Origin of the sequence: Burkholderia sp. SRS-W-2-2016 (genome assembly GCF_001931485.1) — a bacterium.
GTDB lineage: Bacteria > Pseudomonadota > Gammaproteobacteria > Burkholderiales > Burkholderiaceae > Paraburkholderia.
Genome location: NZ_MSDV01000015.1, coordinates 1 through 57,671, shown reverse-complemented (window position 1 = coordinate 57,671; position 57,671 = coordinate 1). Strand labels below are relative to the sequence as shown.

At 62.0% G+C, this 57,671-nt stretch carries 52 protein-coding genes and 7 pseudogenes (1 of these 59 running past the window's edge); 25 read left to right on the top strand and 34 right to left on the bottom strand.

Features of this window, described 5'->3' with window-relative positions; all coding sequences use genetic code 11:
• The 15 genes from BTH42_RS05030 to BTH42_RS04960 all read right to left on the bottom strand — a co-directional run.
• A protein-coding gene (locus tag BTH42_RS05030) for a DUF924 family protein (RefSeq protein WP_372237239.1) crosses the window boundary here: on the bottom strand, positions 1–39 show its 5' portion. Its footprint begins 522 nt before the window's first position; the window shows 39 of its 561 coding nt (coding positions 1–39); its start codon is at positions 37–39; its stop codon lies beyond the left edge, outside the window.
• 160 nt (positions 40–199) lie between these two features.
• On the bottom strand, positions 200–613 hold the full coding sequence (locus BTH42_RS05025) for a group II truncated hemoglobin (RefSeq protein ID WP_075296410.1): 414 nt from the start codon (positions 611–613) through the stop codon (positions 200–202).
• A 76-nt stretch (positions 614–689) separates the two neighbouring features.
• Positions 690–3,179: an ABC transporter permease gene (locus tag BTH42_RS05020; RefSeq protein ID WP_075296434.1), complete on the bottom strand. Its 2,490-nt coding sequence runs from the start codon at positions 3,177–3,179 to the stop codon at positions 690–692.
• A gap of 122 nt (positions 3,180–3,301) precedes the next feature.
• The gene (locus BTH42_RS05015) at positions 3,302–3,913 is read right to left on the bottom strand and encodes a DUF4126 domain-containing protein (RefSeq protein ID WP_075296432.1); all 612 of its coding nucleotides are present in this window, start codon (positions 3,911–3,913) and stop codon (positions 3,302–3,304) included.
• 205 nt (positions 3,914–4,118) lie between these two features.
• Positions 4,119–4,439, bottom strand: coding sequence for a quaternary ammonium compound efflux SMR transporter SugE (gene sugE / locus BTH42_RS05010; RefSeq protein WP_075296408.1), 321 nt, complete (start codon positions 4,437–4,439; stop codon positions 4,119–4,121).
• A gap of 147 nt (positions 4,440–4,586) precedes the next feature.
• Complete coding sequence (gene kdpE / locus BTH42_RS05005) at positions 4,587–5,285, bottom strand: two-component system response regulator KdpE (protein ID WP_075296406.1); 699 nt, start codon at positions 5,283–5,285, stop codon at positions 4,587–4,589.
• Positions 5,278–8,160 carry a DUF4118 domain-containing protein gene (locus BTH42_RS05000; protein ID WP_075296404.1) on the bottom strand — a complete coding sequence of 961 codons (2,883 nt, stop codon included), beginning with the start codon at positions 8,158–8,160 and terminating at the stop codon, positions 5,278–5,280. The genes kdpE and BTH42_RS05000 overlap by 8 nt, the downstream gene beginning before the upstream one ends.
• Before the next feature lie 176 nt (positions 8,161–8,336).
• Positions 8,337–8,915: a potassium-transporting ATPase subunit KdpC gene (kdpC, locus tag BTH42_RS04995; protein ID WP_075296402.1), complete on the bottom strand. Its 579-nt coding sequence runs from the start codon at positions 8,913–8,915 to the stop codon at positions 8,337–8,339.
• Positions 8,916–8,983: 68 nt separating this feature from the next.
• On the bottom strand, positions 8,984–11,095 hold the full coding sequence (gene kdpB / locus BTH42_RS04990; protein WP_075296400.1) for a potassium-transporting ATPase subunit KdpB: 2,112 nt from the start codon (positions 11,093–11,095) through the stop codon (positions 8,984–8,986).
• 124 nt (positions 11,096–11,219) lie between these two features.
• Positions 11,220–13,025 carry a potassium-transporting ATPase subunit KdpA gene (gene kdpA / locus BTH42_RS04985; RefSeq protein ID WP_075296398.1) on the bottom strand — a complete coding sequence of 602 codons (1,806 nt, stop codon included), beginning with the start codon at positions 13,023–13,025 and terminating at the stop codon, positions 11,220–11,222.
• Positions 13,022–13,114, bottom strand: coding sequence for a K(+)-transporting ATPase subunit F (kdpF, locus tag BTH42_RS04980; RefSeq protein ID WP_075296396.1), 93 nt, complete (start codon positions 13,112–13,114; stop codon positions 13,022–13,024). The genes kdpA and kdpF overlap by 4 nt, the downstream gene beginning before the upstream one ends.
• Positions 13,114–13,224 (bottom strand): potassium ABC transporter ATPase, encoded by a 111-nt coding sequence (locus tag BTH42_RS04975; RefSeq protein WP_075296394.1) that lies wholly within the window; start codon positions 13,222–13,224, stop codon positions 13,114–13,116. The genes kdpF and BTH42_RS04975 overlap by 1 nt, the downstream gene beginning before the upstream one ends.
• 215 nt (positions 13,225–13,439) lie before the next feature.
• Complete coding sequence (locus tag BTH42_RS04970) at positions 13,440–14,414, bottom strand: quinone oxidoreductase (protein WP_075296392.1); 975 nt, start codon at positions 14,412–14,414, stop codon at positions 13,440–13,442.
• A 100-nt stretch (positions 14,415–14,514) separates the two neighbouring features.
• A complete protein-coding gene (locus BTH42_RS04965; protein ID WP_075296390.1) occupies positions 14,515–14,904 on the bottom strand; it encodes a methylglyoxal synthase in 390 nt (129 codons plus the stop codon).
• A 70-nt stretch (positions 14,905–14,974) separates the two neighbouring features.
• The gene (locus BTH42_RS04960; protein WP_075296388.1) at positions 14,975–15,754 is read right to left on the bottom strand and encodes an SDR family oxidoreductase; all 780 of its coding nucleotides are present in this window, start codon (positions 15,752–15,754) and stop codon (positions 14,975–14,977) included.
• 337 nt (positions 15,755–16,091) lie between these two features.
• Between BTH42_RS04960 and upp the strand changes: the two genes are divergently transcribed.
• The 14 genes from upp to BTH42_RS04890 all read left to right on the top strand — a co-directional run bounded on the left by upp (position 16,092) and on the right by BTH42_RS04890 (position 34,722).
• Complete coding sequence (gene upp / locus BTH42_RS04955) at positions 16,092–16,745, top strand: uracil phosphoribosyltransferase (protein ID WP_075296386.1); 654 nt, start codon at positions 16,092–16,094, stop codon at positions 16,743–16,745.
• Between the two features lie 567 nt (positions 16,746–17,312).
• Positions 17,313–18,041 carry a YebC/PmpR family DNA-binding transcriptional regulator gene (locus BTH42_RS04950; RefSeq protein ID WP_075296384.1) on the top strand — a complete coding sequence of 243 codons (729 nt, stop codon included), beginning with the start codon at positions 17,313–17,315 and terminating at the stop codon, positions 18,039–18,041.
• Between the two features lie 139 nt (positions 18,042–18,180).
• A complete protein-coding gene (gene purD / locus BTH42_RS04945) occupies positions 18,181–19,458 on the top strand; it encodes a phosphoribosylamine--glycine ligase (protein ID WP_075296382.1) in 1,278 nt (425 codons plus the stop codon).
• A gap of 274 nt (positions 19,459–19,732) precedes the next feature.
• Positions 19,733–20,656 carry an oxygen-dependent coproporphyrinogen oxidase gene (hemF, locus tag BTH42_RS04940; protein WP_075296380.1) on the top strand — a complete coding sequence of 308 codons (924 nt, stop codon included), beginning with the start codon at positions 19,733–19,735 and terminating at the stop codon, positions 20,654–20,656.
• A gap of 62 nt (positions 20,657–20,718) precedes the next feature.
• Positions 20,719–21,438, top strand: coding sequence for a nicotinate-nucleotide adenylyltransferase (locus BTH42_RS04935; protein ID WP_256701798.1), 720 nt, complete (start codon positions 20,719–20,721; stop codon positions 21,436–21,438).
• A gap of 4 nt (positions 21,439–21,442) precedes the next feature.
• Positions 21,443–21,898 (top strand): ribosome silencing factor, encoded by a 456-nt coding sequence (gene rsfS / locus BTH42_RS04930; protein ID WP_075296378.1) that lies wholly within the window; start codon positions 21,443–21,445, stop codon positions 21,896–21,898.
• A gap of 19 nt (positions 21,899–21,917) precedes the next feature.
• Positions 21,918–22,388 (top strand): 23S rRNA (pseudouridine(1915)-N(3))-methyltransferase RlmH, encoded by a 471-nt coding sequence (gene rlmH, locus BTH42_RS04925; protein WP_075296376.1) that lies wholly within the window; start codon positions 21,918–21,920, stop codon positions 22,386–22,388.
• Positions 22,389–22,679: 291 nt separating this feature from the next.
• Positions 22,680–23,309, top strand: a complete 630-nt coding sequence (locus tag BTH42_RS04920) for a nucleoside triphosphate pyrophosphatase (protein ID WP_075296374.1) — start codon at positions 22,680–22,682, stop codon at positions 23,307–23,309.
• Positions 23,310–23,318: 9 nt separating this feature from the next.
• Positions 23,319–24,788 (top strand): ribonuclease G, encoded by a 1,470-nt coding sequence (gene rng / locus BTH42_RS04915; RefSeq protein ID WP_075296372.1) that lies wholly within the window; start codon positions 23,319–23,321, stop codon positions 24,786–24,788.
• 152 nt (positions 24,789–24,940) lie between these two features.
• Complete coding sequence (locus BTH42_RS04910) at positions 24,941–26,218, top strand: site-specific integrase (RefSeq protein ID WP_075296370.1); 1,278 nt, start codon at positions 24,941–24,943, stop codon at positions 26,216–26,218.
• Between the two features lie 312 nt (positions 26,219–26,530).
• Positions 26,531–27,694, top strand: a complete 1,164-nt coding sequence (locus BTH42_RS04905; protein ID WP_143751974.1) for an ABC-three component system protein — start codon at positions 26,531–26,533, stop codon at positions 27,692–27,694.
• Positions 27,691–28,200, top strand: coding sequence for a three component ABC system middle component (locus tag BTH42_RS04900; protein ID WP_075296366.1), 510 nt, complete (start codon positions 27,691–27,693; stop codon positions 28,198–28,200). Before BTH42_RS04905 ends, BTH42_RS04900 begins: the two co-directional genes overlap by 4 nt.
• Positions 28,200–30,155: a DUF3732 domain-containing protein gene (locus tag BTH42_RS04895; protein ID WP_075296364.1), complete on the top strand. Its 1,956-nt coding sequence runs from the start codon at positions 28,200–28,202 to the stop codon at positions 30,153–30,155. The genes BTH42_RS04900 and BTH42_RS04895 overlap by 1 nt, the downstream gene beginning before the upstream one ends.
• Positions 30,156–30,621: 466 nt before the next feature.
• Positions 30,622–34,722: a P-loop NTPase fold protein gene (locus BTH42_RS04890; RefSeq protein ID WP_075296362.1), complete on the top strand. Its 4,101-nt coding sequence runs from the start codon at positions 30,622–30,624 to the stop codon at positions 34,720–34,722.
• Between the two features lie 63 nt (positions 34,723–34,785).
• Here the strand turns inward: BTH42_RS04890 and BTH42_RS04885 are convergent, their stop codons facing one another.
• A complete protein-coding gene (locus BTH42_RS04885; protein WP_143751973.1) occupies positions 34,786–35,409 on the bottom strand; it encodes a hypothetical protein in 624 nt (207 codons plus the stop codon).
• A gap of 572 nt (positions 35,410–35,981) precedes the next feature.
• Between BTH42_RS04885 and BTH42_RS04880 the strand changes: the two genes are divergently transcribed.
• Complete coding sequence (locus tag BTH42_RS04880; protein WP_075296349.1) at positions 35,982–36,815, top strand: DUF932 domain-containing protein; 834 nt, start codon at positions 35,982–35,984, stop codon at positions 36,813–36,815.
• Between the two features lie 127 nt (positions 36,816–36,942).
• Positions 36,943–39,090 carry a ParB/RepB/Spo0J family partition protein gene (locus BTH42_RS04875; RefSeq protein WP_075296347.1) on the top strand — a complete coding sequence of 716 codons (2,148 nt, stop codon included), beginning with the start codon at positions 36,943–36,945 and terminating at the stop codon, positions 39,088–39,090.
• 45 nt (positions 39,091–39,135) lie between these two features.
• On the opposite strand, the gene BTH42_RS04870 is transcribed toward BTH42_RS04875, so the two are convergent.
• The 3 genes from BTH42_RS04870 to BTH42_RS04860 are packed head-to-tail and all read right to left on the bottom strand — an operon-like array spanning position 39,136 to position 40,969.
• Complete coding sequence (locus BTH42_RS04870) at positions 39,136–39,810, bottom strand: hypothetical protein (RefSeq protein ID WP_075296345.1); 675 nt, start codon at positions 39,808–39,810, stop codon at positions 39,136–39,138.
• A complete protein-coding gene (locus tag BTH42_RS04865; protein ID WP_075296343.1) occupies positions 39,803–40,495 on the bottom strand; it encodes a protein mobD in 693 nt (230 codons plus the stop codon). The genes BTH42_RS04870 and BTH42_RS04865 overlap by 8 nt, the downstream gene beginning before the upstream one ends.
• Before the next feature lie 9 nt (positions 40,496–40,504).
• Entirely contained in the window at positions 40,505–40,969 is a 465-nt protein-coding gene (locus tag BTH42_RS04860) for a hypothetical protein (protein ID WP_075296341.1), read from the bottom strand.
• Between the two features lie 1,036 nt (positions 40,970–42,005).
• On the opposite strand from BTH42_RS04860, the pseudogene BTH42_RS04855 reads away from it, so the two are divergent.
• A pseudogene (locus BTH42_RS04855) lies at positions 42,006–42,433 on the top strand (transposase); the annotation flags it as partial.
• Between the two features lie 308 nt (positions 42,434–42,741).
• Here BTH42_RS04855 and BTH42_RS34260 read toward each other — a convergent pair.
• Positions 42,742–43,561: pseudogene (locus BTH42_RS34260) on the bottom strand (transposase); the annotation flags it as partial.
• A 164-nt stretch (positions 43,562–43,725) separates the two neighbouring features.
• On the opposite strand from BTH42_RS34260, the pseudogene BTH42_RS35890 reads away from it, so the two are divergent.
• The 5 genes and pseudogenes from BTH42_RS35890 to BTH42_RS04830 form a co-directional block, all read left to right on the top strand.
• A pseudogene (locus BTH42_RS35890) lies at positions 43,726–44,211 on the top strand (tyrosine-type recombinase/integrase); the annotation flags it as partial.
• Entirely contained in the window at positions 44,192–44,458 is a 267-nt protein-coding gene (locus BTH42_RS35885; protein WP_305954774.1) for a tyrosine-type recombinase/integrase, read from the top strand. The pseudogene BTH42_RS35890 and the gene BTH42_RS35885, both read left to right, overlap by 20 nt.
• Entirely contained in the window at positions 44,455–45,063 is a 609-nt protein-coding gene (locus tag BTH42_RS36285) for a hypothetical protein (protein ID WP_305954771.1), read from the top strand. The genes BTH42_RS35885 and BTH42_RS36285 overlap by 4 nt, the downstream gene beginning before the upstream one ends.
• Complete coding sequence (locus tag BTH42_RS04835) at positions 45,054–45,998, top strand: tyrosine-type recombinase/integrase (RefSeq protein ID WP_305954770.1); 945 nt, start codon at positions 45,054–45,056, stop codon at positions 45,996–45,998. Before BTH42_RS36285 ends, BTH42_RS04835 begins: the two co-directional genes overlap by 10 nt.
• Before the next feature lie 27 nt (positions 45,999–46,025).
• Positions 46,026–46,199: pseudogene (locus tag BTH42_RS04830) on the top strand (transposase domain-containing protein); the annotation flags it as partial.
• Positions 46,200–46,281: 82 nt separating this feature from the next.
• On the opposite strand, the gene BTH42_RS04825 reads toward BTH42_RS04830, so the two are convergent.
• The 5 genes and pseudogenes from BTH42_RS04825 to BTH42_RS36265 form a co-directional block, all read right to left on the bottom strand.
• A complete protein-coding gene (locus tag BTH42_RS04825; protein ID WP_075296339.1) occupies positions 46,282–46,545 on the bottom strand; it encodes a hypothetical protein in 264 nt (87 codons plus the stop codon).
• 639 nt (positions 46,546–47,184) lie between these two features.
• Positions 47,185–47,469, bottom strand: a complete 285-nt coding sequence (locus BTH42_RS36280) for a response regulator (protein ID WP_305954773.1) — start codon at positions 47,467–47,469, stop codon at positions 47,185–47,187.
• Positions 47,444–47,935 (bottom strand): hypothetical protein, encoded by a 492-nt coding sequence (locus BTH42_RS36275; RefSeq protein WP_305954769.1) that lies wholly within the window; start codon positions 47,933–47,935, stop codon positions 47,444–47,446. The genes BTH42_RS36280 and BTH42_RS36275 overlap by 26 nt, the downstream gene beginning before the upstream one ends.
• Entirely contained in the window at positions 47,869–49,041 is a 1,173-nt protein-coding gene (locus tag BTH42_RS36270; RefSeq protein WP_305954772.1) for an ATP-binding protein, read from the bottom strand. Before BTH42_RS36270 ends, BTH42_RS36275 begins: the two co-directional genes overlap by 67 nt.
• 258 nt (positions 49,042–49,299) lie before the next feature.
• Positions 49,300–49,476: pseudogene (locus BTH42_RS36265) on the bottom strand (hypothetical protein); the annotation flags it as partial.
• A gap of 293 nt (positions 49,477–49,769) precedes the next feature.
• On the opposite strand from BTH42_RS36265, the pseudogene BTH42_RS04815 reads away from it, so the two are divergent.
• Positions 49,770–50,896, top strand: a pseudogene (locus BTH42_RS04815) (ATP-binding protein).
• A gap of 61 nt (positions 50,897–50,957) precedes the next feature.
• Here the strand turns inward: BTH42_RS04815 and rpsU are convergent.
• From rpsU to BTH42_RS34675, 6 genes are all read right to left on the bottom strand, one after another.
• Positions 50,958–51,170 carry a 30S ribosomal protein S21 gene (gene rpsU, locus BTH42_RS04810; protein WP_075296337.1) on the bottom strand — a complete coding sequence of 71 codons (213 nt, stop codon included), beginning with the start codon at positions 51,168–51,170 and terminating at the stop codon, positions 50,958–50,960.
• 158 nt (positions 51,171–51,328) lie between these two features.
• A complete protein-coding gene (locus BTH42_RS04805; protein ID WP_075296335.1) occupies positions 51,329–51,544 on the bottom strand; it encodes a hypothetical protein in 216 nt (71 codons plus the stop codon).
• Between the two features lie 66 nt (positions 51,545–51,610).
• Positions 51,611–51,850 (bottom strand): hypothetical protein, encoded by a 240-nt coding sequence (locus tag BTH42_RS04800; protein ID WP_075296333.1) that lies wholly within the window; start codon positions 51,848–51,850, stop codon positions 51,611–51,613.
• A gap of 720 nt (positions 51,851–52,570) precedes the next feature.
• Positions 52,571–52,822: a hypothetical protein gene (locus BTH42_RS04795; protein ID WP_075296331.1), complete on the bottom strand. Its 252-nt coding sequence runs from the start codon at positions 52,820–52,822 to the stop codon at positions 52,571–52,573.
• A 423-nt stretch (positions 52,823–53,245) separates the two neighbouring features.
• Positions 53,246–53,533, bottom strand: a complete 288-nt coding sequence (locus BTH42_RS04790; protein ID WP_075296329.1) for a hypothetical protein — start codon at positions 53,531–53,533, stop codon at positions 53,246–53,248.
• A 416-nt stretch (positions 53,534–53,949) separates the two neighbouring features.
• On the bottom strand, positions 53,950–54,177 hold the full coding sequence (locus BTH42_RS34675) for a hypothetical protein (protein ID WP_143751972.1): 228 nt from the start codon (positions 54,175–54,177) through the stop codon (positions 53,950–53,952).
• On the opposite strand from BTH42_RS34675, the gene BTH42_RS04785 reads away from it, so the two are divergent.
• Together BTH42_RS04785 and BTH42_RS04780 are read left to right on the top strand one after the other, a co-directional pair.
• The gene (locus tag BTH42_RS04785; protein ID WP_075296327.1) at positions 54,160–54,444 is read left to right on the top strand and encodes a hypothetical protein; all 285 of its coding nucleotides are present in this window, start codon (positions 54,160–54,162) and stop codon (positions 54,442–54,444) included. The genes BTH42_RS34675 and BTH42_RS04785 overlap by 18 nt on opposite strands.
• Before the next feature lie 253 nt (positions 54,445–54,697).
• The gene (locus BTH42_RS04780) at positions 54,698–55,645 is read left to right on the top strand and encodes a serine protease (protein WP_305954768.1); all 948 of its coding nucleotides are present in this window, start codon (positions 54,698–54,700) and stop codon (positions 55,643–55,645) included.
• Between the two features lie 99 nt (positions 55,646–55,744).
• Here the strand turns inward: BTH42_RS04780 and BTH42_RS04775 are convergent, their stop codons facing one another.
• The 3 genes and pseudogenes from BTH42_RS04775 to BTH42_RS04765 all read right to left on the bottom strand — a co-directional run bounded on the left by BTH42_RS04775 (position 55,745) and on the right by BTH42_RS04765 (position 57,520).
• Positions 55,745–55,969 (bottom strand): hypothetical protein, encoded by a 225-nt coding sequence (locus BTH42_RS04775; RefSeq protein ID WP_075296325.1) that lies wholly within the window; start codon positions 55,967–55,969, stop codon positions 55,745–55,747.
• Between the two features lie 276 nt (positions 55,970–56,245).
• Positions 56,246–56,449: a cold-shock protein gene (locus BTH42_RS04770; RefSeq protein WP_075296323.1), complete on the bottom strand. Its 204-nt coding sequence runs from the start codon at positions 56,447–56,449 to the stop codon at positions 56,246–56,248.
• A gap of 449 nt (positions 56,450–56,898) precedes the next feature.
• A pseudogene (locus BTH42_RS04765) lies at positions 56,899–57,520 on the bottom strand (tyrosine-type recombinase/integrase).
• Between the last annotated feature and the right edge of the window lie 151 nt (positions 57,521–57,671).

The following is a 57,671-nucleotide window of genomic DNA, read 5'->3' as shown; positions in this document are numbered from 1 at the left end:
TTCCGGCGCGCCCGGTGCGCCGAACCAGCAGTCCAGCACTTCGCGGGCGCGCGCAGGGAGTGCGGCGTAGTCGGCCGCGAAGTTATATGCGCAAGCGGATTGGGAGCCGGACGCGGATGCCGGGACAGGCACGGCACCGGCAGCTGACGCCGCCGCGGCAGCGCCTACGTCCGCAGCCGGTTTGCCAGCCCCCGCTTCGTCAGCCATTGCGATTGCGCATCCAGTCCGCGGTCTCGAAAAACGAGCCGAGCAGCCGTTCACGCAGCGGCTCGGCCAGACCGATGTCTTCCATCGCCCAGGCCATGCAGCGCAGCCACTGATCGCGCTCGCTCGACGCGATCGCGAACGGCATATGCCGCGCGCGCAGCCGCGGATGGCCGAAGCGGCTGATGTAATGATCGGGGCCGCCGAGCCAGCCGCACAGGAACCAGAACAGCTTGTCGCGCGAGCCTTCGAGCGAGTCCGGATGCAGCGCGCGAATCCCGGCGAAATCCGCCTCGAGATCCATCAGGTCGTAAAACCGGTCGACCAGTTCGCGCACGCGCGCCTCGCCGCCCACCAGTTCGAAAGCGGTCGGCTTCGCCACCGACGCTTCGTCGTTCAAATCGCTCATACCCTGCTCATCAACCAGATAAAAAACTCACGGCGCGCCGCCCGAACGCGCGAACACGCCAACACCCACGCAGCACTCACGCATCGCGCAGCGACTGCAAAGCCGGCCGCGCCAACACGTGCCGCAGACTCAACCAGCCGCCGACGCCCGCGCATGCGATCCCCGCGGCAATCCCCGCCGGCAGCAGCCACGGATCGAAGTCCAGATAGAACTCGAACACCCGCGTGGCCAGCACCGACCCGACGATCTGCGCGCCGAGCGCCGCCATCAGCCCGGCCAGCGCACCGACCGCGACGAATTCGGCGACCTGCACCGCGCGCACCTGCCGGTGCGACGCGCCGAGCGCGCGCAGCAGCGCGGATTCTCGCATACGCTCGTCGCGCGTGCCGGCCAGCGCCGCGTACAGCACCAGCACGCCGGCCGCGAGCGTGAACGCGAACAGGAACTGCACCGCGCCGATCACCTGCTGCAACACCCGCTGCACCTGCGCGAGGATCGGGCCCGTATCGATCGCGGTGAGGTTCGGATAGGTGCCGACGAGGCCGTCGATGGTCGCCTGCCGGTCCGCCGGCAGATGGAAGCTGGTGATGAAGGTGGCCGGGAAATCCTGCAACGCGGCGGGCGGCATCAGCACGAAGAAGTTGACCTTGAACGAACCCCAATCGAGCTTGCGCACACTGGTGACCGGCGCGTCGACCGTCAGCCCGGTCACGTCGAAGCGCAGCACGTCGCCGGGCTTCACGTTGATCAGCTTCGCGAGGCCCTGTTCGATCGAGATCTGCGGCTTGGTCGTGTCGCCGAACCAGTCGCCCGCGACGATCCGGTTGTCGTCGGGCAACTGCGTCGTGTAGGACAGATTGAACTCGCGGTCGACCAGCCGGCGCGCGTCGTCGCCCTTGAACGAATCCGGGTTCACCGCCTTGCCGTTGATCGCGACGAGCCGCCCGCGCACCATCGGCGACAGCGCCACGTCGGCGATCCCATGCGCGTCCAGATAGTGAGTGACCGGGTCGCGCTGATCGGGCTGAATATCGATGATGAACTCGTTCGGCGCATCGGGCGGCGTCGATTTGCGCCAGCCCTGCACGAGGTCGTTGCGGGTCATCGCGATCAGCAGCAGACACATCAGGCCGATGCCGAGCGCGGTGATCTGCAATGCGCTCGCGCTGCTGCGCCGCTCCAGCGATGCCAGCGCATAACGCCAGCCGATCCCCGCATTCACGCGCTCGCTGCGCACGAGCCGCGCCGCGCCCCACAGCGCAAGACGCGCGACGATCGCGAACACCAGCAGCCCGCCCGCGAACCCGCCCGCGACGATCCCGCCGAGCTTCAGCTCGCCCGCCGCGAGAATCAGCAGCCCGGCGAACAGCACGATGCCGAGCGCGTACGCGGCCCACGCGGTGCGCCCCGCCTCGCCCCATTCGCGGCGCAGCACCCGCACCGGCGGCACGCGCGTCAACGGCAGCAGCGGCGGCAGCGCGAAACCGAGCAGCAGCACGAGGCCGGCCGCGATGCCTTCGAGCGCGGGCCACAGCGTCGGCTGCGGCAGCACCACGTCGATCAGCCCGCCGAGCCACGTCAGCAGCGCGAGATGGCCGAGATAGCCGAGCGCGACACCCAGCGCCCCGCCGATCAAACCCAGCCCGACGAATTCGAGCGTGAACAGCGCGCGCAGCGCGGCCTGGCTCACGCCGAGACAGCGCATCGCCGCGCAGCTATCCAGGTGCCGGCGCATGTAGCGATGCGCGGCCATCGCGATCGCGACCGCGGCGAGCAGCGCGGTCAGCAGCGACACCAGCGTCAGGAAGTGGCCGGCGCGATCGAGCGTCTGGCGCACCTGCGGCTGGCCGTCCTGCAACGACTCCAGCGCGACGCCGCGCATCTTGCCGCCGTCGACGTGCTGATGCGCGAACTGCGTGAACCGCGCGACCGCGTCGTCCGCACCGGCGACCAGCAGGCGATAGGTGACGCGGCTGCCGTAGGTGATCAGGCCGGTCGATTGCACGTCGTCGGCGCGCAACATCAGGCGCGGCGAGAAGTTGACGAACGAGAAGCCGCGATCGAGTTCGCGCGTGATCAGCGCGCCGATCGTGAAGTTGCGACTGCCTACTTTCACCGTGTCGCCGACCTTCAGCTTCAGCGCGTCGAGCAGTTGCTGATCGACCCACACGGTGCCGGGCGCCGGAATCGCGCTGGCCGGATGCTCGGGCGCGCCAGTCCCTGACGCGATACGCAGCGCGCCGCGCAACGGATAGCCGGGCGACACCGCCTTCACGGCGGCGAGCCGCGACACCGGCTGCGCGCCGGTCGAATTGATCATGCTCGGGAAGATCGCGGTGGTCGCGGTATGCAAACCGAGCCGCTGCGCTTCGGCCGCGAACAGCGGATCGACCGGATGATCGGCGCGCACGATGAAGTCGGCGGCAATCATGCGCCGCGCATCGCGCTCGAGTCCCTGATGCAGCCGGTCGGCCAGAAAGCCGACACTCGACAACGCCGCGACGGCCAGCACCAGCGCCAGCAGCAGCATCGTCAGCTCGCCCGCGCGCCAGTCGCGCGCGCTCATCCGGATCGCCTGGCGCAGCAGATCCGCGCCGCCCAGCCGGCGCGCCGGCACCGGCCGCGCCGCCGCTGTTTTCGGTCCAGCCCCTGCGTCAGCGCGCGCCGTAGAACCTCGTTTTACTTCGCTCAATCGTGCCTGCTCCTCGCAAATCGCGACACCATGTGCGTGGCCATGCCGCGGAAACCGCCCTGCACGCCACGCCACAACCGCGGCAACAGCCAGGCCGCGAGCAGCAGAAAGCCTACCATCAGCACGAGAAAGAGGAGCGGCACGAATAGCGCGAGCAGCACGCCGCCGAACACGAGGCCATCCTCGGCGGTCGACGTGACCACGTTCGACACCGGCTCCGGCGACAGATTGATCAGCGCGCGCGTGCCGGCTTTGGCCAGATGCGCGGTGCCTGCGAGCGTGCCGCCGGCGAGCGCGGCGACCGTCAGCAATGCCGGATCGCCGTGACCGAGCGCGCCGGCCGCGAGCACCGCGCCGGCCGGAATGCGGATGAAGGTGTGGATCGCGTCCCACAGCGAATCGAACGCGGGGATCTTGTCGGCGAAGAATTCGGCGAGCGTCAGCACGGCCGCCGCGCCGATCACCCACGGCGAGGACAGCGCGGACAGCGTATTGGGAAGATGGATCAGGCCGAGACGTTCGAACACGCCAGCCAGCAGCACCGTCAGATAGAGGCGCAGACCGCTGCCCCAGGACAGGCCAGCAGCAAGCGAAAGGGATTCAAGCATGGTCGCCTCCATGCGCTTTGTGCGTGCCGGACACCGACGCGGGGACGGAAAAATCTCTCGCCGAACTCGCCGGAAGCGCCGGCCGGCCGCGTCAACCACACCGCGGACAAGGTCAGGTCGGGTTCTGTCTCATTATAGCCACGTTAATTCGCAGAACGTAGAGCCTTCCAGCGGCGGTGTGGCGCACGCGACAAAGGCTGTCGCGTCAATGACCGGACGACAGCTTCAGCCCGATCAAGCCGATCACGATCAGCGCGGCGCTGGCCACGCGCGCGAGCGTCAGCGCCTCGCCCATCATCACGACGCCGAACACGAACGCGCCGACCGCGCCGATTCCGGTCCACACCGCATAGGCGGTGCCGAGCGGCAACTGACGCATCGCGATCGCGAGCAGCACGAAGCTGCCGAGCGCGGTCACGACGGTGAACACCGACGGCCAGAAACGGGTGAAACTTTCGGAGGTTTTGAGACCGGCCGCCCACGCGACTTCGAGCAAACCGGCGATCAGCAGAAGAAACCAGGACATCGGGACAGCTCCATAAAGAATGGGGCCGTCCCCGATGATCGATGCGAGCGTAAGGTCGTCCTTACGTCGGGAGGGATTATAGCGGAGCGGGATTGTGGCGGCCGGCGGGGCTTATGACCGGACTTACGGCCGGACTTACGGCGAGACCTACGCCGCGCCGACCAGCCGGTAACCGACCCCCGTCTCTGTGACGATATGCTCCGGCTGCGCCGGATCGCGCTCCAGCTTGCCGCGCAGATGCCCCATATAGATGCGCAGATAGTGGTTGCTCTCGACATGCGACGGCCCCCACACGTCGCGCAGCAACTGCCGGTGCGTGAGCACGCGGCCGGCGTGGCGCACCAGCGTCGCGAGCAGCCGGTATTCGATCGGCGTCAGATGGATCGGCGCGCCGTCGCGGGTGACCTTGCGCAAGGCCAGATCGACGGTCACCGCGCCGAAGCTCACCTGCGGCGACTCGTTCGTGCCGCCGTGATTGCGCCGCCGCAGATGCGCGCGAATCCGCGCGAGCAGCTCTGAGACGCCGAAGGGCTTGGTCAGGTAATCGTCGGCGCCGGCATCGAGCGCGGCGACTTTCTCGCTTTCCTGGGTACGCGCCGACAGCACGATCACCGGCAGCTCGCTCCAGCCGCGCAACTCGCGAATCACTTCGAGGCCGTCGGTATCGGGCAGGCCGAGATCGACGATCACCAGATCGGGCTTGCGCGTCGCCGCTTCGACGAGCCCCTGCTTGCCGGTTTCGGCGTCGTACACGGCGATCCCCTCGCCTTCGAGCGCGGTGCGCACGAAGCGGCGAATCTGTTTTTCGTCTTCGATCAGAACGACGGTGATGCTCGGGTCACTCATGGGCGGGTCGGCTCAGCGGGTGGAGATCGGCGGCGGGGTCTTCGCTTCCGTTCTGGACTTCGTCCTGGTTTTCGGCTTCGTGTTCGTCTTCCAGCACATCGGGCGCGTCGGGCGGTGTATTGACCGGCAGCGTGAACCAGAAGCGCGCGCCTTCGACGCCACCGTCAGGGCCGGGCCGGTTCAGCGCGCCGATTGTACCGCCGTGCGCATCGACGATCGCACGGCAGATCGCGAGCCCGAGACCGATGCCCGGTTTCGCCGACTCCTTCTCGCCGCGCGTGAATTTCTCGAACACGCGCGCTTCCATGCCGGCGGGCAGGCCCGGGCCGTGGTCGTCGATCGTCACGCGCACGAACGGCGCGCCGTCGGCATCGATCTGCTGCGCGCCGATCGCGAGCGGCGTGCCGGCCGCGGTGTATTTCGCGGCGTTCTCCAACAGGTTCGAGAACAGCCGCTCCATCAACACCGCGTCGAGGTGCAGCAGCGGCAGATCGGCCGGCAGCGTGACCCGCACCGGATGACCCGCCAGCACGCGCTTGCACGCACGCAGCGCGGCGCCGACGGTTTCCTCCAGCAACGTCCATTGCTGGTTCAGTTGCAGGCGGCCGGCCTGCAGCCGCGCCATGTCGAGCAGATTGGTGACGATGCCGGTCATGCGCAGCGCTTCTTCGTGGATCGCCTCGACGAGTTCGTCGCTGCGTTCGGCGGCGGCCTGAGTCTGTGCTTCGGTTGCTTCATTGCTCTGCCGCGTCTGCGCCAGCATCGACGAAAAGCCGACGATCGTCGTCAGCGGCGTGCGCAAATCGTGCGAGATCGCCGACAGCAGCGAATTGCGCAGCCGCTCCGATTCCATATTGACGAGCGCATCGCGGGCGATATCGACGTAATGCACGCGCTCTAGCGCCAGCGCGATCTGCGCGGCGAACGCATCGAGCATGCGGCGCTGCTCGGGCACCGCGAGTTCATGCTCGTCGCGCACCACCACGCCGAGCACGCCGCGCGTGCGCATCGGCGCCTTCAGCGGCAGATACAGCGCGGCGGCCGCCGGCAACGTATCGGTGCTGTGGCCGGCCGGCTTCTGCTGGTCGTAGACCCACTGACCGACATCGAGATCGAGCTGTTCGCCTTCGAGCGTGATCGCCGCGTCGGGATTCTCGATCTTCTGTCTGATCTGATCGGCGCTGTCCGGCAGCAGGATCGCGACGCGCGCGCCGAACACCTCGCTCACGTGCCGGCTGCCGATCCCGACGATCTGCTCGGTGGTCAACGCCGCGGCCAGCTCGCGCGCCATCTCGTACATCGCGCCGGTGCGCTGCTCGCGGCGTCGCGCGACGCTCGCCTCGCGGCGCAGGCTCGACGTCAGATGGCTGATCACCAGCGAGGTCAGCAACATGCCGAAGAACGTCAGTAAGTACTGCGTATCGGACACCGACAACGACATGCGCGGCGGCACGAAAAAGAAATCGAACGCGGCGACGCTCGCGAACGACAGCACCACCCCCGGCCCGCGCCCGAGCTTCACCGCGGTGAAGATCACGCCGAGCAGATACAGCATCACGAGGTTGGTCAGATCGATATGGTCGATCAGCCTGCTCGACAGCAGCGTGATCGCGGTGCCGATCGCCAGCGCGAGCGCATACGCGCGCGGCGGCGAGCGGCGCTCGCGCGCGGCGCTCAACGACTCGCGCCACGCGTTCGCGGTCGTGCTCAGCAAACGCTGTTGCGCGCCGCCATCGCGTTCGGACGACGCGCGGATCAGCGTCAGCTCCAGATCGCCGCTCTTCTCGGCGATGCGCTCGCCGAACGGCCGGCGCAGCCAGCGGCTCACGCCGGTGCGCGACGACGCGCCCGCGACCAGCTTCGACACGTTGCGCGCCTGCGCGTAGCCGATCAACGCGTCGAGCGCATCGGTGGCGGCCAGCGTCGCGGTCTCCGCGCCGAGTTCGGCGGCGAGCTTCAGCGCGTTCAGCGTGCGCTCGCGGCGCGCATCGGGCAGCCGCTGCAACGCCGGTGTTTCGACGTACACCGCGAGCCAGTCGGCTTTCAGGCTCGCCGCGAGCCGCGCCGCCGCGCGCACCAGCGCGGGCGCCTCCGGGCCGGGACCGACGCACACCAGCAGCCGTTCGCGCGCCTGCCACACGCGCTGGATCGAGCGGTCGGCGCGGTACTCGCGCATCTGCGCGTCGACGCGGTCGGCGGTGCGGCGCAACGCCAGTTCGCGCAGCGCGATCAGATTGCCCTTGCGAAAGAAGTTGCGCACCGCGCGCTCGGCCTGCTGCGGCATGTACACCTTGCCGTCGCGCATCCGGTCGAGCAGTTCTTCGGCGGGCAGATCGACCAGCGTGACTTCGTCAGCGTGATCGAACACCCGGTCGGGCACGGTCTCCCACACGCGGATCCCGGTGATCTGGCCGACCACGTCATTCAGGCTTTCGAGGTGCTGCACGTTGACCGTCGTATAGACGTCGATGCCCGCGTCGAGCAGTTCGTAGACGTCCTGCCAGCGCTTCAGATGGCGCGCGCCCTGCACGTTCGAATGCGCGAGTTCGTCGACGAGGATCAGTTGCGGCTTGCGCGCGAGCGCGGCATCGAGATCGAACTCGCCGAGCTGGCGGCCGCGATACTCGATCTGCGCGAGCGGCAGCACGTCGAGCCCCGCGAGCAGCGCGGCGGTCTCGCCGCGGCCATGCGTTTCGGCAATGCCGACCAGCACGTCGACGCCTTCTTCGATGCGGCGGCGCGCGGCCTGCAACATCGCATAGGTCTTGCCGACGCCGGCCGACGCGCCGAAGAAAATCTTCAGCCGGCCGCGCTGGCGCTTTTCTTCGTCGCGCTGCAGCTTGTCGAGCAATTCGTCTGGATCGGGGCGGTTCATGCTGAGGGTCGATTGATTCTCGTTGTGATGCGAGCGGCGCTCGCCTGCATGGTGGCACGGGCCGCGCCGGCCCGCAAATGGCGACGCGGCGCCGCGTGGGCGCCGCTGTGCCGCGATGAGCCGTGGCGATCACGCGCATCGGAGTGCGAACGATGCGCGTTCGGCATGTTCCCTCGTCAACCGCGCGTCATCTCATCCAGCGCGAGATTGAGCTTCAGCACGTTCACGCGCGGCTCGCCGAGCACGCCGAACTGGCGGCCCGTCGTATAGCGCTCGACCAGCGCCCGCACATCGTTCGGCGCGAGCTTGCGCGCATGGGCGACACGTTCGACCTGATACGCGGCCGCGGCCGGGCTGATCTCCGGATCGAGACCGCTGCCGGACGAGGTGACCAGATCGACCGGCACCGGGTGCGACATATCGGTGCCGGCCGCCTTCAGCGCGGCGAGCCGGCCCTTGATCTCGTCGAGCAGCGCCGGATTGTTCGGCCCGAGATTCGAGCCGCCCGAAGCCTGCGGGTTGTACGGCATCGGGCTGGTCGCCGACAGCCGGCCCCAGAAGTACTCCGGCGCATCGAACTGCTGGCCGATCAGCTGCGAGCCGACCACCTTGCCGTCGCGCTCGATCAGGCTGCCGTTGGCCTGCCGGTGAAACACCGCCTGGCCGAACGCGGTCATCACCGCGGGATACGCGAGTCCGGTGATGGCGGTCAGCACCACGAAGATCACCAGCAACGGACGTAACAGATTTTTCATGATGGGTCTCTTTCCCTTTTCAGCACTTCGTCATTTCTTTGCGTAGCTGTGTGTGCTCACGTTCACGCTCACACCCAGCCGAACGCGGCCAGCACCATATCGATCAGCTTGATGCCGATGAACGGCACGATGATCCCGCCGAGCCCATACACCAGCAGATTGCGGCGCAGCAGGATCGCCGCGCCGAGCGCGCGATAACGCACGCCCTTCAGCGCGAGCGGAATCAGCAGCACGATGATCAGCGCGTTGAAAATCACCGCCGACATGATCGCGGAGGTCGGCGTCGCCAGATGCATCACGTTCAGCGCGTTCAACGCCGGATAGGTCGACGCGAACGCGGCCGGAATGATCGCGAAGTACTTGGCGATGTCGTTGGCGATCGAGAAGGTGGTCAGCGAGCCGCGCGTCATCAGCATCTGCTTGCCGATCTCGACGATCTCGATCAGCTTGGTCGGATTCGAATCGAGGTCGACCATGTTGCCGGCTTCCTTCGCGGCCTGGGTGCCGGTGTTCATCGCGACCGCGACGTCGGCCTGCGCGAGCGCGGGCGCGTCGTTGGTGCCGTCGCCGGTCATCGCGACGAGGCGCCCTTCGGCCTGGTGCGCGCGGATCGTCGCGAGCTTGGTTTCCGGCGTCGCTTCGGCGAGGAAGTCGTCGACGCCCGCTTCGGCGGCGATCGCGGCGGCGGTCAGGCGATTGTCGCCGGTCACCATCACGGTCTTGATGCCCATCTTGCGCAGTTCCGCGAAGCGTTCCTTGATGCCGCCCTTCACGACGTCCTTCAACTCGATCACGCCGAGCACGCGTGCGCCCTGCTCGCCCTTCTCGGCGACCACCAGCGGGGTGCTGCCGCGCCGCGCGACATCGGCGACCGCGTTGCTGACTTCGGTCGGGAAACGCCCGCCGTTCGCTTCGACGTAGTGCTTGACCGCATCGGCCGCGCCCTTGCGGATTTCGCGGCCGTGCGTGCCGGCCGGAGTGCCCGCCGGCGCGAGGTCGACGCCGCTCATCCGCGTCTGCGCGGTGAACGCGAGGAACACCGCGTGCAGCGACGCCATATCGCGCTGACGGATATTGAAGCGCTGCTTGGCGAGCACGACGATGCTGCGGCCTTCCGGCGTTTCATCGGCCAGCGACGACAGTTGCGCGGCATCGGCCAGCGCCTCTTCACTGACGCCCGGCGCCGGCAGGAACTGCGACGCCTGACGGTTGCCGAGCGTGATCGTGCCGGTCTTGTCGAGCAGCAGCACGTCGACGTCGCCGGCCGCCTCGACCGCCCGGCCCGAGGTCGCGATCACATTGGCCTGCATCATGCGGCTCATGCCGGCCACGCCGATCGCCGACAGCAGCCCGCCGATCGTGGTCGGAATCAGGCACACCAGCAGCGCGGCCAGCGCGGTGATCGTCACCACGTGGCCGGACTTCGCGGCCTCAACGGAGAACATCGAGAACGGCAGCAGCGTCGCGGTCGCGAGCAGCATCACGATCGTCAGCGCGACCAGCAGGATGGTCAGCGCGATTTCGTTCGGCGTCTTCGCGCGCTTCGCGCCTTCGACCATCGCGATCATCCGGTCGAGGAACGCCTCGCCCGGATTGGCGGTCACCCGCACGACGATCCAGTCCGACAGCACCCGCGTGCCGCCCGTCACCGACGAAAAATCGCCGCCCGACTCGCGGATCACCGGCGCCGATTCGCCGGTGATCGCCGATTCGTCGACCGACGCGACGCCGTCGATCACTTCGCCGTCGGCCGGAATCACGTCGCCGGTTTCGACCAGCACGACGTCGTCGCGGCGCAGATCGGACGCGGTCATGATGCGGATCGGCGATTTCGGATGCGGCTCGTTGAGCTTCTTGGCCAGCACGTCTTTCTTCGCACTGCGCAGCGACGCGGCCTGGGCCTTCGAGCGGCCCTCGGCGAGCGCCTCGGCGAAGTTCGCGAACAGCACCGTGAACCACAGCCACAGCGTGACCGCGAGAATGAACCCGGCGGGCGCCTCGGCCTGGCCGCCGAGCGCGGCGATCCACAAGATGGTGGTCAGAATGCTGCCCACATACACGCAGAACATCACCGGGTTGCGGAACTGGGTGCGCGGCGTGAGCTTCCTGAAAGAGTCCACGATCGCCGGGCGCACGAGCGCCGGGTCGAACATGGACCGTGTAGCGTTATGTTCAGTCATTGAATCCTCGAATATCGCTGGGCGCGCGCCGCGCGGATACCGGCGGGGTCCCCGCCCGGTGCCGGCTGCTTGCAGGCGCGCGCTGTATGAGCTGGTCTTCAGTCGCTGGGTCGAAACGGCGGCGTCAGTGCGCGCCCATCATCATCAGATGCTCGACGCCGGGACCGAGCGCGAGCGCCGGCACATAAGTGAGCGCGCCGACCAGCAGCACCGTGCCGAGCAGCAGCACGACGAACAGCGGTCCATGCGTGGGCAGCGTGCCGCCGGTGACGCCGATGCGCTTCTTCGCGGCCAGCGAGCCGGCGATCGCCAGCACCGGCACGATCGTGCCGAAGCGGCCGAACCACATCGCGATACCGGTCAGCCAGTTGTAGAACGGCGTATTCACCGACAGCCCCGCGAACGCGCTGCCGTTGTTGTTGGCGGCCGAGCTGAACGCGTAGAGGATTTCGGAGAAGCCGTGCGCGCCGGGGTTCGAGATGCCCGCGCGGCCCGCGTCGGTGAGCACCGCGATCGACGTGCCGACCAGCACCAGCAACGGCGTCAGCAGCACGACGATCGACACCATCTTCATCTCGTACGCTTCGATCTTCTTGCCGACATACTCAGGAGTGCGGCCGATCATCAGCCCGGCCACGAACACCGCCAGCAGCGCGAACACCAGCATCCCGTACAGACCCGAACCCACGCCGCCGAAGATCACTTCGCCGAGCTGCATCAGCAGCATCGGGACAAGGCCGCCGAGCGGCGTCAGCGAGTCGTGCGTATTGGCGACCGCGCCGCACGAAGCCGCGGTGGTCGTCACCGTGAAGATGCCCGACTGCGCGATGCCGAAGCGGGTTTCCTTGCCTTCCGCATTGCCGCCGGATTGCAACGCGCCGGCCGACTGGTCGACGTTGAGCGCGGTGAAGGCCGGATTGCCGCCCTGCTCCGCGGCGATCTCGCCGAACACGCAGACGCCGAACGCGATCGCCATTGCCGCGAGCACCGCGACGCCCTGGCGGCGGTCGCCGATCATGCGGCCGAACACCAGCGCGAGCGCCGCCGGGATGATCAGGATCGAGAACATTTCCAGCATGTTCGAGAACGGCGTCGGGTTCTCGAACGGATGCGCGGAGTTGCCGTTGAAGAAGCCGCCGCCGTTGGTCCCGAGCATCTTGATCGCTTCCTGCGACGCGACCGGGCCCATCGCGATGGTCTGCGTCTTCACCGGGGTATCGACCGTGACCGGATTGCCGTTCGCGTCCTTCAGCGGATTGCCTTGCGCGTCGAGCTTCGGCGCCGCGTAGGTCGTGGTCTGCAGCGTCGGCACTTCCTGATAGGCCTTGAAGTTCTGGATCACGCCCTGGCTCATCAGCAGCGCCGCGACGATCGCCGCCATCGGGATCAGCACGTACAGCGTGACGCGCGTGAGGTCGACCCAGAAGTTGCCGATGGTCTGCGCGCTATGCCGCGCGAAGCCGCGCATCAGCGCGATCACGACGACGATGCCGGTCGCCGCCGACAAAAAGTTCTGCACGGTCAGCCCGAGCATCTGCGTCAGATAGCTGACCGTTTGCTCGGGCGTGTAGTCCTGCCAGTTGGTGTTGGCGACGAAGCTGACCGCGGTGTTGAACGCGCTGTCGACCGACATCGCGCCGAATTGCTGCGGATTGCCAGGCAACCAGCCCTGCACACGCAGCAGTGCGTAGAGGAACAGCACGCCGAGCACGTTGAACGCGACGGTTGCAATCGCATAGTGCTTCCAGCTCATCTCCTCGGCCGGATCGACGCCGGCGATGCGGTACAGCAGCCGCTCGAACGGCGCGCCGATGCGCAGCACCCGCGAACTGCCGTCGATCACCGCGCCCAGATAGCGCGCGACCGGCACCGCGGCGGCCAGCAGCACGACGATAAAAAGCCCTGCCTGCAGGACATTGTTCGCGTTCATTCAATGTCCTCCGCGCGCAGCAGCGCATACACGAGATAAATAAACAGCAGCGCGGTGCACGCACCGGCCAGCCACAGCATCCAGTTCATCAACGCGCTCCTTGCCCACGGCGGAACTGCATCAGCTTCTCGCAGCCGCCAATCAGTCCAATGGTCAGCACGGCAAATAGCACGAGCCCCCCGACATACAGCACATCCATTCTTGTTCTCCATTCACGGATTCTGGATGGGTAGAACGGTATGCCGATCGGCGTAAAGGGCTGGTCAAAGATGCTAGGACGTACGTAAAAATCGCGTAAATGGAGCGGACGGGGACGCTAAAAAGAAAGGGCCGCGCCATCTTGCGATGGGCGCGGCCCTCGAGTGCTCCGGGTCGGCAACCGGCCGGTCGGCCGGCCCGTGTTCGTGGATAGTTTTACGGCAACAGAATCGTCGAACCCGTCGTGCGACGCCCTTCGAGATCCGCATGCGCCTGACCGACATCGGCCAGCGCATAACGCTGATTGATGCTGGTCTTCACCTTGCCCGACGCGAGCACGTCGAACAGCTCGGCCGACATCGCCTCGTAGTCGGGGCGCCTGGCCATATACGTAAACAGCGTCGGGCGCGTGAAGAACAGCGAACCGCGGCCGGCGAATTCCGACGAGTCGATCGGCGGCAGCGGACCCGACGCATTGCCGAAGCTGACGAAGAGCCCCAGCGGCGCCAGACAGTCGAGCGACTTCTCGAAGGTGTCCTTACCGATCGAATCGTAGACGACCGGCACGCCCGCGCCGTTGGTAATCTCGCGCACGCGCCTGGTGAAGTTCTCGCGCGTGTAGACGATCGCGTGATCGCAGCCGTGCGCTTTCGCGACCTCGGCTTTTTCGTCGGAGCTGACGGTACCGATCACGGTCGCGCCGAGCGCCTTCGCCCACTGGCACACCAGCAGACCGACGCCGCCCGCCGCGGCCTGGATCAGGATCGTGTCGCCCGGTTGCACCCGATACGTGCGGCGCAGCAGATACTGCGCGGTCAAACCCTGCAGCATCACCGACGCGGCCTGCTCGTCGCTGACCGCATCCGGCAGCTTGACGACCTGCGCGGCCGGCAGCACACGCTCCTGCGCATACGCGCCGGGCGGCCGGCCGACATAGGCGACCCGGTCGCCGACTTTCAGACCTTCGACGCCCGCGCCGAGCGCGCTGACCTCGCCGGCCGCTTCCATGCCGAGCCCGCCGGGCAGCGGCAACGGATACAGGCCGGTGCGGAAATACACGTCGATGTAGTTCAGGCCAACCGCCGTCTGGCGCAGGCGGATCTCGCCCGCGCCGGGTTCGCCCACTTCGACGTCGACCCATTTCATCACTTCGGGGCCGCCGGTTTTATCGAAACGGATTGCCTTGACCATCATGTCTCCTTGATCTGTCGGAATGTCGGTGTGAAATGCCGGGATGGATTCGGGTTGCCGGCGCGGCGCCGTGCGACGCCGCGCGGCCGGGCAAGCACGTTCAGGCTTCGCCGCTCATGCGCAGCGTCAGCACGTCGAGCACCATGCGCGCGGTCGAAATATTGGTCGCGCACGGGATGTTGTGCACATCGCACGCGCGCACCAGCGCGTTGATGTCCGGCTCGTGCGGCTGCGGCGTCATCGGATCGCGCAGGAAGATCACCATGTCGACCCGCCCTTCCGCGAGTTGCGCGCCGATCTGCAGGTCGCCGCCGTGCGGGCCGGACAGCATGCGCTCGACCTTCAGCCCGTGCGCGTCGCTGATGCGCCCGCCGGTGGTGCCGGTCGCGATGATGTCGCAACGCTTGAGCGTCGCGACGTACTCGCCGGCCAGTTTGACGATGTCGTCCTTCTTGTGATCGTGCGCGATCAGCGCAATGCGGGTGGTCATGACGTAAGACTCCTCAAACCGTTGTGACTGTCGTTGTTGTGGTGCGTCGTGATGATTCGGTGCGGCCGGCTCAGAACGTGCCCGGGAAGGCGCCGCCGTCGATCAGCCAGTTCTGCCCGGTGATGTAACCGGCATGCGCGCTGCACAGGAACGCGCACGCGCGGCCGAATTCGTCGCGATTGCCGAAGCGGCCGGCGGGAATCGTTTTCATGCGCTGCTGGCGGGCTTCGTCGACGGAGATGTTGTAGGTCTTCGCCTGCGCCTCGAAGGTGACCGCGATGCGGTCGGTGTCGAACAGGCCCGGCAGCAGGTTGTTGATCGTCACGCCGGTCGGCGCGACCTTGCGCGCGAGACCCGCGACGAAGCCGGTCAGCCCCGAGCGCGCGCCGTTCGACAGACCCAGCACGTCGATCGGCGCCTTCACCGCCGAGCTCGTGATGTTGACGATCCGGCCGAAGCCGCGCGCGCTCATCGAGTCGATGGTCTGACGAATCAGTTCGATCGGCGTGAGCATGTTCGCTTCGAGCGCGCGGATCCAGTCGTCGTGCGTGAAGTTGCGGAAGTCGCCCGGCGGCGGGCCGCCCGCGTTGTTGACCAGGATGTCCGGCTGCGGACAGGCGGCGAGCGCCGCGGCGCGGCCTTCCGGCGTGGTGATGTCGCACGCGACCGTCTTTACTTCGACGCCGCTTTGCTTGCGGATCTCGGCGGCGGTCGCTTCCAGCGTCTCGGCGGTGCGCGCGACGATCGTCAGATTGACGCCCTCGGCGGCGAGCGCTTCCGCGCAGCCGCGCCCCAGACCCTTGCTCGCCGCGCAGACCAGCGCGGTGCGTCCTGCGATTCCCATGTCCATCGTGTGTGTCCTCGTGTCCTTGTGTTTTCGTGTCGGAGTGTCTCGGTCCCTGCGCCGGCGCTGGCGCCGACGCGCGGGCGCGGCGCGGGCGTGGCGAAGTTTCCCCAGATTCTAGAAGAATCGGTGCCGGACTGTGCCGGGGCATCTGAATCGCGAAACGCTATCCCGCCGTCCCCGACTGCAATCTCCGGTATCGCCCGGCGCCACTCTTTCGGTAAACTTGCGGCGTGGCGCGCGCCACGGGGTTACGTGGGCGGTCTATCCGCCCACGCACGGACCGGAACCACCCACGCGCGCGCCGAACCGATCCACCTTGCCGCCGCGCGCGAGCCCCGCCATGACCACCCAGGACAGCCGTTTTCCCAATCTTTTCATCCTCGATCACCCGCTGATCCAGCACAAGCTGTCGCATATGCGCGACCGGGACACCTCGACGCGCACGTTCCGCGAACTGCTGCGCGAGATCACGCTGCTGATGGGCTACGAGATCACCCGCAACCTGCCGATGACCACCCGCCGGATCACCACCCCGCTCGTCGATATCGACGCGCCGGTGATCGCCGGCAAGAAGCTCGCGATCGTGCCGGTGCTGCGCGCGGGCATCGGCATGTCGGACGGGCTGCTCGAACTGGTGCCGTCGGCGCGGGTCGGCCATATCGGCGTGTACCGGGCGGACGATCACCGCCCGGTCGAATACCTGGTGCGGCTGCCGGACCTCGAAGACCGCGTGTTCATCCTGTGCGATCCGATGGTCGCGACCGGCTACTCGGCGGTGCACGCGGTCGACGTCCTGAAGCGCCGCAACGTCGCCGGCGAGAACATCATGTTCCTCGCGCTGGTCGCCGCGCCCGAAGGCGTGCAGGTGTTCCAGGACGCGCACCCGGACGTCAAGCTGTTCGTCGCGTCGCTCGACTCGCATCTGAACGAGCATGCGTATATCGTGCCGGGCCTCGGCGACGCGGGCGACCGGCTGTTCGGCACCAAGAACTGAGAGCGGCCGGCGCCAGGGCCGTCGCGAGGACGCGCGGCGCCGGCCCCGGCGTGCCGCGCGCACGCCACATCCCCTCTGCCGCGCCGGCCCGGCGTGATAAAATTCGAATCCGCTCGACCAGCCGACCCGCACGCTCATGCGCACCATCGGCGCACCATCGCCGGCAATTTCGACTGGCTTGATGTGCGTCAAGTGCGTTAATGCGGCGCCTCGCCCCGGCACCCGAACCCGGTGCCTGTCCGGCCGGCGCCCTGTTTGCCGCCGGCAAGCCGCCCCGCCCCAACCGCGCCGCCGCCATCGGCGGCTTCGCTTCACCAGCGGTAAGGCCTGAAGCGGCGCCAACGCAAACGGACGGCAACGAGCGGCAAGACGCGGAAACGGCCGGCATCGCGGCCAGGCCCGGGCAGGCCGGCCAAGGTAGGCAGAGCGCCAACGGGCTGGGGGCAATGCCCCGCCGGCGGTCTTTCAGCAGACGGTTTCACATCGAGGCGCGCGAGTCGCGCCCGACATCGCAACGACAATTGCACTATGCGTGCGCCCCGCTGGCGCGCGCGACGGAGAAAAGGTATGGCGGGTCATTCGAAATGGGCCAACATCAAGCATAAGAAAGCGGCGGCCGATGCCAAGCGCGGCAAGATCTGGACGCGGCTCATCAAGGAAATCCAGGTCGCGGCCCGGATGGGCGGCGGCGAAATCGACTCGAACCCGCGTCTGCGGCTCGCGGTCGACAAGGCGTACGACGCCAACATGCCGAAGGACAACATCAACCGCGCGATCCAGCGCGGCGTCGGCGGCGCGGACGGCGCGAACTACGAAGAAATCCGCTATGAAGGCTACGGCATCGGCGGCGCGGCGGTGATCGTCGACACGATGACCGACAACCGCACCCGCACGGTCGCGGAAGTGCGCCACGCGTTCTCGAAGAACGGCGGCAACATGGGCACCGACGGCTCGGTGTCGTTCATGTTCGATCACGTCGGCCAGTTCCTGTTCGCGCCCGGCACCGCCGAAGACACGCTGATGGAAGCCGCGCTCGAAGCCGGCGCCGACGACGTCGTCACGAACGAGGACGGCAGCATCGAAGTGCTGTGCCCGCCGAACGATTTCTCGAAGGTCAAAGCCGCGCTGGAAGCCGCGGGCTTCAAGGCCGAACTGGCCGAAGTCACGATGAAGCCGCAGAACGAAGTCGAGTTCACCGGCGACGACGCGGTCAAGATGCAGAAGCTGCTCGACGCGCTGGAAAACCTGGACGACGTCCAGGACGTGTACACGAACGCGTCGATCGCCGACGCATGACGGCGCGCCGGCCACGCGCGACGCCAATTGCGCGCCGCGTCGCCGGCTGCGGGCCTCGCCGGCCCGCGCCACGCAGGTTTTATTGCACGGCTGGGCGCCTCGCTCAGCCGTTTATAGTTTTCAAGTCTCGGGGATTCACATGAAGTTACTCGTCGTCGGTTCCGGCGGTCGCGAACATGCGCTCGCATGGAAGCTCGCGCAATCGCCGCGGGTCCAGCTCGTCTACGTCGCGCCGGGCAACGGCGGCACCGCTCAGGATGAGCGTCTGCGCAATCTCGACATCACCGAGCCGGCCGCGCTCGCCGATTTCGTCGAGAAAGAGCAGATCGCCTTCACGCTGGTCGGGCCGGAAGCACCGCTCGCCGCGGGCATCGTCAACCTGTTCCGCGCGCGCGGTCTGAAGATTTTCGGGCCGAGCAAGGAAGCCGCGCAGCTCGAAAGCTCGAAGGACTTCGCGAAGGCGTTCATGAAGCGCCACGCCATTCCGACCGCCGAATACGAAACCTTCGCCGACGTCGCCGCCGCGCACGCGTATCTGGACGCCAAGGGCGCGCCGATCGTGATCAAGGCCGACGGCCTCGCCGCCGGCAAGGGCGTGGTGGTCGCGCAAACGCTGGAAGAAGCGCACGCCGCGGTCGACATGATGCTGTCGGACAACAAGCTCGGCGATGCCGGCGCGCGCGTCGTGATCGAGGAATTCCTCGCCGGCGAGGAAGCGAGCTTCATCGTGATGGTCGACGGCAAGCACGTGCTCGCGCTCGCATCGAGCCAGGACCACAAGCGTCTGCTCGACGACGACCAGGGCCCGAACACCGGCGGCATGGGCGCCTACTCGCCCGCGCCGATCGTCACGCCGCAGCTGCACGCACGCGTGATGCGCGAAATCATCCTGCCGACCGTGCGCGGGATGGAAAAGGAAGGCATCCGCTACACCGGCTTCCTGTACGCCGGTCTGATGATCGACGCGCAAGGCAACCCGAAGACGCTCGAATTCAACTGCCGGATGGGCGACCCCGAAACGCAGCCGATCATGGCGCGTCTGAAGGGCGACTTCTCGAAGGTCGTCGAACAGGCGATCGCCGGCACGCTGGATACGGTCGAACTCGAATGGGACCGCCGTACCGCGCTCGGCGTCGTGCTGGCCGCGTACAACTATCCGGACACGCCGCGTAAGGGCGACCGCATCAACGGCATCCCCGCCGAGACCGCGGATTCGGTCACGTTCCACGCCGGCACCACGCTGGCCGACGGCAAGCTGACCACCTCGGGCGGCCGCGTGCTGTGCGTGGTCGGTCTGGCGGATTCGGTGCGCACCGCGCAGGCCGCCGCGTACGAGACGATCAACCAGATCGCCTTCGACGGCATGCAGTACCGCCGCGACATCGGCTTCCGCGCGCTGAACCGCAACAAGCAGTAAGCGCGTTTGTCTCTGCGCTGGTTGTCCCCGCCCGCGCGCGGGGGCGGCCGATAGCGGCGGCGCCGGCGCTACACTGCGTCTGGCGCGCTCGTCGCGACGGGCGGGCAGCCCCGGATCATGCAGGCACGGCCACGCGCCGCCCGCATCGGCCCGGCGCCCCGCCCGCTTCACCAGAACGGCCGGCCCGTATGGGCTTTAGCAGTCCCGCACGCGGCCGTCGCCTGATTCGAAGAACCCGCGGCACGACGAGCGTGCCGCCTCAGCACCCGCATTCATGAGCAATTCGAGCTACGACGCACAGATCGTGCGCAGTTGGCTGCAAGGCCTGCAAACGCAAATCGCCGACACCCTCGGCGCGTTCGACGGCACGCCGTTCGCGACCGACGCGTGGCAACGCGCGCCGGGCGAGAAGCTGCGCGGCGGCGGCGTCACGCGGATTCTCGAAGGCGGCCAGTTCTTCGAGCGCGCGGGCATCGGTTTCTCGGACGTCGCCGGCGACGCGCTGCCGGGCTCGGCGAGCGCCGCGCGCCCGCAACTGGCCGGACGCGGGTTCGAGGCGATGGGTGTGTCGCTGGTGCTGCATCCGCGCAATCCGCACTGCCCGACCGTGCATATGAACGTGCGGATGCTGATCGCGACCAAGGAAGGCGAGGAGCCGGTGTTCTGGTTCGGCGGCGGGATGGATCTGACGCCGTATTACGGCTACGAGGAAGACGCGCGGCATTTCCACGAGGTTTGCCGCGACTCGCTCGCGCCGTACGGCGCGGACCTGTACCCGCGCTTCAAGCGCTGGTGCGACGAATACTTCTTCCTGAAGCACCGCAACGAGCCGCGCGGCGTCGGCGGGATTTTCTTCGACGATTTCGCGGAGCTTGGCTTCGAGCAATCGTTCGCTATGCTGAAGAGCGTCGGCGACGGTTTCCTGAAGGCATATATGCCGATCATCGAACGGCGCCGCGACACGCCGTACGGTGAGCCCGAGCGCGCATTTCAGGGCTACCGGCGCGGCCGCTACGTCGAGTTCAATCTGGTCTTCGACCGTGGCACACTGTTTGGACTGCAAAGCGGCGGACGCACCGAATCGATCCTGATGTCGATGCCGCCCGTGGTGAACTGGCGCTACGACTGGCAGCCCGAGCCGGGTACGCCGGAAGCGCGTTTGTATAGCGATTTTCTCGTGCCGCGCGAGTGGGTGTGACGGACCGGCGCTTTACCGGCCTGCCTGACGCCTCGCCAACGGTCACGACAAAGGACCCGCATCTGAAGCCGAACGTTCACCCTGTCGCCCTGCCTCGCCGGATCGGTCTGCTGGGCGGCACCTTCGATCCGATCCACGACGGCCACCTCGCGCTCGCGCGGCGTTTCGCGCAGGTGCTGCGGCTGACCGAACTGGTGCTGCTGCCGGCCGGCCAGCCGTGGCAGAAAGCGGGCGTGTCGCCGGCCGAACACCGGCTCGCGATGACCCGCGCGGCAGCCGCGTCGCTGAAGCTGCCGGGCACGAGCGTGCAGGTCGCGACCGACGAAATCGAGCACACCGGCCCGACTTACACGGTCGACACGCTGCAGCGCTGGCGCGAGCGCGAAGGCGACGACGCGTCGATCACGCTGCTGATCGGCGCGGATCAACTGGTTCATCTCGACACATGGCGCGACTGGCGGCGCCTGTTCGAGCTCGCGCATATCGGCGTGGCCACGCGGCCCGGCTTCGACCTTGGGTCGATTCCTCCCGCGGTCGCCGAAGAAATCGCCACACGGCGCGCGAGCGCCGAGGTGCTGCAGGCAAGCCGCTGCGGCCATCTACTGATCGACACGACGCTCGCGTTCAACGTGTCGGCCACCGAAATTCGCGCGCATCTGCGCGAGCAGGTCGAACGCCGCCTCGCCCACGCGGGCGGCGGGGCGCAGCAGGATCAGGCCGCGAGTCACGTCCCCGCCGCGGTGTGGGACTATATTCTTCAACATCATCTGTACCACCGGTAACTCCATGGATATTCGCAAACTGCAGCGCGTGATCGTCGACGCTCTCGAAGACGTCAAGGCGCAAGACATCAAGGTGTTCAACACCACCCATCTGACCTCGCTGTTCGATCGCGTGATCGTCGCGAGCGGCACCTCGAACCGGCAAACCAAAGCGCTCGCATCGAGCGTGCGCGAAGGCGTGAAGGAAGCCGGCGGCGAGATCGTCAGCACCGAGGGCGAAGACATCGGCGAATGGGTGCTGGTCGATTGCGGCGACGCGATCGTCCACATCCTGCAACCGGCGCTGCGCCAGTACTACAACCTCGAAGAGATCTGGGGCGACAAGCCGGTGCGCGTCAAGCTGTCGACGCCGAGCCCGTTCGGCGGCGCGCGCGCAAGCGAAGGCGACGACGAGGAAGACGACGAAGAGGAAGCGCCGGCCGCCAAGCCCGCGCGCAAGACCGCCGCGCGTCGCAAGTAAGCGCGCGACCGTTCTCGCGATGAAACTGCATATCCTCGCAGTCGGCCACAAGATGCCCGACTGGATCGCCACCGGCTTCGACGAGTACGCGAAGCGCATGCCGCCCGAGCTGCGCATCGAGTTGCGCGAGCTCAAGCCCGAGCAACGTTCGTCGGGGCGGTCGGCCGAAAGCGTGATGGCCGCCGAGCGTCAGAGGATCGAAGCCGCGTTGCCGAAGAACGCGCGCATCGTCGCGCTCGACGAACGCGGCAAGGACTGGACCACGATGCAGCTCGCGGGCGCGCTGCCCAACTGGCAGCAGGATGGCCGCGACGTGGCCTTTCTGATCGGCGGCGCGGACGGGCTCGACCCCGAGCTGAAGTCGCGCGCCGATATGCTGCTGCGGGTCTCCAGTCTCACGCTGCCGCACGCGATGGTGCGGGTGCTGCTCGCCGAGCAGCTGTATCGCGCGTGGACCATTACGCAGAACCATCCGTATCACCGCGCGTGAGCGTTCGAGTCTCGGTGAGCCTGAACGCTTGACGCGGTGCATCTCATGGCGCGGCGCGTTGCCGTGCCCTGCTGAACACCCCTGATCCCGCCGCATCGATTCACTCGTCGACGCGGCGCGCCGGCGCATGCCCGCATTGTGCAGTTGCATACGCGTGCATTTGCGCTGCGCGGCATTTCATGCAACGATCTGCGCGCACGCGCAACGCCGCAATGCCGCATTACCCTTCCGCCCTTTCATCCACGCTCACCGCTCTCACGCCATCCGCTCGCGTTCCAACGAGATCCATTCATGTCCACGCCTTCCGCTTCGCTGCATCCGTTCGTCTACCTCGCCTCGCAAAGTCCACGCCGCCAGGAGCTGCTGCAACAGCTCGGCGTGCGCTTCGAACTGCTGCTGCCGCGCCCCGATGAAGATGCCGAAGCGCTCGAAGCCGAGCTGCCCGGCGAGACCGCGCACGCTTACGTGCAGCGCGTGTGCATCGCGAAAGCGCACGCGGCGCGCGCGCGGCTCGTCGACGGCGGCCATCCGGCACGGCCGATTCTGGTCGCCGACACGACCGTCACGATCGACGACGCGATTCTCGGCAAGCCCGTCGACGCCGACGACGCTGTCGCGATGCTCACGCGCCTCGCGGGCCGCACGCACGAAGTGCTGACCGCGGTCGCGGTAATCGATGCCGAGGGCGCGTTGCTGCCCTCCGCACTGTCGGTATCGACGGTGCGTTTTGCTGCAGTGCACGCAGACGCATTGCGTCGTTACGCTGCGAGCGGCGAGCCCCTTGGCAAGGCCGGTGCTTATGGCGTGCAAGGACGCGCGGCGGAGTTTATCGAGCATATCGACGGGTCCTATTCGGGTATCATGGGTTTGCCGCTTTTTGAAACCGCTGCCCTCCTGCGTGCAGCGCGCATCGACTTCTAGAACAACACCATGAATGAAGAAATCCTGATTAATGTCACGCCGCAGGAAACGCGCGTCGCGCTCGTTCAGCAGGGCGCCGTCCAGGAACTTCATGTCGAACGAACGCTGTCGCGCGGGCGCGTCGGCAATGTCTATCTCGGCAAGGTTGTGCGTGTGCTGCCGGGCATGCAATCCGCGTTCATCGACATCGGCCTCGAACGCGCCGCGTTTCTCCACGTCGCCGACATCTGGCATCCGCGTATCGCCGGCGAAGCGCCGCATCAAACACCGCATCAGCCGATCGAAAAGATCGTCTTCGAAGGACAGACGCTGATGGTGCAGGTCGTCAAAGACCCGATCGGCACCAAGGGCGCGCGTCTGTCAACTCAAGTCAGCATTGCCGGGCGCACGCTCGTCTATCTGCCGCAGGAGCCGCACATCGGCATCTCGCAGAAGATCGAAAGCGAGGCCGAACGCGAAGCGGTGCGCGCGCGGCTGACCGCCGTGCTGCCCGCCGATGAAAAAGGCGGCTACATCGTGCGCACGATCGCCGAGGATGCGAGCAGCGAAGAACTCGCCGCCGATGTCGCGTATCTGCGCAAGACGTGGGCGACGATTCTGTCGCAAGCGCAGCGCATGCCGCCCACGAGTCTGCTGTATCAGGATCTGAATCTCGCGCAGCGCGTGCTGCGCGATTTCGTCAACGACGACTCGTCGCGTATCCAGGTCGACTCGCGCGAGACGCATCAGATGCTCGCCGATTTCGCGGCGGAGTTCACGCCGGCGGTGTCATCGAAGCTGCACCACTACACCGGCGAACGGCCGCTATTCGATCTGTACAACATCGAGGCCGAGATTCAGCGCGCGCTGTCGCGCCGTGTCGATCTGAAGTCGGGCGGCTATCTGGTGATCGACCAGACCGAGGCGATGACGACGATCGACGTGAACACCGGCGGCTACGTCGGCGCGCGCAATTTCGACGACACGATCTTCAAGACCAACCTCGAAGCCGCGCACACGATCGCGCGGCAACTGCGGCTGCGTAATCTGGGCGGCGTGATCATCATCGACTTCATCGATATGGAGAACGCCGAGCATCGCGATCAGGTGCTGGGGGAATTGAAGAAGGCGTTGTCGCGCGATCGGACGCGGGTGACTGTGAATGGGTTCTCGCAACTCGGGCTCGTTGAGATGACGCGCAAGCGTACGCGTGAGTCGCTCGCGCATGTGCTGTGCGAGCCGTGTCCGGTTTGCCAGGGTAAGGGGCAGGTGAAGACTGCGCGGACTGTTTGCTATGACGTGCTGCGCGAGATTCTGCGCGAGTCGCGGCAGTTCAATCCGCGCGAGTTTCGCGTGGTCGCTTCGCAGCAGGTGATCGATCTGTTTCTCGAGGAAGAGTCGCAGCATCTGGCGATGCTGATCGATTTCATCGGCAAGCCGGTGTCGTTGCAGGTGGAGTCGAATTTGAGTCAGGAGCAGTATGACATCGTTCTGATGTAGGTCCGCCAAGGGCCGACGAGCTCCAGAGAATTCCCATAAATTCGTTAAAATTCAAACAGATATAAAAATAACCATCCGTATCAATCCGTTGCCATCCGTGCAGAGCGCGCCTAAAATGTGTAGCTAGATATGTAGCTAGACAGAGGCGCGTCATGGCAACTCGCGGAACGAATGTTCTATCGGATCTCGAACTAAGGCGATGGATTCGGGAAAGGCGACCTCTCGCAAGAACTGACGGCGGCGGCTTGACCTTTACCCTTTCAGCCACCGGCACTGCGTCTTGGATACTCCGTTTCCGGATAGGCGGAAAACCGGAAGAATTGACACTCGGCCGCTACCCCGATCTGACGCTGTCGGCAGCACGCAAGCTCGCGGCCGAAAAGCGCGTCGAAGTCCAGAAAGGCAACAACCCGGCGACCGAGAAGCGCAAGGACAAATCCCGGAAGAATTGGACAGTCCGCCAGCTCGTTTCCGACTACCGAGAGAAGGTGCTGGTCAATTTGGGATTAAGCACGCAGCGAAGCTACGGCCGAAACCTGAAGCGGACCGAGAACGTACTCGGTGCGATGCAGGTACGCGAAGTCGAAGCGGCAGATATCGTTGGGCTGATCGAGCGCGCCAAGCTTGGATGGGTCGAGGCGAACACGCTGTTAATCGTTGCAAAAGCCATCTTCCGTCACGCCGCTGGCAAGAAGGTCATTAATGCAAATCCCGCCATCGGGGTCGAGCTAGTTTCGATCATTGGTCCCCGTCCTCCCATTCGGCAACGTCTTATGCTGACGGCCAGTGAGCTGCACGTGCTTTTGAACGCAGACATGAATCGCGAGAACCTGCTCTCGGTCAGCATCCTTCTCGCGACTGGCGTTCGCTCGGAGGAGTTGTATAAAGGCCTGCGGACAAACGTATTCCTCGATGAAGCACGCTGGCATATTCCGGGCAGCAAGACAGGCACAGCAATGGACATTCCGCTCGCGCCGATTGTTGTCGACTGGTTCCGTGAACTGCTCGCAATCAATACCCGCTCCCGCTATATTCTTCCAACCAGGGCCGCCAGCCGAGCGGCGCGGCATGGTGGTGACGCACACCTCAGCAAGGACGCCATCCGGGAAGCCATCGATTACTGGATCGACAACCACAAACCTTCGATACGCCGATTTACACCGCATGATCTTCGTTCGACCATGAAGTCCCATATGCGGAAGCTAAGGATCAGCCGCGACGTCTCTGAGATGTGCCTGAATCACAAGCTCCCCGGCGTCGAAGGAATCTACGATCAATACACATACTACGGTGAACGACGCCTTGCCTTGGAACGGTGGGCAGCATTCATCGAAGACTGCCGACAATCAAAGGGGGAACTTGTCGAGTCCACAACAAAGACAGATTGCGACGACAGCGATCTTGATCTCATTGACGCGTTATCGGCTTGAGGGAGAGCAACCGACTCACCAACGAAGCGCCTGCCCAGGTAGTCGACGCGCCCACGATCATCGCGTTCGCTCACACCCCGAAACACTGCCCCGCCCCATGAGCTAAAGTCTTCCCCTACCACGCCGTTAGCCAGAGTATGGCCGTTTCATCGGATATGATTCGACTGCAGGAGACCTACATTAAGTACCCTATGCGTAACAAATCGTGCAGACCAGCCCTAAGCTGAATTGTTGAGATTCGGGGAACATCATGGAGTTTACGAATTCTAGATGGGAAGCATTCCATAGTCGGGCGGACTTGGGGCGAAGCGGATGAAAGCCTTGGTCAAGCACAGCGCACCTGGCCCCTATCTGGGCTTTTCATTGCAGCCAGTCCGGCTCTGTTACCACCTCCTCAGCAGTCCATCGGATTCGAGCGTTTCCTTAGAGCTTCTGGATGATGTCGCTGTTCACTATTCCGATGGAAATGTTCTTTTGGAACAGTGCAAGAGCGCGCTGTCCCACAACGCGCTCTCTGATTGGTCCGAGGACCTTTGGAAAACCATCGCGAATTGGCTTGTCGCGGTCGAGTCCAAGAAGGTAGACGGGACCAAAGCAACGTTTCGCCTGTACGTGACACCGCCGAAGTCCGGGAAGGTAAGCTCAGCCATTCATGATGCGACGTCTGCAGATGCCGTAGACCAGTTGCTCAAACAGGTCAAAGACAAGCTTAGCAAGAAGGCTGAACCGCCGAAGTGCATGCTGCACGTGCAAAAATTTCTCGATGTCGCAACCGCTCTTCGCAATCAGGTCATTTGTAAGACGTCGGTTTTCAGCAATGATACAGATCCGATACAACCTCTCCGTGCTCTGTTGGCGCCCACTGTTCCGGATGAATCAATTGACGTCATTTGCGAAGCTGCCATTGGTATGGCACAGGCGAGAGCAGACCGCCTCATCCGTGACGGCATGCCGGCTCTGATTGGTGTCGGAGAGTTTCGGAAGAGTTTTCACGCCTTCGTTCAGCAGAACAACATGCCCGGCTACCTTGCCTCGCTATCCGCGATTCCAACGACGGTTGACACGAAAGCAGTACTCTTGAGTAGACCGATGTTCGTGCGCCAACTGCAGTTAATCGAAGCCACGGAGGCGCAGCAACTTCGGGCGGCAAGTGATCTCATGCGAACGTCCGGCGACAAGGTGAAGTGGGCCGAAGCCGGATTCATCTATGACGACACCTTTAAGGATTGGGAAGACTCGTTGCTGCGTCGGCACGAAGCGTTTGCCGGCGAGGTCAAAGATCTCTATTCGGACAAGCCGGAAGTCGTGCAAGGCCGACTCGTCTATGGCCGATGCTCGGTCTTGGAGGTACCCATAGGTAGCCGCACGGTGCCGAACTATTTCACCCATGGAGCGTTCAACGATCTGGCAGACAAACGAGAGCTTGGCTGGCATCCGGAGCACAAAGCCCTTCTAGACGACGAGGACGAAGCATGAGCGAAGTCGTTCAACTACGCCGCCTTAGCGAGGCTGCACTGGTTCAGAACGAGGCGCTGGGTGCCTACGCCCTTTGGAAGTTTGGACTTGGATACCAAGATCGTGACGGACTTGCAGCGACGCTGCCCCTCGCATTCCTTGTCCTTCCGCTGATCCTGCATAGCCCAACCTTGGCGACGGTGCTGAGTACGCATAAAGCATCGGGGTTGCATCTGTTCGCCGGCAAGCTCGGGGATAAGCGGGAAGATCTCATTGCGATTCACAGTCGGGCGATAGCGCTAAGGCGACTGACCTTGGACTCACTAGTGTCGGCGGAGCGAGCCGGTCTCATTCGGATCGATCCGATGACGGCCACGATCTGGTCCAATGGTCCGTACGACGACTTGCGCATACCTGTGCTGCGGGAGCGAATTCGACGCCTTGAGCCGGCTTGCGAAAGGATCGGATACTGGTTTGCTGGCCTCACCGATCAGCAGGTAGTGCACACACTGAAAGTGGGATATTGATGTATTTTCAACTGCGACAACTCATTTTATGGCCACGACGCGGTGGCGAACCGCGCATAGTGACGTTCGAGCCCGGCGTGGTCAACGTTATCAGCGGGGCATCGAAGACCGGCAAGTCGTCGGTGATACCCATAATTGACTACTGTCTGGGATCGGAAAAATGCACTATTCCAGTGGGCGTAATTCGCGAGAGTTGCTCCTGGTTTGGCGTGCTGGTCGATACACTTGAGGGACAAAAACTGATTGCCCGCCGGGAGCCTGGCGATTTGAAGGCCTCTGGCGACATGTTGCTTTTGGAGGGAGCGGAAATCGAGCCGCCGCCTGTCATCCAAGAGAAGAACCAGACAGTTGACTACGTCAAGGCAGTCCTGAATCGCCTTGCCAGCCTGTCAAACTTGCAATTTGAGCCTGGTAGCGAGGATCGGTTCAAGTCACGGCCAAGCTTTCGAGATCTGATGGCTTTCATTTTTCAGCCTCAAAATATCGTCGCGAACCCCGATGTCATGTTCTTCAAAGCGGACACCACGGAGCATCGCGAAAAGCTAAAAACCATCTTCCCTTACGTGCTTGGTGCAATCAGCCCAGAGCTTCTGCAAGCGCGCCACGAATTGGAGCGCATCGCACGACTGCTTCGCCGAAAGGAAGGCGAGTTGAAAGCCCGACAGGCTTCCGGAGCTTCCTGGCAACGCGAGGGCTTCGCTTGGGTACGTCTTGCGATTGAGTACGGACTACTGCCCGCGGACACAACTGTACCGAACGACTGGTCCTCGATCGTAGACCTACTTCGAGCCGCAATGCAAAGCGACGCTCAAGCTGCGACCCCAACGCTCGCTTCCATGGACGTCATATTAGCGCGGCTTACTGAGCTTAGGGTGGCTGAGTCCAAGCTCGTGATGGATCTTAATCAGTCTCGTAATCGGCTGCACGAACTGCGGCGCCTAGATGAGAGTAGTGACACGTTTCTGGATGGCCTCCACGTCCAGCGTGATCGGTTGGAATTGTCGAGATGGATTCGCGAATTGGCCACCGAACGTCCGGCGTCGGTATTTGAACCGAGCGATGCGGGACGAGCGCGGATTGATCAGCTTTGCGAAGCGCTTGACGGCATAGAGCTTCGGCTGCGATCGCATCCGGGAGTTACGGAATCTTTGGGAAGAGAAACGCTTCGTCAGCGCGAAGCAGTGGATACGACCCTTGCGAATCTCGCGGCAATTCGTCAAGAAATAAGAACACTGGAAGGCCAATCGGAAAAAGCGCGCAAGGTGACAACTCGTGGCGAGGAAATCTCCCGTTTCCTCGGCCGCCTAGAAGAAGCCCTGAGGTTGTATGAAACGCTCGACACGTCTTCAACACTTCATGAAGAGATTTCCTCGCTAAGGACACAGGTTGAGGACCTGAACAAGCTGATATCTGAACACGAGATAGGTCGGAAAACGGAAAACGCTTTGGATACGATCCAATCTATTTCATCACGGCTAATTCCACAGCTTGATGGCGAGTGGCCAGATGCCCCTATTCGACTCAATATCCAAGATCTCACGGTAAAGGTTATTCGTGGTACGCGCGATGATTTCCTTTGGGAGATCGGTAGCGGTGCAAATTGGCTCGCATACCATGTCGCGCTCACCCTTGCCCTACAAGGCTTCTTTCTGAGCAAGCTGAATCATCCAGTGCCGGGTTTGCTAATCTATGATCAACCAAGCCAAGTCTACTTTCCAACCCTACGGGCAGGAAAAGCATCAGATGCGAACTTAGACCCAGAATGGGACAACGAGGACGTAGCTGCTGTACGAAAGGTATTTACGCTTTTCGATGGAATCGTCACAAAAACCGCAGGCCGGTTGCAGATCGTCGTACTTGATCACGCTGATGAAGAAGTCTGGGGTGGACTCGCCAACGTCCATCGCGTCGAAGAGTGGCGCGGACAAGGCCTAGTGCCGACTGAATGGATCTGAATTCTTGGGATCACGGCGATACGTACTGCGACGGCCAGCCGCAACAACAAACTCCTCCTTCTGCGATACGCGCAGCCAATCACCTGCGCGGAGTGGCAAATACATGCGTTCAGCGAACGGCCACGGCGGGCGCGCCTCGCACCCGTCCGTTCCACGAAGACTCGGTTGTTCACATCGGCGACGACAGACCGCAGTTTATGGCTGTCACATGCTGTCATGTTTATCGAACCCGTAGCGTCCGGGCGCGTTTGTTCGGAGCTCCCGCCGGAGTATTATGCCGTGTGACATACTTGGACTCACGCCGCGTGTACGGTCAAAACCTTTCGGGAGCGACAAGGTTCGAACGAGGACTTTCGTTTGCCGGATGAACCGGGGCGCTTATTTCGATCGAGATCAAGTGGGCACAATCGAATCGAGCAGGTTTTCGATTGATCTTCATGTCAAAACAGCGCTAAAAAAATAGACCATGAAAAAAGAAGCTCCCACCGCCAGTGAAATGCCGTCCGTTTTAGACCGGGAGATCGCGGACGCGCAACTCGACGCGTTTGGTCACCGTCATTTCGCGCTTGCGTTACGCAGTCTGATCGAGTCTGAGGATCACCCGACCCCTTTCAGCATTGGCCTTCTCGGTGGCTGGGGCACAGGTAAGAGCAGTATCAAAGAGATGTACATGGCCGAGCTTCGAAACGATGCCACAAAGCATCAGGGCGCGAGGCGATCGGAGAAGATCCAGTGCATAACCTTTAATGCATGGCGCTTTGGCGGGCGTGACCAAGACATCAAGCGAGCGCTCCTGCGCCACGTATTCCTTGAACTCGGAGGGCACGAGGAAAACCTGCAGGACAGGCTCTTCCGGCAGATCAGCCACGTCACGGAGCAACCCAAACCGACGCTCAAATACTTCTGGGAGACGCTTCGCTCCTGGATGCTGCCGATTCCCGCTGTGCTGGCGGTCATGGTCGCATTCATCATCGTTCTCGCTGCCAGCAACTTGGTTTTTGGTTCCGGTCACGACGTGACCAAGGCGACGTTGACGGTGTGTGTGGCGATTCTCTTTGGGTATGTGTTCAAGCACGTGAAACCACCAGAAGTGAAGGCAACGTCTGCCATGACGCGCGTGATGCTTCCGAGCACCAGTTCGGAGCAGTACGAGGACATGTTGGTTGGACAGCTTGCCCGCTACAAGGACGGAAAAGACGAGTCCCCTGACGGACGGAGCGGGAAGAAATGCGAACGGCTGGTTGTGTTCGTTGATGATTTGGACAGGTTGTCGGCGGAAGAGATGGTGCTCGGCCTGGATGGCGTGCGCACGTTTATGGAGATTCCGAAAGGTCGCCTGCCGAACGGACTGGGTCTGGTATTCGTTATTTCATGCGACGAAGGGAAGATTGCGGATGCGCTGGCCAAAGGCCGGCGCTCGGCCGACTTGCCCGCGACAGTGTTCAACCGCTTTGATGCCCGACGGTATCTCGACCGGATCTTCCAGTTTCGCCTGGAGATTCCACCGTCACCGCGTAACGACATGCGAGACTTTGCTACCCGGAAGCTGGAAAGCATGGGGGGCGTTGCGGCCGATCTCGCAGCGCGCGGCGTACCTCTGGCCCCCGTTGTTGACCGAATGATTCACACGGGCGTGCAGGATCCGCGAAATGCGCTGCAGATCGTCAACGCGTTCGAGCAGTCGTGGTGGCTGGCAAAGAAGCGTGAAGCCGACGGGGTAGGCAGCGATCGTGCCGGTGGGTTGCACGAAGGGGCCGTCACCGATCATCCCATATCGCTAGGCGCGCTTTCAGCCCTGAAGGTGAGCTTTCCAGATTTTTATCGCGAGCTGCAGGACGACCCTGAGCTTCTCTTTCACTTCACAGAAGTTGTCGTGAGAGGGCAAAGTCTGTCGGAGCGGCCGGAATCCATCCGGCGAATCCTCGCCGACAAATACCTGTCCGAGCCCGCGTTGGGTGGACAGCAGGCTGCCAACGAACAGAAACCGCAGCTGCGACCGGAATACCGGCCACTACGTCAGTTTCTCGCCGGGCTCGTAGGTGTTCGATGGCCCCAGCCACTGGAAAGCCTGCTACTGCTTTCCGAAGACCCCATCTCCCGACGGCTGGGACCCAAGATTGCCCCCTTGCGAAACGCATTCATATCCGGCGACACAAATGGAGTTCTGGAGGGACTGGGCAGGCACCATGATGTTTCGCCGTTGAGCTTGGAACAGGCAAAGAACCTTTACAACCTCTTTGAGGATATGAGAGGCGAAACGGAAGCACGCCGCACGAATGGCGCACGCATGATGGCGGACGTAATCGAGCGGATTCCAGACCCACCTCTCACACAGGTGCTAAACGAGCTTTGCAGGACGCTTGACGACAGTCCGGACCTGCGTGCGCAACTGGGACCTGCACGAATCAAGGGGCTGCTCGCCAAAGCGTCAGGCTCCGACCAACGCGCCGTGACTTCCCGACTCGTTGGCGACGCGATGGTGGACGACGACCTGGGCCTCAAGCTTGACTCTGGCCAGACGCCAAACCTGGACGAGGCAGTCGGGATGGTGAAAATCATTGTTGCGCTTGCCATCCGTGTGCGTGCGCAACAGGGTCTGGAAGCGAGGGAAGATGCGCTGTTCCTGGACTGGTTGCTGGCCCGAAATGTTCGTGTTCGCAACGCATCCCGACAGCTTGGTTTTGATGAGCTGGAGGGCTGGCTCTCCGTGGACACAGGTAGCATCGCCAGCTCTCTTGGGACGCGCTACGTGGACGCGCTCGCCAGTGAGCTAGATAAGGAGGAGCCAGCGACATTCGACATCGATGCCGCGACGCAACGTGCTGGCGGCGTGTTCTCGGCACAGATGACGCTCGGAGAGGAGGCACGGCGCGCAACGTGGCCGATCGTCTGCCGGTTTATGGAGCTCACCCAGCCAATTGCAGTAAGAACCGCCTGGCAGGTCGCCGTATCAAACGAGGGGCTCGCCACGAATGTCGAAATCTCGTCATTCGTCAACGCCTTCGCTGCCCGCCTGCTGCACGACCTCACAGACAACAGTTCTGAGGTCGACGTTCGTGAGGCGTTCCCCGAGTTGATGAAGCTGGTTGTCGCGCGGATTGAGTCGCTCGACGATAGCGCGCTGCAGAGTCTGGTTGAGCTTGCAACAGCGTGGAGTCGCAACGATGCTCACGCCCGGCTCGCGTGCGACGTCGTCTCTCAACTGCGTCGGGTGAACAAGACCAAGGCCACGGCGGTGTTGACCACCTGGGCACCGCGGGTTATTTCGGACCTCCCGCTGCCGTGTCTTGAGATGCTGACGGAGCTTCTGCCCGGAGAAGATGACAGCCTTAAGGCCTCGGCCGTGAACACAGTGACCACCATACTGAACAAGGAACCGATTAACGATGCCATGTCAGCCCGTTACTCAACCTTCGTCACGGGGCTTCCCGCTTCCAGCTGGGACAAGGCGCCATTCAAGCCGCACCTAGACAGTGCCTTGAGCAATCTCGCCAACCGGAGCGCGAACGAGAACTATCTTAGAGCGATCTTCCCCCCCATCGCAACAGTGCTTGCCCATGCAACACCCTCCACGCTTGGAAGCTCGCTGCAGCAGCTCTTCCAGCAGGCCAAAAACCATCCGGGTCACTACGCGTTGCTACATCGACAGATGGTCGGTCGCTGGCCTGCGTCGGCCCCGACGATTGCGCCGTACGACCCCTCTGTCTTGTTTGAAGAGGCCTGTGCCACTTCAATCAGCCAGGCGGCCAACGTGAAAGACGATGTGCTCGCCTCCGTTTCCGATATGTTCGATCGCGGTGTGGTCGGGCAGGACAAGCGCGCGCGTCTCATCGAGACCGCATGCGCCCTCTGGAAGGTCGAGCCGCGACTTGCGCTACCGTTCGTCCGTCGATATCCGGGCCTGTCGGTCGAGCAGATTGATGCGCTTGTGAGCACGTTGAAAACCAGCGAGCCGGAGCAGATAGCGACACTGAACGAGGCATGGCAGATCGTGTCACGACACATCGCGGATGATGCGCGTCGGGCAGTTACCGTTGCGCTGCTTCGTCGCGGAGCCATTCAGGCCAGTGGGGACGCAGACCTAGCCTTGAATGTATGGCTTTCTGCTCAGGATGACAGCGGACGTGCGTTGCTGAACGACTTGCTCGTCGATTCCACAATTGCTGATGAACAACGAACAAGACTCTGGCGACAAGCCATCTCACGCTCTCAGATATTTGGCAAAGGTTTTTTTGTTGACGCAATTCCACGTTCCTTGGGCGTGCAGAACAGCGAGGCCACCTCGGCCGCCATTTTCGACAGCGAACAGACCATTGAGAAGCTGATGCACGATGGCGAGTCACGTTCGGATCTAGCCCGTGGCCTGATGGGCCGGTTCCACGAGTTCGGAACGGAAACGATCAAGGGCGGCGCAAGTGCAATGGCAAATCGGCTGGTCGGCAACGTTGCGCTGAAAGGGTTGAGCATCGAGAGTCTAACGACAAACGATGTTGCAATTCTCTCTGGCGCTTTTGGATCGTCCAAGGAGCTAGACCGGATCGGAGACAGGATCCATAACGACACTTAGAAGCGTGCTGGCTCTCGCAAGCTGTTCGCAACTTTATCTGATCGTCCGAGCCAATCCGGTTTGTTAGAAACCAGATTGGCTCGTTAAATCGACAGTCATATCGGCCGCCGCTGCCTGCTGTTTCTTCTGACAAGCCTCGCGCTTCTCACCTTGCTCTGCGATGTACTGCGTGAGTTCTCTTTCCAAATCAACATCCGTCACGCCGGGATCCCACGACGCAACGCCGTGCTTCGCACGCGTCAAACGTGAAAGTTCGAGCGCCCGTTTCGCCGCTTTTGCACACTCGAATTCCACCTCAGCGCACCAATCGAGCGGATCACCATACTCCCATTCCGCAGCCAAGGACTGACGAACCGAATGCAGCGTGGCCGGAAACTCCCGGAGTTGCGAGGCCACCTTGTGATTCAGCCATTTCCAGTCAATCGGCTCCGGAAATGTGAATTCGACAACGGAAACGCCTTTGAGCGAAGCATAGCTTTGCTCGCGTGCGGCCTCCTGCCTCGCCCAATCTGCCCGATGCATCATCAAACGCGCGTCCCGCGAATAGCTCTCCAGCGAAATGGCCACGGTCAACGCCACATGCCGCACTTCGCGCCTCGTGGTCCTGGCTTCCCGAACGCCATTCCAGCCCAGCGTGATAACCGAACTGATGAAGCTTGCGATACCCCCAACTTTCAGCAGATCCATCCAGCCGCTCTGCTTCAGATACCCAATCCACTGAAGCGCCATATCCGCTCCCCTGTTTTCACGTCGCTAACAGTATAAGGGGCGCCTGGTCTCTAGCCGTCCGCCACGCTCCCGAGAAAACGCTATTCACCTCGTTGACGCCCAAAGCCTGATTAATTTCGTACTTGCGACTAACCTCGCAGGCAAATCCTATATCACTCAATTACTTGCGGTTTCGTCCATCAAGTTATCCACAGCATTGCCCCCAAAAACTGTGAATAAGCGAGGCTTCGCTGTTCCTCCCGGTCGGACTCGTGCTTAGGCATCTGCCCGGCACCCGGTTTCCTGCCCTGTCCCGCGACCGTAGTCGAAGGCGGGGCGGCATCAAGGGACGAGGGACCGTGTTGCCCGCACCATCCCTCGCCTTTTTCCTTGACACCGCCCCGCCTTCGACTCCTTGAGTCGCACGGGCAGGAAACCGGGTGCCAGGCAAAAGCAGAGGCCAATCCCGAGTTCCACCGGGAAGGTTTCGCACGCAAGTGGCAAGACCATCTCACAGCCCGTCATTCAACCCTCTTGCTGTGGAGATTGTCATGCAACTCGCTTCCTCTTTCCGTTACGGCTCCCCGATACTCCGCGCCGACTCACCCCTGTCGGACGACCAGATCCATCGTGTTGCCCCGTCCATCTTCGCGGACAGCAAGCACGAAAGCCGCTCGGAACGCTACACCTACATTCCGACCATCGACGTGCTGCGCGGCCTGCGTAATGAAGGTTTCCAGCCGTTCATGGTCTGCCAGACGCGCGTGCGCGACGAAGGCAAGCGCGAGTACACGAAACACATGCTGCGGCTTCGCCACGCCGACCAGATCATCGGCGACGAAGCCAACGAAATCGTGCTGCTGAACTCGCACGACGGCACAAGCAGTTACCAGATGCTCGCGGGCGTGCTGCGCTTCGTCTGCCAGAACGGCATGGTGGCCGGCGACAACATCCGGGACATCCGCGTGCCGCACAAGGGCAACATCGTCCAGAACGTCATCAACGGCGCATTCGACGTGCTCGACGGCTTCGACCTGATCCGCGAGCAGAAGGACGGCATGCGCGCCGTCGAACTAAACCGCGACGAACAGCAGGCGTTCGCACGCTCCGCGCTCGCGCTGCGCTACGACCCGACCAACGCCGAGGCACCGGCACCGGTCACCGAAAGCCAGCTACTGGCTCCGCGCCGCTTCGAGGATCGCCGCGACGACCTCTGGACGGTCTTCAACCGCGTACAGGAAAACATGACCAAGGGCGGCCTGCGCGGACGCTCAAGTAACGGACGTGCTGTATCCACACGCCCCATAACAAGCATCGACCAGAACGTAAAGCTCAACCGCTCGCTGTGGATGCTCGCTGACGCCATGCGTCAGATGAAGGCGTAAGCGCTCCGGGGGCGGCGCTATTCGCCGCCCTGCCACCTCATTCCGTCAGGAACGCTGTCCGGGTCATGTCCTGACGGAATACGGTAGCAACCCCGACCCGGAACCTTCCATCTTTCTGGAGTCAATCATGCACGCCCAAGTCGAAACCATCACGGCAGACATCGCCGAAACGACTACCATGCTCGAGACCCACTTCGGCAACGAGCAGCCCATCGTCACCGTTCCGTATTCCAGCCTGCGCCGCTCGCCGCTGAATGCGCGCACGAAGCCCCTGTCGGGGATTCCCGGCCTCGCCGCCAACATCCGCGCAAAGGGTCTGCTGCAAAACCTTGTCGTCCACGAAATGAAGGGAACGCGGGGCAAGCAACGCCGATATGGTGTCTGCGCGGGTCAGCGCCGCGAAGCCGCACTCGACCTGCTGTACGAGCAGAAGCATATCGCCGCCGACTATCCGGTGCCGGTACGAATCGTCAGCGAAGGCGAAGCCCTCGCGATTTCTCTGATCGAAAACAGCGAGCGCGAAGGACTCGATCCGTTCGACGTGCTGCGCTCGTACCGGATGCTGGCCGAGGAAGGCCGCAGCGTCGACTATATCGCCGCACTGTTCTCCGCGTCGCCGCTCACCGTCAAGCGGCGCATGAAGCTCGCCAACGTATCGCCCAAGTTGCTCGGCCTGTTGCGCGAGGACAGCATCACGCTCGACCAGTTGGCCGCGCTCGCCCTTTCTGACGATCACGAAATGCAGGAACTGATCTGGTCGGAAGCGAACGAGTGGCAACGTCAGCCGAACTACCTGCGGCAAGCAATCACACGCGCCGAAATCGACGCAAGCCGCAGCCGCCTCGTGCGCTTCGTCGGTCTCTCCGCCTATGAGGCAGCGGGCGGCTATGTACGCCGCGATCTGTTCAGCGACGACGAGAACGCCGGATTCATTGCCGACACGGAACTGCTGCAGCGTCTTGCGGGCGAAAAACTCGAAGCCGTGGCCGGGGAAGTCCGCGCCGAGGGTTGGAACTGGACCGAGACACGCGTGGAGCGTGACGTCATCGAACTGAACCGCTACCACAGGCTCGATCCGCTCAACCGTCCGTATACCGGGGACGAGCAGCGCGAGATCTACGCACTGACGGCGCGGCAGGACGAACTCGCGGAACAATACGATGCCCTTGCAGAGGACGACGAGAACGCCTATGAAGAAGGCGAACGGATCGAGGCCGAACTGAACAGCGTTACCGCTGCGATTCGGGCACTCGAAACGCGCACGCTGACGTGGGATGCAGAGCAGATGGCCGAAGCAGGTGCGTTCATCATCCTCGACCCGCAGGGCAACCTGACCATCGAGCGTGGGTTGATTCGCCGCGACGGGAATGCCACGCACGATACGGCGGTAACTACCGTGGGACAGGCTGTCGCCACGCTCAACGAGGCCAACCGGAAACCGAAGCCGGTACACAGCGCGAAGCTCTGCCAGCGTCTGACCGCCCACCGCACCGCAGCCATCCACGCGGAACTGATCGCGCAGCCGTCCGTCGCGCTCGCAGCGCTGCTGTTCCGGCTCGTGCCGGTCGCCTTCCCCGAGCGGTACGGTGTCGGGCCAAGCCGCGACTATCTGGAGCTTAACGCCACCAGCAACCACGATGCACTGCTGAAAGCCGCCGATGACCTGTCCGCCAGTACCGCATGGGACGTCATCGACGCACAGCGCCAGCAATGGCTCGCCGCCCTTCCCCGCAATCTGGCTGCCCTGCTGCCGTGGCTGACCGGACAGGACGCCGGTACAACGCTGCTCGATCTGCTGGCGTTCTGCACCGGCACCCTGCTCGACGGGGTCACCGGCACGGAAGGACCGCACGCGATCAACGCCCTGAGCAATGCGCTGCACCTCGACATGGCCCGGTACTGGACGCCGACCCGCGCGACGTATTTCGATCACGTCAGCAAATCGCGTATCGTGGACGTAGCCATGCAAGCCGTGTCGCCCAAGGTCGCCCTCGACCTCAGCAAGATGAAGAAGGGCGACGCCTCAGCCACTGCCGAAATGCGGCTGGCGAAGTCCGACTGGCTCCCGGAAATCCTCACTGATCGGGAAGTGCCGCCTGTCCGTGCGCTCGGCGTACACAGCACGCCGGACGATGACGCGGACGAGGACGAAGCCGGCGCCGAGGAAGCAGAGGCACAGCCTGATGCGGAATCGGCCGACGAAAGCCGTACAGCATGGCCTTATCCGACCGCAGCAAATATGGCAAATACGGAAACCACGCAGCGCACCGCGTGATTGACCACTTCCGGCCTGTGCTCTGGCACAGGCAGGGAGCGCGCTTTACCGTGCGTGTTCCCCTACCCAGAACGCAACGGCAACCATCACGGCGAACAGACCGATCACGACGGACAACAGATAACCTAGTCTGCGTGTCAGACGCTGCCCAGATGCATCAATATTCTCCTGCGCCTGTCTGGCAGCAGACTCCATCGTCCGCTCAAACAGCCTCGCGACCTCATTCAGCCGCTCCCGCTGTTCCCGTGCCGCCACCGCTGCCGCACCGACAAGCCTGTTCCCGGCAACGCGCGCAACTTGGTTCGCCATCCGTTCAGCGAGCGAAGTCATCGATGCCGTGTTGAGTTCTGCCAGTGCTGCCTGATACCTCGCTTCGTGTTCCCGGATCATGCTCTCAGCCAACTGGATCGTGGCCTTGCAGCGCGCAAGCGCGTCGCGATGCTGGCGCATCAAGGCATCGGTCACCTCCCCTGCCTCCCGGCGCACGGCATCGAAACCGCCGTCTCCGGCCCTGCGGATGCGATCCGGCATCGCCTCGTAAAGCCGCGCGTAGTATTCGAGCACGGCGATCATCGACCAGAGCGCATCGTTGTCGCGCAGGTTCAGCGCCCCGGACATCCGGCGCATGCGCAGCAGACTCGTATCGTCGGGCATCTCGCCCGTGACATCGAGAAACAGGCGGGCGAGCGCATCAGGCGACTTCGCCCGCCGGTTACGCATTGGCCGTTACCTTGGCAAACATGGCATCGCACAACGAACGCCAGCGCAACAGTTCGACCCGTTCACCGATATGCATCGTCTCTGCTGCCTTGCGGATCGACATACGCTGACTGCGAAGCTCGTCGGCGACGCGATCCGCGAGATCGGGAAAATCCAGCGAATGGCCGTGCAATTCGACAGAACGGCGAAGCTGCGACCCCTGATACAGGGTGAATTTTTCTGCCGGGCCGAAATAGCCGTTGCGCACGACATTCATCACCGCGTCTGGAAACGTCCGGTTGAAAGCGTTCAGCAGTTCAAGGCTGTCGCGTTGCCGGTTGATCACCCACAGAACCACAAGCTGACGCCGAAGCTCGCCAAGCGCACCGGCCAGTGTCGCGCCGAACTGCTCGACACCCGTCTGGCTCCGCGCCGCCGTGTTCACGACGATTGCTGCATCCCGGTGCTCGTCGCAGTAATTGACGAGTCCGATCCAGCCGTTTGCATCGTCCAGGTTATATGCGATGCAATGCATCTCGTCCTGAACTGCTTTCATCACGTCTGGATTTGAGGTATCGGTTTCCACCAGCGCCGCATGGATATCTCGCCGCAGCAAATAATCGGCCAGGGCGAGCGCAACAAAGCTCTTGCCCACGCCGCCCTTGCTGCCACCAACGAGATAGATGGGGTAAGTCGTCGTATCCATTTGAATCCTCTAAAGGTTCTCGGTGTCGGGCGTAATCTCGAATGAGTACGCGTCACGCATCACCATGGTTCCCGGCTTGTTGACCACCTTTCCCCCATCCTGCTTTTGATTCTCCCGGACTATCTCCACGCGCGGTACGTCGCCCTTGCTTGCCTTCTTCGAGCGAGGCGATGGTGCGGCACTGTCTCGTGCGGACTCCTTTACCGTCTGTCGAGCCGGCCGGCTTTTCTTCGACGGGTATAGTGCGTATTTGATAGAGCCGACACTAAAATCGACACCCTTTTCCTTCGCATGCTCGACGATTTCTTCCAGCGTATATCCCTTCTCTCTCACCGCGCTGATAACCACGCGCATCTCTTTCATCGCGTCGGTAATCGAGAGACGCTGCTCCGCCTCTGGCTTGATCGGCAGTGATTCGAGAGAATGGACAAGCTCATCCCATTGCGCCCGAGTGTAGCTTTTCGCAACCGGCATGACTCGCTCCGTCGTGCTTTCTTCTCCCCATCTTGTTCACTTGGGAAAGGGCCGTCAATACCCTGTTTTCGACCGAAATTTTGCTATCGGAACATCATGGAATTAACCGGATTGCGTCGGAATAAAGGAAATATTTTGGACGTGTCGGACACGAGCAACGGACCCGGATCGATGTCCAGAAAACGCGTCGAAAGGGTACCGGGCAGACTTCATAACGGCGCAAGTACAGAGCGATCACAGCCAGCAGGCCGAATCGTTCCGGACATCAGGACGCACACGATGTGACTGCGCGCCGACAGCGACACGATGGGCTCGCAGACGATACCCGTCACCCCACGAACGCCCGATAGCCCGCTTGCATACTCTCGGGAATGACCGTGCAGACTTCAGATAATCAACGAACAGCCGAAGCAGGATCGATTTCACCGATTCAGAGCGCGCGCCTGCCGACTCCGGCCGCAGCCCTCGTGAACATTTGGCAGTCAGCTATCGGCGATATACCAAACCACTACGCAGAAAGCGACCTGCCCGGTATGCGGATTCGATCAATCGACGTCCCGGACTCACGAGGTGAAGTACGCGGTCACGCAACAGAAGACCAGCGGACTCGTGAGGCGTATCCAGCGGACGCCTCCGGCTACCTCACGGAAATTTCCAGTCGACCGCGCCGAAAGCGTTTAGACGATGGCATTAAAAACGACATTGAAACGAGGGATGGCAGGATAGGCTTGCGCCGGTTTTGGGCTCCATGCGCATTGCGACATCGGCCCACTAACGTTGACGGCATCGGGCGAGACAGTCGATGTCGTCGCCGGAAGCAAATGCAAATCGATCTCGACAGGCTTGCCCTGTCGCGCTGTCGCGCTGTCGCGCTGTCGCGCTGTCGCAATCGTAGCGACGCCAGCCCCGCATCACACGCCCAGCGCTCACAATCCACTGCCTCACGACATATCGGCGGCGAACACATCGCTGTATCTCAGCACTGCCTATGTGGCCGAGCGTCTCGGGCGAGCCACCTATACGCGTGAGATAGTTGCCGGTCATCGACTGCTTCGACGGTCTCGTTGTGAGCTGGTCAATCGGCACACGACCAGATGCTGAACTCGTCATACCATGCTCGATTCGGCCATCGAGTCGGTGGCTGATCGTGATGAGCGGCCAGTGGTCCACTCCGATCGCGGTGCGCACTATCGTTGCGCCGGGATGGCTATCCCGGATGCACGATGCCAGGTTCGTTCGCCTGATGTCACGCAAAGGATGCTCGCCGATAACGCAGCCTGTGAAGGCTTCTTCGGGCGACTCAAGACGGAAATGTTCTATCCTCATGACTGGCGGGCTACGACCGTTGATCAATACATCGAGACCCTTGACTCCTATATCCGGTGGTACAACGCAACGCGGATCAAGGTCTCGCTCGGCTCTCTCAGCTCCTTGAATAGCGAGAGTCTTCGAATTGCGGCATAAATCGGTCCAAGAATTTAGCCACACCCCCGGTGGCTCAAAATTCCGTCGCCGCGGACAGCCACCGCGACCGGAGTCGTGGTTCCGATTCCCTGGCCCAACACAATCCCGCGTAACTCCGCATTCCCTGGCCACTGATGCCGGCTTTTCCGTTGTCTTCGCGCGCCGGGCCCGGCCAACGGCGTGTGCCGCCGCTGCGCCGGGCATCGCAAATTACCGCGACGATCATTCAATGCCCATAATCGCCAACGTCGGTCGAGCGGTTTAGCACAAACTTTTTTTTATTACCGATCGCGCGTCGGCCGTGACCGGTCCCGCTCACAGCAGTCCAGCGCGAACGTTACACGCAACGGTTGACCATCGTCACATCGGAACTCGAAGCCATCCGAACACCAAGCGTATCGCTACGGTCCACGGCCACACGGCCGTCATGCCGCAACTTGTCCCGCCGCACGCCGGGACGGCGCAACAGCAGCTGGTGCTCCCACATCACGCGATAGACCCTCTTATGATCGACGCACGGCGCGCCGACCATCTCTCGGCTGCGTCGCAGCAGCGCCCAGATTCGCCGGTAGCCGTAGCTCGGCAGACCTGCCACATGCGCCCGGATTTCGTCGAGCAGCCCCGTGTCATCGGGCATCCATGCGCGCTAACCATCCTGCCAATCAGCATCACGAACCTGCTTTACCGCCAAACCATAGCGCGCCACACAGAGAACTTCGCAGACCGCTTTCAAAGGTCGTCCCCCGGCAGCAAGGGCGAGCGCGCAATCAGGTTTTCTGAGCGACCCCATTCGACTGCCTCACGGAGAATCTCGTTCTCCATTGTTTTCCGAGCAGCCGTTGCAGCTCCTTGATTTCCTTGATGGCGGCGGCCAGTTCCGATGCAGGCACAACCGTCTCGCCCGCTTTGACTGCCGTCAGGGTGCATTCCTGGTACTGCTTGCGCCAACCAAACACCTAGTTCGGATTGACGCCGTGTCGCCGGGCCACTGCCGATACCGATGCGCCAGGAGCTAATGTCTCCTGCACGATGGCGACCTTTTCCTGCGCCGGGCGCCGCCGACGACGTTCCGGCACGGTCAGAATTTCGATGTTTTCCACGTAAATGACTAGGCTTCGTGATGGTCACAAGACTATCTCTATTTTAAGAGAGTCATCCTGTCCTCTGTTACGTGGGGCTACTCCAGCACTCGATATCAGCGTGGCCGGATCGTTCGCGACTTCCTGCGCCAACAGTTCGGCGACAAATGCGCAGACATCGCCCGGTTGCAAATTCGCGACATTTACCGATTTGTGACGCAATATCCGGGCGCATGTGGACCCGGTGTCGCTAAAGCATCGAGCGTAGCTTTACGCACTTATCTGCGATTCCGGCTTACCCGATTTGACGATCGCGTCGAAACACTAATAGCTGCGGTCCCCGATGTAGCCAAATGGAGGCTGGCAGCACTGCCGGAAACACTTTCCGATGAGGAGATCGGGAGGCTTCTGAATTCGTTCAGTCGCGAGTCGGCTTCCAGCTTGCGCGATTACGCGATGGTCCGATGTCTGATAGATCTTGGTTTGCGAGCCGGTGAAGTCGCGCAAATCCAGCTCGATGATTTGAACTGGCGCGAAGGTACGCTCCGAATCCGACGGGCCAAATCGAGACGGACGTATATCATGCCGCTGCCAGAGGCGACCGGTTGCGCGATAGCCGATTACATCCGGTTAGCCAGAAAGGCAACAGCGGCATCCCGATCTGTATTTTTGCGGCATCATGCACCCGTCAATACTCCGCTGGGGACGGGCCGAGTCCACCAGGCGGTGCATGCCGCAAATGTTCGCGACGGTTTTGACCAACCGAACTGGAAGTCATCTTCTTCGGCACAGCGTCGCCAGACGGCTGCTTCGATCGGGGTCGTCGTTGAAGGAAGTTGCAGACATACTTCGCCACCGAAGCATCGATACGACAGCGATCTATACAAAGATCGATCGTCGAAGCCTTGATGCCGTGGCGCTTCCCTGGCTAGGGAGAACGTCATGAAGAATTCCGCAAACCCAGCTAATACCATGATGTCGCAGGCGACGACGTATCTGGCACAGAGGCATTCCCTCGGTTTCGATCTTAAAATTTCTGGCCTGATCCTGATGAGCTTCGCTCGCTTCGCAGATGCCATGATGCATCGTGGCCCGATTACCGAAGAACTCACTCTCGCTTGGGCCCATTCAACAAAGAGCGAAAGCGCCATTACCTGGGCGCGCCGAATCGAGGTGATCCGTCCGTTCGCAAAGTATCTGAAGCAGTTCTCTCCCGACACCATCGTTCCGCGACGCGATCTTTGCGGGCGAGCTCATCGTCGTCTGGCACCACATATCTACACGGAGCAGGAACTCAACGAACTCGTCGCAGCGTCGGCGGCGCTCTTGCCCGCTGGTTCGATCAGACCACTCACCGATGAAGCGTTGTTTGGTTTGATCGCGGCAACCGGCCTGCGTATCTCTACGCTTCTGCAGGACTTCTTCCTCGAACGACTGATGGAGCACCGCGGGGTCAGCCCGGAAACGATTTCGAGCTATTGCGATTCATTTTGTCTGTTTCTGCAGTTTGCATCCGAGCGCCTAAGCAGGTGTCCTTCGGATTGGCCCTGACCGATATGGATGCACCGTTGGTCCTGGCCTTCCTTCGACATCTCGAGATCGAGAGACATAACAGCACGCGAACCCGAAACGTTCGACTTGCAGCATTACGCTCGTTCATGAAGTCCGCTGCGCATCGCGACATCACTTCGTTAGCGGTTATACAGCGTACGCTTTCGGTGCCGATGAAGCGTTGTGACAGACCTATGGTCAGTTTCCTGTCGCGTGAGGAGATGCAGCAAATATTATCGGCACCCGACCCGGACACATGGTCGGGTCAACGCGACCGGGTACTATTGGCAACGACGGATAACACCGGGCCACGCGTCTCAGAGATTCTCGCGTTGCGTATTGACGATCTAGTCCTCGGCGCCTCACCCTGCGTCCATATTCTTGGTAAAGGACGCAAGGAGCGTATGGTACCTTTATGGCGATCAACGGCAAGGCTAATCAAGGGCTGGTTGCCACGGATCCAGGATGCACCAAGTCAGCGGCTCTTCCCAAATCGGTCTGGCTATTCCATGACCCGCTCGAATGTTGCGGACCGCTTGAGACTTGCCGTAGCAAAAGCGACAGAGCGATGTCTTCAACTCGCGAAACTACGCATTTCTCCTCACGTGGTTCGCCATTCGACAGCGACACATCTGCTCCAGTCTGGCGTAGACCTGTCGGTCATCGCATTGTGGCTCGGACATGAAAGCCCGGCGACAACGCACGGCTATCTGAAGGCCGATCTGGCAATGAAGGAGCGGGCACTGAGCAGTATTCAACCAACAACGAATTCAAAGAATCGTCCCTATCAGCCATCCGACGACATGCTTCGGTTCCCGGAGTCTTTAATAATTTTGTGCAGTTCGCCGGACCGAGAATCGCTGTCCATCGGCTCGGCGATTTGTGTCGCGTCCTTCTGCAAAGATGGACTGAGCATAATTCACGGCTTCGCATAACGACGACAATGCAAATATCTGCATTGCCGTCGTAATTATCTGTTCGCCGGAGCGGACTCTGGCGGCGAACGTGTCGCCGGAATTTACAGCCTGGTTGGCACCGCACAGCTAAACGACGTCGATCCTGACGCGTATCTGCGTTATGTGCTCGCACGCATCGCCGACCATGCGATTAATTGCATCGACGAACTCGTACCGTAGGTCGTCGCCGATCAGTTGCAGACCGCAGGCGGACGGCCATGATGCCGGTAGCAGCCTTGCTGGTGCCGCCCGTCCTGCACGGTTACCGGTTCTCAGTCAGTACGGTTTCCAGACGGGACAACGCCCGCAAAGGTTGACCTAACACTGCATGCGATCGGGCAACGTTCAGGGCCGATTGCACGATAAGCGAGGATGACTTCTGCGCATCGACCACGTCAATCAGGAACAGAATCTCATTGCGAATCCTGAAACGGTCCGATACCTCACCTCCGCCGATCATCGATCGCAGGCGATCTGCAGCCATGAGATACCCTGTCTCCTGAAAACTCAACTGTGTGGTATTCATCCTCAACCTCTGATCACACGTCCATTCAATCGAACGATGTCGCCAGCGCGTGAGCCAGCTGCACACCTGTGCGCTACGGCTGCGGGACTTTCGTCCACCATGCACATGAGGTAGCTTAACAAGTTGCAAACAACCTGTGATCACTAACGGCATGTCCGAAAGGAGAGGGAAATAGACAACGGAAACGATCGCTTGTCTCGCCTTGCTTTGGCCGATAAACACATCGCCGAGGGGCGTAGCCGTATTGCCGTTTCAGATTGAGCGGGTCGAGAAGCTCCGTGAAAAAAGGATGGATGCAGTGTCTGCAGAACAACTACTTCGAGCGATGCAGGAAGTCCTCAAAAACTTCCTCGAGCTTCGGCAACTGATTGAGCAATCCCACCAGTTGCGGAGAAGCCGACGGTCATACACCGAGCCAACCTGATACCTCGAAAAGGCCCCAGTTCAATCAGACGGCCTTTGATACACGCTTACCATGCTTCAGCGATGGGTGTGCTGCCGCCTTTTTCGAAGCCTCATTGAAGCCAGCGGGGGCGCGCACGCTGCGGACTGTACAGCGTATCAGGATAAGGCAGCATAACAAGGCGGTTGAGGTCCAAAAGGCGAGGTTCTTGGGACAGGCCGGCGACCGCCGGACATTCACCGACGGGTAGTTGCTGCCCGGATCGCACCTGCCAATTGTTCCACTGAGTACAGCTTCTGTGGTGCAGTGCATACGAACCCGGATTCGACTTTCTGATGCATTGGGTGTCCGGAACAGAAGATGATCCGGATATCCGGCTGCAGCACGAGCGCCTCATGAGCGAGATCGAGCCCGGACATGCCGGAAAGTTCGACATCGGTCAGCAGGATATCGAACCGCCCGGCAAGCAGTGCTTCACGCGCGACGTATGCGTCATCAGCTTTCGTAGGCAGATGCCCCATCATGACAAGCAGTTCGCAGACCGCTTCGAGCGATCCGGGATCGTCCTCCACGACGAGAACCCTTCGCCGCCCCGACACCGGAGCTTGCCCGGGAGGTGGTTTCCGGCGCCTTGCCGCCGACATCCAGAACCATTTCCCGCGGCGGGTCACCCGGCCCCAGCAGTTGTCTGATCCGTTGAGCGAGCTGTTCGCGGCTGTACGGCTTGCTGAGAAGTTCCACGCCGGGATCAAATCGGCCACCATGCACGATCGCATTCTGCGTATATCCGGAAGTGAAAAGTACCCTCAGATCTGGCAACATCTGGACCGCCTGTCGTGCCATGTCCGTACTGAGCACCGGTCCGGGCATAACGACGTCCCTTAACAGGAGCTCGATATGCACGCCACTGCCAAGAACCGCTAACGCCTGCTGAGCGTCGGCCGCCTTGAGCACGAAATAACCGAGTCCGGTGAGTATGTCGACCACCGTTGCCTGGACACATGGATCGTCCTCCACGACGAGGATGGTTTCGCTCCCCCCTTCATCCCCCCGCCGGGCTTCAGTACCGGTTCGACAGCGGTAGCCGTCGAGCGCGGCAGATATATCCCGATGGTGGTGCCGTGCCCTTGCTCGGTGTAGATCCGGATATGCCCGCCGCTCTGCCTGACGAAACCGTATGCGGTGCTCAAGCCCAGCCCCGTGCCGCGGCCGGTGGCCTTGGTCGTGAAAAAAGCATCGAATGCATGGTCCCGTACATCTTCGCTCATCCCGATGCCAGTGTCGGTAGCGGCGAGCATCACGTACTGGGCCACATTGACGTCTGTCAGCCCGCAGACGCACGCGTCGTCCAGCAGAGCGTTACCGAGTTCCAAGGTAAGCCTGCCACCGTCTTTCATGGCATCGCGCGAATTGACCGCGAGATTCAGGATGACATTTTTCATCTGGTGCGAATCCACCAAGGTATTCCACAGGCCGCCAGCGACGACGGTTTCGACCTGCACGGTCTCACCTAGCGCACTGCGCAGAAGGACATCCATCCCCCGAATCATCGCAGCGAGGTTGACGACGACGGGCTGAAGAGGCTGCCGGCGACCGAATGCCAGCAACTGCGATGCGAATTTTGCGCCACGCTCCACCGCGTCTATCGCCCTGTTCAACCGTTCACGGCTCCAGAGTTCGTCGCCACGCCGGATTTGGAGAAGGTCAAGATTTCCCCGCAGTATCTGCAGCACGTTGTTGAAAACATGCGCGCCACCGCCTGTCAACTTGCCCAGAGCCTGTGACTGGAAAAGTTCGCGTCTGGTCTGTTCGAGCAGTAATTCTGCGTCGCGGCGTTCGGTTACATCGCGCGTAATTTTCGCGAAGCCAACCAGTTCTTCTCCGTCCCGGATAGCGTCAATGACAACATGAGCGAAGAATCGGCTGCCATCCCGACTGACACGCCATCCCTGCGCCTCAAACCGGCCATTGCGCCGTGCCTCTTCGAGTGCGCGCATGGGAACGGCCGCCGTTGCATCTTCCGGCGTATAAAAACGCGAAAAATGCGAGCCGATGATTTGGTCGGCTTCGTAGCCCTTGATGCGACCGCGCACCTTCGTTCCTGTTGGGCACATGCCCTTCCGGGGACAGCATGAAGATGGCGTAGTCGGTAACCCCATCGACAAGCAGCCGGAACCTCCGCTCGCTCTCGACGACGGCCTCGTGAATGAGCTTGAGTTCACTATCGTCGAGGATGACGACGCTGAAGCCGTCCGGCGGACCGCTCGCATCCCACAGCGCTGTGATGGTGAGTGCGCCCACAGGGTACCGCCATCGCGACGCAGGCACCACCTCTCTTCCTGATGGCGACCGCGCTCACGAGCCATCGAAAGCGCGGCATCGGGCGTTCCAGCGAGCCGGTCAGCGTCCGGATAGAGAACGGCGAATGACTGGCCACGGACTTCGTCTGCCCTGTACCCCAGAATCTTTTCTCCCCCCCGGATTCCAGGTAAGGACGCAGCCGTCCGGGCAAAGGGCGAAAGCGGCATAATCGCCTGTCGATTCCACCCATAACGACGGCCATCTGGAAGCGAATTGCCCTGCACTGTTTTTTGCGTTTTTCATTGCCACGTCCGCCTTCGCGGCACCTGTATTGTCTGGAACGGACCTTTTTGTCGCTGGCAGCCTTTATCCTCCCAGTGCAGCATTGAACGATAGCAAGTATCGATCCCGGAGATAGTGCTACGCGCCGAAGTATGGCGCGGGCCGGCCGCCACTTTTCCCGGCAACGGCAATGTTGATCCGGATAATATGGAAGCGACCATCTGTCACGGGAGCAGGTATGCGACTGGCACCGTTTATTACGAGTCATATGGAGGCGATCCTGACGGAGTGGAACGCCTTTTCCCGCATGTTAATGCCGGCGGCGCCGCAGATGCAGGCGTCAGCACTGCGCGACCATGCAGCGGCCATACTTCAGGCAATCGCCGGTGATCTGTCCACTGTACAGACACGCGAAGCCCGGCAGCAAAGATCGTGGGGCAAAGGCCCACAACCTCTGTGGGAGACGGCCGCCCAGACGCATGCAATCCTGCGGGCGCGAAGTGGATTCGACATAAGTCAGTTGACTGCTGAATACCGTGCGTTGCGCGCCAGCGTGCTCCGCCTGTGGATGGACGAATGTGGTGCTGCGCCCCTGCACCAGGATGACCTCATCCGGTTCAACGAAGCGATCGACGAGGCTCTGGCCGAGTCCGTGATGCTCTTCAGCGTCCAGGTCGAGCAGGCTCCCAACCTGTTGCTGGGAATAGTGGGCCATGACCTGCGTAGCCCGCTGCAGACGATCCAGATGACGGCATCCTGTCTCGCAGCGATAAACGCAGGGGAGGCTGTGTCGGAGGCCGCGGCGCGACTGCTTCGCAGCGACGCACAGATGCAGGTGTTGCTCGACGATATGCTCGATTTCAACCGGAGCAGGCTGGGCCTTGGCATTAGCGTGACGCCACAGGAACTGGACATGCGCGATGTGGTTGTCGACGAACTGGACCAGCTGCGGGCGGCGCATCCCTGCCACGACATCCGGGTTGAGGTGTCGGGAGACTCCCGGGGAATATGGGATGGCCAACGCCTTCAGCAAATGCCGGGAAATCTTGTTGTCAATGCGCTCAAATTCGGCTTTCGAGACGCGCCTGTCCGGGGTAAAGACTGGCCGGCGATATCGAGGCCGTAATGCTCGAAATTGGCAATCGGGGCGCACCGATCGAGCCGGCGATACTCGACCGCATCTTCGATCCGCTCACGCGCGGCGAGGACACACACGCCGTCTCCCGCCCAAGGGAAAGCCTTGGACTGGGTTTGTACATTGTCCGCGAAATTGCGAAAGCCCACGGCGGTGAAGTTGGCGTGCGGTCGGACGAAAACGAGACCGTCTTTTTCGTACGGTTGCCGCGCCGGCCCGCAGCCGCATGAATGGCACGCCATTACCGTCAAGATGGAATTTCCTCACGTGCATGCACTGGCGGGCTACAGATCAATACAGCTTTCTCGGCGGTAACGACCGCTTTATCTGTTTGCGCAGCCGCGCCACGGCAGTGGCCTTTTTTCTTTTGCGTTTGGCGGTCGGCGTTTCGTAGGCCATCCTCGCGCGCAGTTCCTTCAGCAGGCCCGTGTTGTCGATGGAGCGTCGGAAACGGCGCAGGGCGACTTCCACCGGTTCGTTGAGTTTGGGCGTTACAGTAGTCAATTGTTTTCCTGATTGTGATCCGGACGGATGCCCGGACGCTGGGCACGCGACTGAATCGATACGCGCGGCCGATATTGGCTGCATCTTATCTTTCTGACGGCGAATAGCTGGCCTTCAGGCCGATCGTTCTGCATTTGCATCTGTTTGTGAAACGTCTTTCAGCCGAAGCGCGCCTCCAGCCAGTCCTGCGCCCAGTTCTTTGCATGGGCTATCGCGTCCTCGCGTGCGTCAAAACCGGCCAGATCGCCGCTCGAATGAATTTCGTAACTGGTGCCGTCTGCACGATTGCTGCTGATCCGTGCATGGGCCATGTACTCGCCATCGGCACGCCTTGGGGTCGCGTCGACAGCGATCAGCGTGGAATTGAAGCGCATAAGTGTTTCCTTCAGGGTTGTCGCCCGGTTGCGACTGTCACAACGGGGCATCGAAAAAAGCGCGACTCACGTGCTTAGCATGGCCATGATCTGCCCTGCCTCGCAATCCGACTCGCAGCTTGCCATGCCACGCTCGCGCAGCAATGCGCGAATCGACACGAACATCAGAAACGCATCGGCATCGACCTCGTGACGACGGTCATGGATGACGCTGTCGAGCTCCGCCTGCGCGCCGTGCGGTAGAAACTGGTCGACGAGCCCGGAGCCATTGCGCCGGATCCACTCCAGCAGGTCATTCCTTTGCATATCACACTCCAATGTGTGCACCGGCGCTCCGTCCACTACAGCGGGTGTTAATCCCGTGTCCGCAGTAGAGGCGGGAGCCGGTTGTCATGGGCTGCCTTCACGATCGCATCATCGGGCGGCGGAAGAGAGAGGAGGCATGGAGACGTGCGCTACTGCGTTCACAGTGCTTCACGCGTTGGGCCGCGCCACGTGGTCTGGGATGACCGGGAAAGGTCCGGTTCTACGGGGTGAAGCGGCTAAGGATGCCGTGAACGGCCGCAGATCGAACGGTGATCTCATGCTACGCCCATTGATGGATTTGTACAGAAAAACCGTGCTCCCGTTGCTATCAGAAAAATACAAGGCATGCGGATCAACCCGGTGCTTATGACAGCAACGCAGGTCGGCGGCGGCAACATGCTAGCCCGCGTTTGTCTTCGCGTAATCGCGCGTCATCCAGGAACGCAGCATGCGATCGTTCGATATGCGCGGTAGGCAATCTCGATCTCGACAGATCAACGACGGCGAAACAAAGCCATCGGTACGGTATTACTGCCCCCTTCGTCCTTGTGGCGGGATTGATCCGGCCTTTTGTGATGTCGTAGACCGAGAATTCCGGCTCGCGAAACAGTGGCGAAGGTGCAGCCCGACCGCATACCGGCCCGGCGTGAGACAGCAACACGAATCGTGGCTTGACACACGTTGGGCCCATCGGATATTCAGGGCCGGTCAAACGACAGATCATACGGGAGGCTGATCGCCGGTGGCTACCCCAAGCAGTAGGTCGATTGCAGCCTGCCCCGCTATTTCCGCAATGAGATATGCCCAACGCCGGGTAAATGGACCGTTGCGCAGCGGAACGCGTCCGCTCCGGCCGCCGGGGATGACGAGTTGCTCGCCGCCCTTTACCTGGAAGCTGACCTCGTACAGATCCTCCGCAGACGTCAGTTCGACGTGAATCTCGAAACCTCGATACAGGATCATCCGGTACATGGGCGCTCCTTTAGATTGATGAATCGATACGGATCGGGGGAGCGACGGACCCACGAACGGACACGTCAGCAAACGAACTTTCTGCCGAAAAATACCCGCAAGCACAGTTAAACAGCGGCGGTCAACTCCGCCTGACATTCATCCAGCCATGCGAACCAATACAAAATCCGTATCTCTGCATCCGCGGTGCAAATGAAGACGGAGTCGTGTCGGCCTCTGTGAACATTCGCGGGAAGGTTAGTTCGTTGCGCGAGACATGACAGTCAGTGTTCGGGACCTGCGACAGACGGCCAGCGCGTGGCATGCAGAGGAACGCTTTCAGTCGCAGGTCACTGTCCCGATGCAGCGACAGTTGGATCGGTTTTCAGGCAAAGCTATCTTCGCTTGGGCAAAACCGGTGACGCCGTGCGCCAGCAGCGTTTTTCACATGTCGACGACCGAAGCGCCACTCACCTTTCCGTCGACGATGTCCTTTCCCTGCTGACGGGCGGCTCGCCTTGCCGTGCCCAAATCAGAGAATGCATGAGGCTGGTTCAGCCGGAAAATACGGCTCGCGGCAGAGCTAGTTATTGCGGCCGGACGGGATATCCGTACCGCTATGTCATACCCTTCGGCGTAACGAGAATGTCCGTCGAAGCGACTGAACGTGCGGGGGAATACGAGGGGATGAAGTTCATACCCCTTGTAGAGAAGAAGCGGCTGGGTCGACATGTTTGTCACTCCACAAGGGGAGGCTCACTATACCCTGAAACGGCCAACGCAGGGCAGCGCCGATGTTTTCGGAATTGAATTGACGGAACATGCTGGCGCGCGTATGGTGGGTCACGAAGTCCGCAAACTGGATCCTTGTCCGCACCGTCTCGATCATCTTTCTGATGACCTGACTTTCCGCCTCGTTCCCCCCACCGTATGTGGCGGCCTCCATGAAGAACGTTCGCCGGCAACTACGCTGTCTTGCCGCGCGATGAAACAGATAAAGCACATTGGCTTAATTGCGCACGCGACAGAACGCTGTCCCGACGAGATATCGCGTAACGGGAATGGGATAGCAAGCCGATTTCATTCCGGGGCGACGCGGAGCGCGATCGAACAGACGTAAGCCCAATGCGGGCCAAGCCAGTACATGGCTATGCAAGCTTGAAGTTCGCTGACACGTCAGGCGTAAAGCCGCTTGAATCGTTGCCTTGCTCGAGCGTTGGATTGCCCTCCGGGAAGTCCGGCAGGGCTGCTTGAACTCGTTGATACGGCTCGTCAGGCGTTTCGGATGTCGCCTTTGACCTGACCCGTACAACAATCAAAAAAACCGGCTGCTTGTTGCGGCCCAAAGGAGTGATCTGATGACCACCAATCGCCATTATCGAGGCCTGGATATTTCCCTGCTCGTGTATCCCCATCACGCGACCCGGGCTGGATCTGGCCTCAATTACGAGGAAGGTTTCGATGCGTCGATCCGTATCAGCGAACCCGGTTCCGGAATGGACAGTGTAAAGAGCCGCCTTTTCCGTGTGCCTGGCAAGCGTCCCTTCGAGAATTCCGGCGACGCAAGGCGCGCGTCCGTCGCCTACGCTGAAATGCTGATTGACGGTGGCAGGTCCGGCCGCTCGCTCTGGGAGGCCGCCTGAGCGGTTAGGCTACGGCAGACCACGCATCACGGCGCGGGTTCTCCGAACAGGGTGGCCTCATGCAATTCGACTGCAGTCGTGATTCGCAATGCCCCTCGGAATTGAAAGCACGATCATCTGAGGGGTGCGCATGGACTCTGACCCGGCCGGCACGGAATCGAGCGCTGGAAAGAGCAGCGATGCTCTCGAATTCCATCGCAGTTCCAACGGAGATAGATGATTCCTCTGTCGCTACGAACGGGGAACTCCCATCGTGCGCCAAGTGCCGAACGCGGCGTCGGCAGGAACTGTATCGGAACTTGCGGTTGGCGCGTTTCTGTCGCCGGACAGGCGCGGACGCGAGCACGATGCGTTGATGGACCTGGTTTCAGGACTGATTCCATCCGCGAGTGGATCTGTGCATCCCGGCGGCGGGTTCGTCGCGTCCCGCCCAGGCGCTGAGGGTCTCGCGCAGCCGCATGTCCAGGTGGGCGCCGATGCATTGCTTCTCGCTGTGACGCGCGTATGCACCTTCGCGCAGGAGCGGCGGTTGACCAATGCCAATGGCTTCTTTTTCCAGCAGGGAACACGTCTATTTCTTGTAATCAGTCGGCACGTCATGTTCGACGCGTCTGGTGAACATTTCCCCGACCGGCTCGAGATCGAATTTCATGTCGACGCGGAAAACCTCGCCGCCGCGACGTGGTTGTCGATTCCGTTGTACACCGCGGGACATCCTCTCTGGCGTCAGGGAACGGATGACGGCGGCGCCATTGACGTAGCCGTAATCGAACTCGACAGGGCCGCGTTGCCTGCCGGCGCGAAGTTCCAGGGCTTCGGCCCCGGTCATCTCCCGCGTCCGGGCGATGCAATGCCGATTGGGGCGTCGCTGCTGATTGTCGGTTTCCCGCTCGGATTCCACGATTCGCTTCATCACTTGCCCGTCGTTCGGCAAGGCGTTCTTGCTTCCGCGTTTGGGCTGCGTTTTCAGGGGAAGGGCTGCTTTGTTACGGACGCAAGAACTCACCGAGGTATCAGCGGCGCGCCGGTTGTGCTGAGAGCACCCTCAGAAGGCAGGAAGCCTGATGAACTACCGTGGCTGCTTTTAGGCGTGCATTCTTCGAGCATTGACATGGGCGGCCGGGATGAACAGATGGACGAATCTCTCGGACTGAACAGCGCATGGTATGTAGATATTTTGATGGTGTTGACGGCTCACTAACGCACCATCCGCTCGTCCGTTTGCCACGCGGGCGTGTCGCAAATCCCTTGCTTCGGCCGGTTCGAATGAGCATGACACGCCACTGAAACGGCCTCGCCTTTACCCGCGCGTGTCGACCCAGTTGCGTGCCCAGCGCGTCGAGTGCCGCAGCGCCTGCTCTTCACTTATGAAGTAGTCGAGCGAATAGAACTGGTAGCGTCGTTCGACGCGCGCGCTATTGGTGCGCTCGAGCAGCAGGTTGGATGAGAAACTACCGTCGGGCAAACGATGCGCCGAGGGTTGGACGGCATAGCCGTTGTATTGATGAGTTTGTTTGTTCTGCATTTTATTTTAATGATGTTCGGGTGCGCGCGGGACGTGCAATGTGTATGGGCACGCCGGCTCAACGCCCTTGCGAACGGAATCTGAAGCAGTTGGAAAGCAAAAGCAGCGTTGAAGCCGGAGAGGAGAATGACGCGCAACGCAGCGACTGGGGCTTGGCAAGCTGCTGAATAAACTGGTGCAGCTAAAATGATCGCGCGAGCTTGGGAGACAAGACAAGCTCGACGAGTGTATCGCTACAACCCGGCATCTACCGCGAGAGACCGGGCCCCGCAAACTTTACAGCGGCTTGATGTTGGCCGCTTGCAGACCCTTCGGGCCTTGCTTCGTTTCGAAGCTCACCTTCTGATTCTCAGCCAGTGTCTTGAAGCCGTCGCCGCTGACTTCGGAGAAGTGCGCGAACAGATCGTCGCCGCCACTGTCCGGGGTGATGAAGCCAAAGCCTTTGCTGTCGTTGAACCACTTGACGATGCCGGTATCCATAAGATTCCTTGAAAAAAATAGAAAAGTGCTCCTTTAAAGAGCGCGTGAAGCATCAAGGAGGGAGAGGACAACGAATATCGCCGAGCAGCGACTAATTGATGAACAGCAATCGAACTTCTTGAACTTCGGCTGTTACAGTACCCGCTGGGCGCTACCAGCGTCAATACTTATCTTGTAACTGGTTCACGAGGCCACCGTTCTGCAAACAAACCGACACCGAACTGCCCGTTACGCACCTTTGCCTCGCCTGGTGGGCAAGCACAAGCGTACGGCACCACATCTTCTCCGCGAAATCGAGACGGAACTGCGCCCCGCTCCCTGGATTTGTATCAGATCAGCGCACTGACTGGGTGTTTCCGAAGCGCAGCCGACGCCGGCATGACCAGGTCGCGTCCCAGGTGTCGGGCAATGCATGGTCGGCAAGCGTCCGCTCACCGAACCTGTTTCAATCAGGCTTCGGTTAGCTCGGCCATCTCGAGCGCGTCATCTACCTCGATACCAGGTATCGAACTGTGCTCTCGAACTTCGGATGGCCCGAGAGTAACTGAACCGCACACAGGTTCTTTGTTCGTCGATAGATCAACGACGCCTTCGTGCGGCGCATCGTGTGCGGGCCGTACGCGGCGCCGTCTAGTCCGATTGACGCGGCCCATCGATGCACGATATGAGCATACTGGCGCGTCGACAAGTGCTCTGACGCGGGTAGGCGACTCGGAAACAGATAGTCGGAGGGCTGCAATCTCCGCGCTGAAATCCAGGCCGCGACACTCTGCCGAGTTTGCTCCGTGATTTCCAACTGGACCGGTCGGTGTGTCTTCTGCATAACCGTCGCTCGGACAACTACATGACGTCCTATGCAGACGTCCTGCACCTGCAAGCGCGTCAAATCGCACGCCCGGAGCTTGATGTCGATGCCAGGTTGAACATCGCGAGCTCACGAGCGTTGGACGAGATCTGCAGCCTCGTTCTACTTGCCCAGATTTCTCGAAGTTTCGACGGAGGCTTCTGGCCGGTCAACCTCCCCTTGTTCCACGGCACCCGGCGAGAGCCGGAAGAATTAAGCGCCTCCATGACAACCGCCTCTTCAACGAAGGGAGATCGACTCTGCACTTGGTGGAGTGGTCAATCTTCGACACAGCGCCTTTATCCCTTTCCCGAGGAGCTTTCTCCGTATGCGAAACGGTCGCAAATCCCGAGCCGCAGATCGCGGCGGGTTGCCTTA

Coding starts and splice junctions, on each gene's coding strand:
- BTH42_RS05025 (WP_075296410.1), bottom strand. CDS start 613: ATGAGCGATTTGAACGACGAAGCGTCGGTGGCGAAGCCGACCGCTTTC.
- BTH42_RS05020 (WP_075296434.1), bottom strand. CDS start 3,179: ATGAGCGCGCGCGACTGGCGCGCGGGCGAGCTGACGATGCTGCTGCTG.
- BTH42_RS05015 (WP_075296432.1), bottom strand. CDS start 3,913: ATGCTTGAATCCCTTTCGCTTGCTGCTGGCCTGTCCTGGGGCAGCGGT.
- sugE (WP_075296408.1), bottom strand. CDS start 4,439: ATGTCCTGGTTTCTTCTGCTGATCGCCGGTTTGCTCGAAGTCGCGTGG.
- kdpE (WP_075296406.1), bottom strand. CDS start 5,285: ATGAGTGACCCGAGCATCACCGTCGTTCTGATCGAAGACGAAAAACAG.
- BTH42_RS05000 (WP_075296404.1), bottom strand. CDS start 8,160: ATGAACCGCCCCGATCCAGACGAATTGCTCGACAAGCTGCAGCGCGAC.
- kdpC (WP_075296402.1), bottom strand. CDS start 8,915: ATGAAAAATCTGTTACGTCCGTTGCTGGTGATCTTCGTGGTGCTGACC.
- kdpB (WP_075296400.1), bottom strand. CDS start 11,095: ATGACTGAACATAACGCTACACGGTCCATGTTCGACCCGGCGCTCGTG.
- kdpA (WP_075296398.1), bottom strand. CDS start 13,025: ATGAACGCGAACAATGTCCTGCAGGCAGGGCTTTTTATCGTCGTGCTG.
- kdpF (WP_075296396.1), bottom strand. CDS start 13,114: ATGAACTGGATGCTGTGGCTGGCCGGTGCGTGCACCGCGCTGCTGTTT.
- BTH42_RS04975 (WP_075296394.1), bottom strand. CDS start 13,224: ATGGATGTGCTGTATGTCGGGGGGCTCGTGCTATTTGCCGTGCTGACC.
- BTH42_RS04970 (WP_075296392.1), bottom strand. CDS start 14,414: ATGGTCAAGGCAATCCGTTTCGATAAAACCGGCGGCCCCGAAGTGATG.
- BTH42_RS04965 (WP_075296390.1), bottom strand. CDS start 14,904: ATGACCACCCGCATTGCGCTGATCGCGCACGATCACAAGAAGGACGAC.
- BTH42_RS04960 (WP_075296388.1), bottom strand. CDS start 15,754: ATGGACATGGGAATCGCAGGACGCACCGCGCTGGTCTGCGCGGCGAGC.
- upp (WP_075296386.1), top strand. CDS start 16,092: ATGACCACCCAGGACAGCCGTTTTCCCAATCTTTTCATCCTCGATCAC.
- BTH42_RS04950 (WP_075296384.1), top strand. CDS start 17,313: ATGGCGGGTCATTCGAAATGGGCCAACATCAAGCATAAGAAAGCGGCG.
- purD (WP_075296382.1), top strand. CDS start 18,181: ATGAAGTTACTCGTCGTCGGTTCCGGCGGTCGCGAACATGCGCTCGCA.
- hemF (WP_075296380.1), top strand. CDS start 19,733: ATGAGCAATTCGAGCTACGACGCACAGATCGTGCGCAGTTGGCTGCAA.
- rsfS (WP_075296378.1), top strand. CDS start 21,443: ATGGATATTCGCAAACTGCAGCGCGTGATCGTCGACGCTCTCGAAGAC.
- rlmH (WP_075296376.1), top strand. CDS start 21,918: ATGAAACTGCATATCCTCGCAGTCGGCCACAAGATGCCCGACTGGATC.
- BTH42_RS04920 (WP_075296374.1), top strand. CDS start 22,680: ATGTCCACGCCTTCCGCTTCGCTGCATCCGTTCGTCTACCTCGCCTCG.
- rng (WP_075296372.1), top strand. CDS start 23,319: ATGAATGAAGAAATCCTGATTAATGTCACGCCGCAGGAAACGCGCGTC.
- BTH42_RS04910 (WP_075296370.1), top strand. CDS start 24,941: ATGGCAACTCGCGGAACGAATGTTCTATCGGATCTCGAACTAAGGCGA.
- BTH42_RS04905 (WP_143751974.1), top strand. CDS start 26,531: ATGAAAGCCTTGGTCAAGCACAGCGCACCTGGCCCCTATCTGGGCTTT.
- BTH42_RS04900 (WP_075296366.1), top strand. CDS start 27,691: ATGAGCGAAGTCGTTCAACTACGCCGCCTTAGCGAGGCTGCACTGGTT.
- BTH42_RS04895 (WP_075296364.1), top strand. CDS start 28,200: ATGTATTTTCAACTGCGACAACTCATTTTATGGCCACGACGCGGTGGC.
- BTH42_RS04890 (WP_075296362.1), top strand. CDS start 30,622: ATGAAAAAAGAAGCTCCCACCGCCAGTGAAATGCCGTCCGTTTTAGAC.
- BTH42_RS04885 (WP_143751973.1), bottom strand. CDS start 35,409: ATGGATCTGCTGAAAGTTGGGGGTATCGCAAGCTTCATCAGTTCGGTT.
- BTH42_RS04880 (WP_075296349.1), top strand. CDS start 35,982: ATGCAACTCGCTTCCTCTTTCCGTTACGGCTCCCCGATACTCCGCGCC.
- BTH42_RS04875 (WP_075296347.1), top strand. CDS start 36,943: ATGCACGCCCAAGTCGAAACCATCACGGCAGACATCGCCGAAACGACT.
- BTH42_RS04870 (WP_075296345.1), bottom strand. CDS start 39,810: ATGCGTAACCGGCGGGCGAAGTCGCCTGATGCGCTCGCCCGCCTGTTT.
- BTH42_RS04865 (WP_075296343.1), bottom strand. CDS start 40,495: ATGGATACGACGACTTACCCCATCTATCTCGTTGGTGGCAGCAAGGGC.
- BTH42_RS04860 (WP_075296341.1), bottom strand. CDS start 40,969: ATGCCGGTTGCGAAAAGCTACACTCGGGCGCAATGGGATGAGCTTGTC.
- BTH42_RS35885 (WP_305954774.1), top strand. CDS start 44,192: ATGCACCCGTCAATACTCCGCTGGGGACGGGCCGAGTCCACCAGGCGG.
- BTH42_RS36285 (WP_305954771.1), top strand. CDS start 44,455: ATGAAGAATTCCGCAAACCCAGCTAATACCATGATGTCGCAGGCGACG.
- BTH42_RS04825 (WP_075296339.1), bottom strand. CDS start 46,545: ATGAATACCACACAGTTGAGTTTTCAGGAGACAGGGTATCTCATGGCT.
- BTH42_RS36280 (WP_305954773.1), bottom strand. CDS start 47,469: ATGGGGCATCTGCCTACGAAAGCTGATGACGCATACGTCGCGCGTGAA.
- BTH42_RS04805 (WP_075296335.1), bottom strand. CDS start 51,544: ATGCGCTTCAATTCCACGCTGATCGCTGTCGACGCGACCCCAAGGCGT.
- BTH42_RS04800 (WP_075296333.1), bottom strand. CDS start 51,850: ATGCAAAGGAATGACCTGCTGGAGTGGATCCGGCGCAATGGCTCCGGG.
- BTH42_RS04795 (WP_075296331.1), bottom strand. CDS start 52,822: ATGTACCGGATGATCCTGTATCGAGGTTTCGAGATTCACGTCGAACTG.
- BTH42_RS04790 (WP_075296329.1), bottom strand. CDS start 53,533: ATGTCGACCCAGCCGCTTCTTCTCTACAAGGGGTATGAACTTCATCCC.
- BTH42_RS04785 (WP_075296327.1), top strand. CDS start 54,160: ATGACCACCAATCGCCATTATCGAGGCCTGGATATTTCCCTGCTCGTG.
- BTH42_RS34675 (WP_143751972.1), bottom strand. CDS start 54,177: ATGGCGATTGGTGGTCATCAGATCACTCCTTTGGGCCGCAACAAGCAG.
- BTH42_RS04775 (WP_075296325.1), bottom strand. CDS start 55,969: ATGCAGAACAAACAAACTCATCAATACAACGGCTATGCCGTCCAACCC.
- BTH42_RS04770 (WP_075296323.1), bottom strand. CDS start 56,449: ATGGATACCGGCATCGTCAAGTGGTTCAACGACAGCAAAGGCTTTGGC.